Here is a 44082-nt window from a genome sequence, read left to right on the forward strand (position 1 = left end):
GTCCGCTCAACGAACACGGACTTTCGGGCAGCGGACGATTTCCGGCCAACTTCTTGACGCGCTCCTGACACGGGCCGTTCATGACTGTCACTCTCTCCCCGGCTCTTCGCATCACCGTTCGCGCACCGAAGCTCTGTTTGCACTGCCCGTTCGACCCCCCACGTCGACCGGTACCCCCCTCGCAAAGGAGTCCGCGTGAGATCCACGCCAAGCCGTCGCGCCACCGCCACCGGCGCGCTGATCGCCGCCGCCGCCATGCTCGCCGTGGGCGTGCAGACCGGTGCCGCCACCGCCGACGACGGCCGGGGCATCGCCCCCACGGCCCAGTCGGGCAGCCAGGCCGACCCGGGCAAGCTGCCCGCCGACCTCTCCCCCGCCCAGCGCACCGCGCTCATACGCGCGGCCGACGCGGACAAGGCGGCGACCGCCAAGGCCCTCGGCCTCGGCGCCCAGGAGAAGCTGGTCGTCCGTGACGTCGTCCAGGACCGCGACGGCACGACCCACACGCGCTACGAGCGCACCTACGCCGGACTCCCCGTCCTCGGTGGCGACCTGATCGTCGCCGAGAACAAGGCCGGACGGACGCAGGGCGTCACCAAGGCGTCCCGCGCCGAGCTGAAGCACATCGACCCGAACGCCGCGACCGTCGCCCCGGCCGCCGCCGAGAGGCAGGCGCTGGCGGAGGCGAAGGCGGAGGGCGCGGACAAGGCCACCACCGAGCACGCCCCGCGCAAGGTCGTCTGGATGGCGCAGGGCTCGCCCGTCCTGGCGTACGAGACGGTCGTCGGCGGCCTCCAGCACGACGGCACCCCGAACGAGCTGCACGTCGTCACCGACGCGAGGACCGGCGAGAAGCTGTACGAGTGGCAGGCCGTGCACAACGGCACGGGCAACACGCAGTACGCCGGCCAGGTCACCCTCGGCACCAGCGGCAGCGGCCCGTACACGCTGACCGACGCCGCCCGCGGCAACCACCGGACGTACAACCTCAACCGCGGTACGTCCGGCACCGGAACGCTCTTCTCCGGCTCCGACGACGTGTGGGGCGACGGCACCCCGCAGAACCTGGAGACCGCGGGCGCCGACGCCCACTACGGCGCCGCGCTCACCTGGGACTACTACAAGAACGTGCACGGTCGCAACGGCATCCGCGGTGACGGCGTCGCGCCGTACTCCCGGGTCCACTACGGCAACGCCTACGTCAACGCCTTCTGGCAGGACTCCTGCTTCTGCATGACGTACGGCGACGGCGCGAACAACGCCAAGCCGCTGACCTCCATCGACGTGGCCGCGCACGAGATGACCCACGGCCTCACCTCCAACACCGCCCGCCTGGTCTACAGCGGCGAGTCCGGCGGCCTGAACGAGGCCACCTCCGACATCTTCGCGGCCGCCGTCGAGTTCCACGCCAACAACGCCCAGGACAAGGGCGACTACCTCGTCGGCGAGAAGATCGACATCCGGGGCAACGGCACGCCGCTGCGCTACATGGACAAGCCGAGCAAGGACGGCTCGTCCAAGGACGCGTGGTACTCCGGCATCGGCTCGATCGACGTCCACTACTCCTCGGGCCCGGCGAACCACTGGTACTACCTGCTCTCCGAGGGCAGCGGCGCCAAGACGATCAACGGCGTGAGCTACGACTCGCCGACCTCCGACGGCCTGCCCGTCACCGGCATCGGCCGGGACAAGGCCTCGCTGATCTGGTTCAAGGCGCTCACCACCAAGTTCAGCTCGAACACCAACTACGCCGGTGCCCGCACCGGTACGGTCGCGGTGGCCACCGAGCTGTACGGCGCGGGCAGCGCCGAGGTCAAGGCGGTCGAGCACGCCTGGGCCGGCGTCAACGTGGGCTCCCGGCCCGGCGGCGGCGACCCCGGCACCGGCAAGGTCTTCGAGAACACCGCCGACGTGTCGATCCCGGACAACGGCGCCGCCGTGACCTCCTCGGTCGACGTCACCGGCATCACCGGCAACGCGCCCTCCACCCTCAAGGTGGACGTGAACATCGTCCACACCTGGCGCGGTGACCTGGTCGTCGACCTCGTCGCCCCGGACGGCTCGGTCTACAACCTCAAGCCGTTCTCGTCCTCCGACTCGGCCGACAACGTGATCGCCACCTACACCGTCAACGCCTCCAGCGAGGTCGCCAACGGCGCCTGGAAACTCCGCGTCCAGGACAAGGCGTCCCAGGACACCGGCTACATCAACAGCTTCAAGCTGACGTTCCCGTAGCCACGGCACGGCACGTCGCGACCGCCCGGAGGGCTCCTTCCCTCCGGGCGGTCGCGCGTGACCGGCGCGTCAGCGCAGCAGCAGCCCCGCGCCCTCCGCCACCGCGTCCGCCGGCCAGGTCACCAGACCCGGCTCGGCCGCCGAGGCGAGCCGCGGATGCGACGGCAGGACCCGGACCGTGCAGCCGAAGGGGCCGGTGCGGTCGAGGACCAGGGAGCCCTCGTAGATCCGCCGGCCCTCCAGGTCGGGGGTGCCGCCCGCGGGCTTCAGGGCGCACACCCGGGGGTCGGCGAGGGTGTCGTCGGGGGTGACGCGGCCGGTGACCGCCTGGACCTCCACGTCGTCCGGTCCCAGTTCACCGAGCGACACCCCCACCCGCACCGCGAGCGTCGCGCCGAGCTCGGCGTCGCCGAGGTCCTCGCCGAGCTCGCCGACCTCCACGTGGTGGACGGCGACCTTCGGCCAGGCGGCCCGCACCCGGGCCTTCCACTGCGCCAGTTCCCGGGCCGCGCCGTCGTCGAGCGCGCGGTGCGCCGCCGCGGCGGGGGCGTACAGCCGCTCCACGTACTCGCGGACCATGCGGTCGGCGAGCACCTTCGGCCCGAGGTCGCCCAGCGTCCTGCGGACCATCGCGGTCCAGCGGGCCGGCACGCCGTCCGGGCCGCGGTCGTAGAAGCGCGGCGCGACCCGCCGCTCGACGAGTTCGTAGAGCGCGGCCGCCTCCAGGTCGTCGCGGCGCTCCTCGTCGGCCGCCGCCGCGCCGTCCGCGGTCGGGATGGCCCAGCCGAAGTCGGGCTCGAACCACTCGTCCCACCAGCCGTCCAGGACGGAGAGGTTGAGGCAGCCGTTGAGGGCCGCCTTCATCCCACTGGTCCCGCACGCCTCCAGCGGCCGCAGCGGGTTGTTGAGCCAGACGTCGCAGCCGGGGTAGAGCTTGCGGGCCATGGCCATGCCGTAGTCGGGCAGGAACACGATCCGGTGCCGCACCCGGGGGTCGTCCGCGAAGCGGACGAGCTCCTGCACGAGCCGCTTCCCGCCGTCGTCGGCGGGGTGCGCCTTGCCGGCCACGACCAGCTGGACGGGCCGTTCGGGGTGGAGCAGCAGGGCCCGCAGCCGGTCCGGGTCGCGCAGCATCAGCGTGAGCCGTTTGTACGAGGGGACCCGGCGGGCGAACCCGATGGTGAGGACGTCGGGGTCGAGGACGGAGTCGGTCCAGCCCAGTTCGGCGGCTCCGGCGCCCCGCTGCCGCCAGGACGCCCGCAGCCGTTCCCGTACCTCCGTGACCAGCTGTTCGCGCAGGGTGCGGCGGAGCTCCCACAGTTCGCGGTCGTCGGCGTCGGGGCGTAGCCGTCCGACCTCGGGCGCGGTCCAGGTCGGCGCGTGGACGCCGTTGGTGAGGGAGCCGATCGGTACTTCGTCGGGGTCGAAGCCGGGCCAGAGGCCGGCGAACATCTGGCGGCTGACGCCTCCGTGGAGGGTGGAGACGCCGTTGGCCCGCTGGGCGAGGCGGAGCCCCATGGCGGCCATGTTGAAGAGTCCGGGTTCGCCGCCGAGCGGGGTCTCGTCGCCGAGGGCGAGGATCCGGCCCACGTCGAGGCCGGGGAGTTCACCGTCGTCGCCGAGGTGGCGGGCGACGAGGCCGCGTTCGAAGCGGTCGATGCCGGCGGGGACGGGCGTGTGGGTGGTGAAGACGGTCCCGGCGCGGACGGCCTCCAGGGCGGCTTCGAAGCCGACGCCACGGCCCGCCAGTTCGCGGATGCGTTCGAGGCCGAGGAAGCCGGCGTGGCCCTCGTTGGTGTGGAAGACCTCGGGCGCCGGGGTGCCGGTGAGCCGGCAGTACGCGCGGACGGCACGGACGCCGCCGATGCCGAGGAGCATCTCCTGGAGGAGCCGGTGCTCGCTGCCGCCGCCGTACAGCCGGTCGGTGACGTTCCGTTCGCCGGGGGCGTTCTCCTCGACGTCGGAGTCGAGCAGCAGCAGGGGGACCCGGCCGACCTGCGCGGTCCAGATGTGGGCGTGCAGAGTGCGGCCGCCGGGCAGGGCGAGGGTGACCGTGGCGGGTGAGCCGTCGGTGTCGCGGAGCAGGCAGAGCGGCAGCTCGCCGGGGTCGAGGACGGGGTAGTGCTCCAGCTGCCAGCCCTCGCGGGAGAGCGACTGGCGGAAGTAGCCGTGCCGGTAGAGCAGCCCGACGCCGATCAGCGGGACGCCGAGGTCGCTCGCGGCCTTGAGGTGGTCGCCGGCGAGGATGCCCAGGCCGCCGGAGTACTGCGGCAGGGCGGCGGTGACGCCGAACTCGGGCGAGAAGTAGGCGATCGAGGCGGGCAGCCCACCGTGTTGTTCCTGGTGCTCCTGGTACCAGCGGGGGGCGTGCAGGTAGTGATCGAGGTCCTCGGCCGCGGCCCGCAGCCTGGCCAGGAACTCCTGGTCGGCGGCGAGAGCGGCGAGGCGGGCGGCAGAGACGGAGCCGAGCAGCCGGACGGGGTCGCCGTCGTCGGTGCGGCGGTCTGCCGCAGGCGCGGGGGCCACGGAGTTGAAGAGCTCACGGGTCGGCTCGTGCCAGGACCAGCGCAGATTGCGCGCCAGGTCGGTGAGCGGTCGAAGGGTGTCGGGGAGGACGGGGCGCACGGTGAATCGACGGATTGCCTTCACGTGTTCCACCTTCGCAGGGGAGAGCGGAGCGGGGCGGACGCACCACGCTGTGCGTCGCGCTGTGCCACCCACCGAAGGTAAGCCACCGCCGTCCGTCCGGGCCACGGCGCGCGGGGGTGGTGCCGTGGCCCGGAGGGGCGTCAGCGCGGCGCGCCGGCGGGGAGTGCGGGGACGGCCGGGGCCGGCCGGCGGCGTGTCGCGTACGGGGAGTCCCGGTTGGCGGAGGCCGGGTCGAAGGCGCCGGTGGCGGCGTAGCGGGCGGCGATGGCGGCGAGTTCCGACGCGGGGATCACCCGGTGGATGTCGGTGAAGCCGTCCGGTGCCCGCTGGTGCGCCAGGTCGATGACGACCTCGGGCCCGAGCCGGCGGTTGGCCCGCTGCAGGGCCGTCATGGCGGGTCTGCGGTCCTCCTCGTACGCGGCGAGGCCGGCCGCCGGGTCGCGGTGGCGGGCCAGCGCGTGGGCGAGGGCGCGGGCGTCGACGATGGACTGGGTGGCTCCGTTGGAGCCGATCGGGTACATCGCGTGGGCCGCGTCGCCGATGAGGGTGGTGCGGCCGTGGGTCCAGCGTGCGAGGGGCTCGCGGTCGACCATGGGGTACTCGTGGGCCGCCTCGGCGGCCTCGACGACGCCGGGAACGCTGACGCCGTCGAACTCCCACCCCTCGAAGTGGTGCAGGAACGTCTCCACGGGGACGGCGCGGTTCCAGTCACCCCGGTACTCCTCACGCCCCCGCTCCTCGACCCCGTCCTCGGCGGGCCGGGCGAGGGCCCAGTTGACCAGGACCGTGCCGTCCGCTCCCGAGGGCCGGCTCATGGGGTAGACGACGGCCTTCTGCCGGTCGTCCCCGGCGATGAGCATGAAGCCGCCGATGGCGCGGGCCGGTATCCGGGAGACGCCCCGCCACACCAGCATCCCGTTCCAGGGCGGGCTGCCCTCACCGGGGTTGAGCGCGGCCCGGACCGCCGAGCGGATGCCGTCGGCACCGATCAGCACGTCCGGTTCGAGGCAGGCCCGGCCCCGGAGGGCGCCGTCGCGGTGCTCCAGCTGGATGCGGGGGCGGCCGTCGGGCAGCGTCTCGGCGTGGGTGACGCGGACGCCGCCGATCAGGGCGCCCGGGCCGAGCCGTTCGCGTACCGCGTCGGCCAGGACCTGCTGGAGGTGGGCCCGGTGGATGGAGAGCTGGGGCCAGCGGTAGCCGGCGCCGAGCCCCCGCGGCTCCCGGGATATCAGGCCGCCGGAGCGGTGGTAGTAGCGCAGTTCGCGGGTGCGCAGGGCGCCGGCCTCCAGCCGGCCGAGGAGACCGAGCGCGTCGAGTTCGCGGACGGCGTTGGGCATGAGGTTGAGTCCGGCGCCGACCGGACGGCTGGTCCGGGCCGCCTCGACGACGGTGACGCGGTCGAAGCCCGCGGCGTGCAGCGAAAGTGCGGCCGTGAGGCCCGCGACACCGCCGCCGGCGACGACCACATGGGACGTGGGGATCATCGGATGCCTCCTCACGCCGCCGACCTCCGAGACCCGGCTACCGGACGGCCGCCCGTCGTCCGGCGCACCATGGTCTCGTTGTCCCTGGTCAGGTCGAGTATCGAGCGCAGCAGGGCGATGGGGGCCCCGCCGCTTCCCTCCTCGTACAGGCGCAGGTCGTCGCGGTACGCCTTGCGGGCGATGCCGATGTGGCGGGCCCGGAAGGTCTTGAGGATCTTGAGCACCCGGGCGAGCGCCTGGGCGGACGCCTCCAGTTGCGGAGGCAGCCGGTCGGCGTTCTCCCAGCTGATCGCGGCCGACAGCTTGCTGACGGCGGAGACGCCACCGATGTGCCGGGCGTGGAAGTCCCGCCAGGACGGCAGGCTGTACTGGACCGACTCGGCGAGGAAGGCGTCGTAGTCGGCGTGGGAGCGGTCGCACTGCCAGAGCGTCAGATCGACGAGCCAGAGGGGGACCTGTGCGGCGGCCGGGCCGAGGTAGTCGCGCCCGGCGACCTCGATCTCCTCGAAGTAGGGGCGCAGGGTGAGCGCGAAGTACTCCGGGGTGACGTGGGCGATGGTGAAGTCGATGGAGTCGACCATCGACTGGACGTGGTGGGCGGTGCGGTCGAGGGCGACCGCGAAGCCCGGGTCGTACGGTTCGAGCCGGGCGATCCGCGCACAGGTGTCGAGGGCGGCGACCAGGCCGGGGAACGCCATCCGGACGGCCTCCTGGAGGTGCCCCTCCATCGGGTGGCCGGTGTACATCCGCTGGCGCGGACCGAGCGGGTTCCAGGTCGTGTAGTGGTGGACGGTGTCCCGGGGCACCATGTCGGTGCGGCGGCTGAGGATTTCGAGGACGGGCAGGACCTCGGGGACGGCGGCGACCGGTTGGACGCCGTGACGTTTCAGCGAGCCGAGCAGGATGCCGAGGTCGCGCATGGCCGCCAGGGCGGCCTCCACGCTCCACTCGGCGGCCCGGTCCGGGTCGGGGACGAGCGTGCGCAGGGCCACGGTGAGCGCCGGGATGTCGGCGTCGGCGTTCATCGCGGGCAGTGCGGCGAGCAGGGCGTCGGCGCCGAGCGGATCGGCGGCGCGTATGTCGGCGATGCGGTAGCGGGGATCGCCGCGTTCGTCGAGACCGGGCGCGACAAGGTCGTACAGGGTCAAGGGAAAGGCCCCTCTTCGTTGGGCTCGGTTCGCCTCCGGGGCGCTGGGTGCGGCTGTCGACGGTCGATCGTGCCCGGCCCCTCGTTCCTCGGGACCCGTGCGCGTTCTCCCTCGCTACAGCCGCGCGCCCCTTCGGCTCACCGGCCGAGGTCAGATGTGGTCACCCACGTGGTCACCGTGGGTTTGCCCGGCCACCCGGTCCCGGCGCGGTGGCGCCGTCGCGGGGGCGGGCAGGCGCAGGCGCAGGCGTACCGAGAGCAGCGCCGCGACGGCGGCGAAGGCCGCGGCGACGAGGAGCGCGGCTCTGAAGCCGGTGGTCTGAGCCGCTGCTGTGGCAGCGTCGGTACGGGTGGTGGCGATGGCCACCAGAACGGCGAGCCCGAGCACCGAGCCGAACTGCTGGCTGGTGTTGACGAGTCCGGATGCCAGCCCGGTCTCCTCGGGTGCCGCCTCGGCCGTGGCGGCCACATTGGTGGTGACCATGACCAGCGGCAGGGCGAGGCCCAGCAGCAGGCTGGGCGCGAGGACAGTGGTGAAGAAGGTGCCGTCGGCGGTGAGCGCGAGGGCCAGCCACAGGGTGCCGGCGCTCAGCAGCGCGAAGCCGAGGGTCGCGGTCCGGGTCAGCCCCAGCCGGAAGATGATCCGGCCGGTCTGCGGGGCGACCGCGACGACGACGAGGGAGAGCGGGAGCAGCCCGAGGCCGCCGCCGAGCGGGGAGTGGCCGAGCACGCTCTGCAGGTAGAGGCTGACCAGGAAGAACATCGGGAACAGCGCCATCTGGGCGAGGGCGCTGAGGGTGTTGGCCAGCCGCAGGGCGGGGCGGGTGAGGACGGCGGGCGGTACGAGGGGGACGGCGGCCCGGGTCTCGATGACCGCGAAGGCGGCGAGGAGGGCGAGTCCGGCGCCGCCCGCGCCGAGGGTCCGGGCGGAGAGCCACCCGGACTCGCCGCCGCCGACGAGCGCGTACGCGACGAGGCCCAGGCCGCCGGTGGCGGTGAGGGCCCCGGCGAGGTCGAAGCGTCCGCCGGTGGGGCGCGGCGGGTGGGCCGGGGGCCGGGGGAGAGCGGAGCGGGCCGACACGGCGAGCACGGCGGCGGCGGCGACGTTGAGCCAGAAGGTGGAGCGCCAGCCGAGGAGGTCGGTGAGGACGCCGCCGAGGACGGTACCCAGGACGCCGCCGAGGCCGCCCATCGCGGCGAAGGCGCCGAGCGCCTTGTGCCGGGCGGGTCCGTCGGGGAAGAGGGTGAGCAGCAGCGCGAACGCGGCGGCCGCGGCGAGGGCGGCGCCGACGCCCTGGGCGGCACGGGCGGCGATCAGGGTGCTCGCGTTCGGGGCGAGCGCGCCGGTGGCCGAGGCCACGGCGAGGACGGCGAGTCCGGCGAGGAAGACCCGGCGGTGGCCGAGGAGATCGGCGGTGCGTCCGCCGAGCAGCAGCAGTCCGCCGAAGGTGATGAGGTACGCGTTGGCCACCCAGGACAGCCCGGCGGAGCCCGACCCGAGGTCCTCGCCGACCGAGGGGAGCGCGACGTTGACGATCGCGGTGTCCAGGATCAGCAGCAGCTGCGTGGACGCGAGCAGGGCGAGGGCGCCGCGCACGCTGGGCAGTCGGCCGGCACTCACCGGCCGGTCCCGGCGGTCGCGCCGGTGGCCGTCGGCCCCGTGGTCGTCCCGAGGTCGTAGCCGTCCAGGCAGGACTGGGCGAGGCTCGCGCAGTCGTCGGCGGCGCCCGCCCAGTTCTGCATCGTCAGATAGACGTGCGGGGCGCCCTGGTAGAAGCGTTCGTACTGCTCGTGACGGCCGGCGAACTCGGAGCCGAGGGCGTCCCAGGCGAGTTTGAGGAGCTTGAGCCGGTCCTCCGCGGGGTGGCCGGGGGTGCGGAAGTACTGCCGGACCAGCGGTCCGAGTTCGGGGTGGAGCAGGTCGCGGCCGCTCGCCGGGGTCTGGATGATCGCGCCGCCCGCGAGGAGCTTGATGTCCTGGACGGCCCGGGGGTACAGCTCGCCGGCCATGATGCGCTGGGCGAAGGAGATCTCCTGGCCCGGCCGCACCCCGCCCCGGCCCTCGTCGACCGGCTCCCAGGACGCCTCGGCGGCCAGGACGAACGCCTTGGCCTGGGCGACCATGCCGAGCAGCCGCCCGACGGCCTGGGTGACGGGCGGCAGCTTCTCCGTGCCGTTGGACCGGGTGATGAGGATCGCGAGTCCGGTGAGGAACTCCAGTTTGGTCCAGAACCGGGTGGCCGACTGGTGGACGAAGTTGAGGTAGGCCGGGGTCTGCCACCAGATCGCGGCGGTCGCGTCCACGTCCCGGTAGGTCAGCACCCGGTCCCACGGTACGAACACGTCGTCGCAGACGAGCAGCGCGTCGTTCTCGTCGTACCGCGAGGAGAGCGGGTGGTCGAAGACGGACCGGGCCCGTTCCTCGTAGGAGGTCCGGGAGATGAGTTTGAGGCCGGGCGTGTCGACCCGTACGGAGAAGGTCAGCGCGCGCTCGGTGTCCTCCGGGGCGAGCGGCTCTATGGTGCCGACGAGGATCTCGTCGGCGAACACCGCCCCGGTGCCGATGGTCTTGGCGCCGCGCACCACGATGCCGTCGGCGCGTTCCTCGACGACCCGGACCGTCAGGTCGTGTTCTCCGCGCCCGGAGGCCGGATTGGTGATGGTGAAGGCGGAGTAGAGCCCGCCCTCGGCGAGCCGGCGGTGGTAGGCCAGGGCGTTGTCGGCGCCGTCGTGGCGGTCGGTGGTGAAGACGTGGGGGGCGGCGGCGAACCCGGCCGCGCCGGAGGCCATGTAGTCGGGGGTACGGCCCAGGAAGCCGTAGCTCGCCTCGGCCCACACCTTGTACGCGTGGCGGCGCGCGACCAGGTCCTCGTAGGAGCGGGGCACGGCGTAGGCGCGGTGCACTCCGCCCTGGACGAGGACCGGTGTCCGCGGGGAGTCGTGGGCCAGGTCGAAGAGACCGGCGAAGGAGGCCGCGGTGGCCCGGAACGCGGGGTGCGTGGTGACGTCCTTGACCCGCTCTCCGTCCAGCCAGATCTCGCGCCCGTCACGCAGCGCCTCCAGATACTCCTGCCCGGACCTCGTCACCGCTTATCGCCTCTCCTCGTGTGTTACCGGCCGTCTGGCCGTGACCGAGCCTGTACGGTGCGTGGCGCCGGGGCAATGAACGTCCGTCCAGTGGTCCTTAAGAACCGGCCAGTCAGCTTCCGTTCATGTGGCTTTTGCCCAGATCCCGAGGTCAGGCAGCGTTGTCGTAGCCGGAGCGGTACTCCCCCGGCGTCATGCCGAACCATTTGCGGAAGGCGAGATGGAAGCCGACGGCGCTCTGGTAGCCGACCCGGGGCGGGACGGCGGACTGGGGGATGGAGGTCTCGGTGAGCAGCCGGGCCGCCTCCTGCATCCGGCGGCCGGTGAGGTGGCGGGCGGGCGCCTCGCCGACGAGTTCCCGGAAGGCGGCGGTGAACGCCGAGCGGGACATGCCGACCTCCCGGGCGAGGGACTCGATGGTCCAGGGTTCGGCGAACCGGGTGGCGATCATGACCAGGGCCCGGCTGATGCCCGGGTGGCGGAGGACGGGCAGCGCGTCGGGGGTGTCGGTGAGCTCGCGCAGCAGCGGACGCAGGGCGAGGACCAGGGCCATCTCGAAGGCGCGCAGCGTGATGAGCCGGTCGCCGGGTCCGATCGGCCGGGCCGGGTCGGCGAGCAGCCGCAGGGTGTCGCGGAGCAGCGGCTCGCGGCCGACCTGGGCGCCGTCGAGGACGAGCGCCCAGGGCAGTGACTTGTAGAGGCCCGTGGCGGCGCTGGCGTCGTAGTGGAGCCCGGCGCACAGCAGCCGGCTCTCGGTGCCGGTGCCCTCGATGACGATCTCGCCGGAGGTGCCGGGCTGGCGCTCGGGCAGCACGGCCTTGAGCGGCACGCCCTGCCGGTCGGGCCGGTCGGAGAGCCGGTGGGCGGTGCCGGTGGGGAAGACGATCAGGTCCCCGGCGTGCAGCTCCAGGGGCGTCTGGCCCTCGCCGGTGATCCAGCATCCGCCCTCGACGAGGTAGTGGAGCACGGCACAGCTCTGTTCCGCGTCGCCCTCGATGGCCCAGGGTGCGCGGACGTGCCAGCGGCTGTCGAAGACGCCGGTGAGGCGGAGCGGTTTCAGCAGTTCGCTCAGGAGGTCCTCGCGCTGGTCGTCGAGGCCCTCCCCACGCCGGTCGTCACAGTCGGTTCCCACGCTGTCCATGGACGATCCTTCAACTTCCGCCCCGGATTGTTAATTGATCGGCCGAAGCCGCCGCCGCCAGCCTGAGGAAAGCCGTCACGGCAGCGGTCACAGCCTATCGAAGGGCCTCAACGACACATGTCCAGACAGATTCCGATGAGGGTGGCGGTCGTGGGAGCGACCGGTTTTCAGGGGGGCGCGGTGGCCCGCCTGCTGACCGAGCGGCACCACCGGGTCCGTACGCTCACCCGCCGCCCGGAGGGTGACCGCCCGCCCCTGCCGGGTGCCTGCTTCGTCGCGGGCGACCTGGGGAACGCCGATGACGTGCGGCGGCTGTTCGAGGGCGCGACCCACGCCTCGGTGGTGATGCCGCTGGTGTACGAGGCGGAGCGGGTGGCCCGGTACGCGCGGAACATCGCGCGGGCGGCCCTGGACACCGGGATCGTGCGCCTGGTCTACAACACCAACACGCGTCTCCCGCAGGGGCCGACCGCGGTGGCCGCGTTCGAGACCCGGCGGATCACCGAGGAGGTTCTCCGGGACAGCGGCGTTCCGCTGGTGGTGGTGCGGCCGCCGGTGTATTTGGACAACCTCTTCTCGCCCTGGAACGGCCCGGCGTTGGTGAACGACGGGGTGCTGGCCTATCCGCTGCCGGCGTCCACGCCGACGGCCTGGATCTCGCACCGGGATCTGGCGGAGGCGGTGTACGCGGCGCTGACCGGTGACGGTCTGGACGGCCGCACGTTCGACATCGGCGGAGCGCACTCGCTGACCGGCGAGGACCTGGCGGAGGCGTTCGGGCGGGGGCTGGGCCGGACGGTGCGTTATGTGTCACTGCCGCCGGACGTGTTCGAGCGCGGGCTCGCCCAGCTGCTCGGTCCGGAGGCGGCGGCCGGGGTGGCGGGGATCTACCACTACATGGCGACCGGCACGGATCCGCTGCTGATGGCCGCCGACGACGGCGTCTCCGCGGAGGTGCTCGCGGTCAGCCCGGCGCCGGTGGAGGAGTGGGTGACGCGCCAGCCGTGGCAGGTGTGGTCCGCCGACACCGAGGAGCAGCCGGCGTCCCCGCAGGGCTAGGGTCTTTCGTTGGATCAGGCCGGATCCAAACGAAAGGCCCTAACGCCCTGTCCCCCGACCGGCCCCGTCCATGAGGACGGGGCCGGTTCTCGTCGCTACCGTGGGCTTGTTCGCACGGCTACGTCCGAGTAGTTAACAAAGCGCCGGATTGCCCACCCGAGAACGGGGGGAAGGCTCCTCCGGTACACCCTCGTAGACCCGCCATCCGAGTGAACGCGGACAGGAGCGGCCATGCCCGCAACCCGCCAGCCGTCGACGGAGCTACAAAGAGCGCACCACCACCCGCACCCCCTTAAACCCTCAGGTGATGCTGTGAATCCGCTCATGGGACGAATTCCCGTACTCGACGTCCGCCCGTTGGTCGACTGCGGCCGCCGCCCGGCGAAGGCGGTGGCCGGGGAGACCTTCGAGGTGACGGCCACCGTTTTCCGCGAAGGCCACGACGCGGTCGCCGCCAATGTCGTGCTGCGCGGCCCGTCCGGGCGGCCAGGCCCCTGGACCCCGATGCGCGAACTGGCGCCGGGTACCGACCGCTGGGGCGCCGAGGTCACTCCGGACGCCGAGGGCCTGTGGACCTACACGGTCGAGGCCTGGAGCGATCCCGTGGCCACCTGGCGCCACCATGCCAAGATCAAGATTCCGGCCGGTATCGATTCGGAGCTCGTGCTCGCCGAGGGCGCGGAGCTGCACGAGCGCGCCGCGAAGGGAGTTCCGAAGAAGGGCGGGGGCCGGGAGGCGGTCCTCGCGGCCGTGGACGCGCTGCGCGACGAGTCCCGCCCCGCGGTGGCCCGGCTGGCGGCGGCGCTCGCCCCGCGGGTGACCGAGACCCTGGACCGCCACCCGTTGCGTGAACTGGTCAGCGCCTCGCCGACGTTGCCGCTCCAGGTGGAGCGCGAGCGGGCGCTGTTCGGTTCCTGGTACGAGTTCTTCCCGCGCTCGGAGGGGGTGCGGAAGGTGCGGGGCAAGACGGTCCCGGGGACCTTCCGTACGGCCGCCGAGCGGTTGCCGGCCATCGCGGCGATGGGCTTCGACGTCGTCTACCTCCCGCCGATCCACCCCATCGGCACCACGCACCGCAAGGGCCCCAACAACGCGCTGGCCGCGAGCCCGCAGGACGTCGGTGTGCCGTGGGCGATCGGCTCGCCCGAGGGCGGGCACGACGCCGTCCACCCGGACCTGGGCACGATCGAGGACTTCGACGCCTTCGTGGCCCGCGCCCGTGAGCTGCGGCTGGAGATCGCGCTGGACTTCGCCCTCCAGTGCTCCCCGGACCACCCCTGGGTGGAGAAGCACCCGGAGTGGTTCCACCACCGGCCCGACGGCTCGATCGCCTATGCCGAGAACCCGCCGAAGAAGTACCAGGACATCTACCCCATCGCGTTCGACAAGGACATGAAGGGGATCGTCGCCGAGACCGTGCGGATCCTGCGCCACTGGATGAGCCACGGGGTACGGATCTTCCGCGTCGACAACCCGCACACCAAGCCGGTGGTGTTCTGGGAGCGGGTGATCGGCGAGATCAACCGCAAGGACCCGGACGTGATCTTCCTGGCGGAGGCGTTCACCCGCCCCGCGATGATGCACACCCTCGGCGCGATCGGCTTCCAGCAGTCGTACACGTACTTCACCTGGCGGAACACCAAGCAGGAGCTGACGGAGTACCTCACCGAGCTGTCGGGCGACGCGGCCGCGTACATGCGGCCGAACTTCTTCGTGAACACGCCGGACATCCTGCACGCCTACCTCCAGACGGGGGGCCGGCCGGCCTTCGAGGTGCGGGCCGTGCTCGCGGCGACCCTGGCGCCGTCCTGGGGCATGTACGCCGGTTACGAGCTGTGCGAGGGCACCGCGCTGCGGGCGGGGAGCGAGGAGTACCTCGACTCGGAGAAGTACCAACTGCGGCCCCGCGACTGGGAGTCGGCGGAGCGTTCGGGGACGACGATCGCCCCGCTCATCACCACGCTGAACCGGCTCAGGCGCCGGCACCCGGCCCTGCGCCGGCTGCGGAACCTGCGCTTCCACTCCACCGACAACGACGCGGTGATCGCGTACAGCAAGCGGTCGGGTTCGAACACCGTTCTGGTGGTCGCCAACCTCGACCCGCACCACACCCAGGAGGCCACGGTCTCGTTGAACATGCCGGAGCTCGGCCTCGACTGGCACGAGACCGTACCGGTGCGCGACGAGCTCACCGGCGAGACCTATCACTGGGGCAGAGCCAACTATGTGCGCCTCGAGCCGGGCGTCAGGCCCGCGCACGTCCTCGCTCTGCGACCGTCCCCGCCGATCGGAGGGTCACCCACCTCATGACTGTCAACGAACCCGTCCCCGACACCTTCGAGGACACGCCCGCCAAGGACCGTGACCCGGACTGGTTCAAAAGGGCCGTCTTCTACGAAGTGCTCGTCAGGTCCTTCCAGGACAGCAACGGCGACGGCGTAGGCGACCTCAAGGGCATCACCGCCAGGCTCGACTATCTGCAGTGGCTCGGCGTCGACTGCCTGTGGCTGCCTCCGTTCTTCAAGTCACCGCTACGGGACGGCGGCTACGACGTCGCCGACTACACCTCCGTGCTGCCGGAATTCGGCGACCTCGCCGACTTCGTGGAGTTCGTCGACGCGGCGCACCAGCGCGGCATGCGCGTGATCATCGACTTCGTCATGAACCACACGAGCGACCAGCACCCGTGGTTCCAGGAGTCGCGCACCGACCCGGACGGACCGTACGGCGACTACTACGTCTGGGCCGACGACGACAAGCAGTTCCAGGACGCCCGGATCATCTTCGTCGACACCGAGACGTCCAACTGGACCTTCGACCCGATCCGCAAGCAGTACTACTGGCACCGCTTCTTCTCGCACCAGCCGGACCTCAACTACGAGAACCCGGCGGTGCAGGAGGAGATCCTGTCCGCGCTGAAGTTCTGGCTGGACCTGGGCATCGACGGCTTCCGGCTCGACGCCGTGCCCTACCTGTACCAGCAGGAGGGCACCAACTGCGAGAACCTCCCGGCGACCCACGCCTTCCTCAAGCGGGTCCGCAAGGAGATCGACGACCACTACCCGGACACGGTGCTGCTCGCCGAGGCGAACCAGTGGCCGGAGGACGTCGTGGACTACTTCGGCGACTTCGGCTCGGGCGGCGACGAGTGCCACATGGCGTTCCACTTCCCGGTGATGCCGCGGATCTTCATGGCGGTACGGCGGGAGTCGCGCACCCCCGTCTCGGAGATCCTCGCCAAGACGCCGGCGATCCCGTCCGGCTGCCAGTGGGGCATCTTCCTGCGCAACCACGACGAGCTGACGCTCGAGATGGTCACGGACGAGGAACGCGACTACATGTACGCGGAGTACGCCAAGGACCCGCGGATGCGGGCCAACATCGGCATCCGCCGGCGGCTCGCCCCGCTGCTCGACAACGACCGCAACCAGATGGAGCTGTTCACGGCTCTGCTGTTCTCCCTGCCGGGTTCGCCGGTGCTGTACTACGGCGACGAGATCGGGATGGGGGACAACATCTGGCTGGGCGACCGGGACGGGGTGCGCACCCCGATGCAGTGGACGCCCGACCGGAACGCGGGGTTCTCGTCCTGCGATCCGGGCCGGCTGACCCTGCCGGCCATCATGGACCCGGTCTACGGCTACCAGGTCACGAATGTCGAGGCGGGCATGGCGTCGCCCTCCTCGCTGCTCCACTGGACGAAGCGGATGATCGAGATCCGCAAGCAGAACCGGGCCTTCGGTCTCGGCTCGTACACGGAGCTGCCCTCGTCCAACCCGGCCGTGCTCGCCTTCCTCCGGGAGTCCGCTCCCGAAGAGGGGATGGACGCCGATCTCGTCCTCTGCGTGAACAACTTCTCGCGGTTCGCCCAGCCCACGGAGCTGGATCTGCGCCAGTTCGCCGGCATGAGCCCGGTGGAGCTGATCGGCCAGGTGCGGTTCCCGGCGATCGGCCAGTGGCCCTACCTGCTGACCCTGGCCGGTCACGGCTTCTACTGGTTCCGTCTCAAGAAGGCGCTTGCCACCCGCGACTGACGGGGCGCCGGACAAGTGCCCCGGGTGGGGCGGGTTTCTCCCGCGCCACCCTGGGCACTGTGACCCACAACCCCTTCAGCCCGCCCTGGGGGGAATCAGGTCCATACGGGCCTTCTTGTCGGGCCCATACGGATCTTCCCTCCCGACACGTCCCGCACATCCGGACAGTCGAAGCCGCCATCCGGGACACTCTGCGCATTTGTACTCGATTCTGCGCCCCCCGGGGAAAGGACGCGATGCCATGCCGGAGACCGCATCCACCACCCGGGCCCCGGCCGCCCTCCTCCCGTCACTCGCTCCCCTGCTCCATGAATGGCTGCCTCGGCAGCGCTGGTTCGCGGGCAAGGGGAGGCGGGTCACCGGATTCACGCTGGAAGCGGCCACCGAGCTGCTGCCGCTGGACGGCACGGGACCCGGGCTGCTGCATCTGCTGGTACGGGTCGAACAGCCGGGTCGCCCGGCCGGAACGCCCGCGGACTGCTATCAACTGCTGCTCGGCGTCAGATCACAGCTGCCGCCGCGCCTCGGCCCCGCCCTGATCGGGCGGATCCGGCAGGGCCCCCTGGCCGGCCGCGCGGTCTACGAAGGGCTGCGCGACCCGCGGCTCGCCGGACTGCTCTACGAACGCCTGCGCACGCCGGGCCGGATCGGACCGCTCCGGTTCCATCGGACCGCCGAACTGCCCGCCTCCCTCGCACCGAGGGTGCTGGACGCCGAGCAGTCCAACTCCTCGCTCGTCTACGGCGATACGTACATCCTGAAGATCTTCCGCCGGGTCAGCCCCGGCGCCAATCCCGATCTGGAGCTGCCGCTCGCCCTGGCCCGGGCGGGGTGTGCCCGGGTGCCCGCGCCGGTCGCCTGGTTCGAGTCGGGCGCCAGCACCCTCGGCGTGCTCCAGCCGTTCCTGCGGGACTCGCGGGACGGCTGGCGGCTCGCGCTCGACGCGCTCACCGAGGGGCAGGAGTTCACCACCGAGGCCCACGCGCTCGGCCGGGCCACGGCGGAGGTGCATCTCGCCCTGGCGAACGCGCTGCCCACCGAGCGGCTGCACCGGACCCGGGCCGCGGATCTGGCCGAGGCGATGGAGCAGCGCCTGCACGCGGCGGCGCAGGCGGTGCCGGCGCTGCTGCCGTACGTCCCGGGGCTGCGGGCCGTCTTCGCGGCGGCGGGCGAGACGGTCGGCGCCGGACTGCTCCAGCGGGTCCACGGCGATCTGCACCTGGGGCAGACGCTGCGGGCGGCGGACGGCGGCTGGGCGGTGATCGACTTCGAGGGCGAGCCCGCGAAGCCGCTCGACGAGCGGTGCCGGCCGCAGCCGGCGGTCCGCGACGTCGCCGGCATGCTCCGCTCCTTCGACTACGCGGCCCGCACCCACCGCCCCTGGAACGCCGAGTGGGCGGCCCGCTGCCGCGCCGCCTACTGCGCGGGCTACGCCGAGGCCTCCGGCGCCGACCCCCGCTCGGACCCGGCGCTCCTGCGCGCCTACGAGACGGACAAGGCGGTCTACGAGGTCGTCTACGAGGCCCGGCACCGACCCGACTGGCTCCCGGTCCCGATGGCGGCGATCCACCGCCTCGCGGGAGCGGAATGACGGCCCGGCCCGCGACGCGCAGGCGGCGCCTCGGCGTGGCGCGCCCGCTTGGGCCCCGTTCGGCCGAGTGTCCTGTGCGGCTCGCCGCACGTTGCGGTTGCGTGGGAACCACCGGGTTCGCCGCGCGCCCACCCCTGCTCCCTTCCCTGCCCGTCCCCCTCGTACAGGAGGCCACCCCGTGACCGCCCGATCCGCTCGCAAGACGGCCCGCACCACGACCGACGAAGTGCCCTCGGTGAAGACCGTGACGAAGGCGACGACGACGGCCGCGGCCAAGACGCCGGCGCCCCGCGGGGAGGCCGGAGGAGGCCGCGCGGGAGGCGTGCGCAAGGCGCCGCCGCTCGGCGCGGACGACCGGGCGCGGCTGCTGGCCGGGGAGCACCACGATCCGCACGCGCTGCTCGGCGCCCACCCGGTGCGCGGCGGCGTCGCCATCCGGGTCCTGCGTCCGTACGCCCGCGAGGTCACGGTCATCGCCAAGGGGAAGCGGACCACGCTGCACGACGACGGCGACGGCCTCTTCTCCGGGCTGCTGCCGCTGCTGCGCAAGGTGCCCGAGTACGAGCTGCGGGTGCGCTACGACGGCGACGAACTGGCCGTCGAGGACCCGTACCGCTTTCTGCCCTCCCTCGGCGAGCTCGACCTGCATCTGATCGGCGAGGGCCGGCACGAGGAGCTGTGGAAGGCGCTCGGCGCGCGGCCCATGACCCACCAGGGCGTGGCCGGCACCCGCTTCACGGTCTGGGCGCCGAACGCCCGCGGGGTGCGCGTCACCGGCGACTTCACCTGCTGGGACGGCACCGCGCTGCCCATGCGCTCGCTCGGCGCGACCGGTGTCTGGGAGCTGTTCGTGCCCGGCATCGGCGAGGGCGCGGTCTACAAGTTCGACATCGCCCGCCCCGACGGCTCCCACACCCTGCGCGCCGACCCGATGGCCCGCCGTACCGAGTGCCCGCCGAACACCGCGTCGATCGTCACGGACTCGCACCACGTCTGGGACGACGCGGAGTGGATGGCGAGCCGGGGCGCCCGGCCGCACCACGAGGCGCCCTTCTCGGTCTACGAAGTCCATCTGGGCTCGTGGCGCCCGGGACTGACCTACCGCCAGCTCGCCGAACAGCTCCCCGCGTACGTCCGCGACCTCGGTTTCACGCACGTCGAGCTGATGCCCGTCACCGAGCACCCCTTCGGCGGCTCGTGGGGTTACCAGGTCACCGGCTTCTACGCCCCCACGTCCCGGATGGGCACGCCCGACGACTTCAAGTACCTGGTCGACGCGCTGCACAGGGCCGGGATCGGCGTCCTCATGGACTGGGTCCCGGCGCACTTCCCCCGGGACGACTGGGCGCTCGCGGAGTTCGACGGACGCCCGCTCTACGAGCACGAGGACCCGCGCAAGTCGGCGCACCCGGACTGGGGGACGCTGGAGTTCGACTACGGCCGCAAGGAGGTGCGGAACTTCCTGGTCGCCAACGCGGTGTACTGGTGCGAGGAGTTCCACATCGACGGCCTGCGGGTGGACGCGGTGGCCTCGATGCTCTACCTCGACTACTCCCGCGAGAACGGCGACTGGGTTCCGAACGAGTTCGGCGGCCGGGAGAACCTTGACGCCGTCGCCTTCCTCCAGGAGATGAACGCGACGGTGTACCGGCGCTGCCCGGGGATCATCACCTGCGCCGAGGAGTCGACGGCCTGGGACGGTGTCACCCGGGCCACGGACCAGGTCGGTCCGGGCGGTTTCGGCGGTCTGGGCTTCGGCATGAAGTGGAACATGGGCTGGATGCACGACTCGCTGGGCTATGTGTCCAAGGAGCCGGTGCACCGCAAGTACCACCACAACGAGATGACCTTCTCGATGGTGTACGCGTACAGCGAGAACTACATCCTGCCGATCTCGCACGACGAGGTCGTGCACGGCAAGCAGGCGCTGGTCTCGAAGATGCCGGGCGACTGGTGGCAGCAGCGCGCCAACCACCGCGCCTACCTCGGCTTCATGTGGGCCCACCCGGGCAAGCAACTGCTGTTCATGGGGCAGGAGTTCGCCCAGGGCGCGGAGTGGTCGGCGGACCACGGCCCGGACTGGTGGCTGCTCGACCCCGCGTACGACGCGGAGCCGGACCACCGGGGTGTGCGGGACCTCGTGCGCGACCTGAACACGGTGTACGGGCGGACTCCGGCGCTCTGGGAGCTCGACACCGTCCCGGAGGGCTTCCAGTGGGTGGTCGGGGACGCCGCCGAGGACAACGTCTTCGCCTTCCTCCGCTACGGCAAGGACGGCTCGCCGCTCCTCGCGGTCTGCAACTTCTCCCCGGTCGTACGCCACGACTACCGGCTCGGGGTCCCGGAGTCGGTGGCGGCCTGGACGGAGGTCCTCAACACGGACGCGGCGCGGTACGGCGGCAGCGACGTGGTGGGCACCGACCCGGTGAAGACCGAGACGGTGCCGTCCCACGGCCGTCCGGCGAGCGTGCGGATGACGCTGCCGCCGCTGGCGACGGTCTGGCTACGCCCGGCGTGAGATGACGCCGAGCCGCTGAGTGGCCCGGGTCAGCGCCACGTACAGGTCGTTGACGCCGTGCGGGGCGCCGGCCCGGATGGCGTCCGGGTCGACGACGAGGACCGTGTCGAACTCCAGGCCCTTGGCCTGCCGGGGGTCGAGCAGGACCACCGGCCGGGTCAGGTCGGGCGCCGGGCCGTGGGAGGCGTCGGGCAGCGCGGCGGTGAGCGCCGGATGCAGGGCCGGCGGGGCGATCACCGCGAGGCGCCCCTCGGCCCGGAGCTCGGCGGCCACGGCGTCGGCGGCCTCCTTCACCGGGTCCTGCGCGGTCCGCTCCCAGGGCTCGACGCCCGTGGAGCGGACCGAGCGCGGCGGTTCGAAGCCGGGGTCGGCCGCGCGCCGGACCTCGGCGGCGACCGCCATGATCTCGGCGGGAGTGCGGTAGTTGACCCCGAGGCGTACGAGCTCCCAGCGGTCCTCCACGTACGGCGCGAGGATCTCCTCCCACGAGCCGACGCCGGCCGCGTCCCCGGTCTGGGCCGGGTCGCCGACCAGGGTCATGGAGCGGGTGGGGCTGCGCCGCATCAGCAGCCGCCAGGCCATCGCGGACAGCTCCTGCGCCTCGTCGACGATGATGTGGCCGAAGGCCCAGGTGCGGTCGGCGGCGGCGCGCTCGGCGGCGCTGCGGTGGTCGGCCTCCTCGTGGCGTTCGGCGAACCGCTCGGCGTCGATGATGTCGTGCGCGGAGAGGACCTCGGAGGCGTCCTTGTCCTGCTCCTCCTTGTCCTCGAACTCATAGGTGCGGGAGGCGTAGGAGACGTCGAGGACGCCCTGCGCGTACTGGATCTGCTTCTGGCGCTCGGCCTCCTCGGCCGCACGGGCGGCGGAGTCGTCCTCGCCGAGGAGTTCGGCGGCCTCGTCGAGCAGCGGCACGTCGGCGGGGGTCCACTCCCCTCCGTCGCGCCGGATGGCGTCGGCGTCCGCCTCGGGGAGGTGGGTGGGCTCGGCGAGGTAGTCGGCGAGGAACTCCTGCGGGGTGAGCGGCGGCCAGAGGGTGTCGATGGCGGCGTGGACGTCGGGGTTGGCGGCGACGCCCTTGGCGAGCAGGGCGAGGTCGTCGGGTCCGAGGAAGTTGGGGCCGCCGTAGGGGTCGGCGCCGATGCGGTCGGCGAGCTGTTCGGCCAGCGCGTCGAGGAGGTGGAAGACGAAGTAGGGCCGGGCGAGGTTGTGCGGCAGGTAGGTCTCGCGGGCCTTGTGGCGGGCTTCGAGGGCCATGTCCCAGTCGATGACCAGGTCGCCGTCGTCGTGCGGTACGACGAGGGGCTCCCCGCGCTCGGGGACCTGCTGGCGGTCCCGTACGGCCAGGGCGAGGGCCTCGGCCATGGCGGCGGCGCCCTTGACCGCGGCGGCGCGCGGGGTGTCGGTGCCGGTGGCGCGCACGCCCGGGAAGAGTTCGCCGGGGGTGGCGAGGAGGACGCCGGTCTCCCCGAGGGAGGGCAGGACGTTGCCGATGTAGCCGAGGAAGGCCGGGTTGGGCCCGACGATGAGGACGGCGCGCTTGGCGAGCTGCTCGCGGTGCGCGTAGAGGAGGTACGCGGCCCGGTGCAGGGCGACGGCGGTCTTGCCGGTGCCGGGGCCGCCCTCGACGACGAGGACGCCGCGGTGCGGGGAGCGGATGATGCGGTCCTGCTCGGCCTGGATGGTCTCGACGATGTCGTGCATCCGGCCGGTGCGGGCGGCGTCGAGCGCGGCGAGCAGCACCTCGTCGGCGTCCCGGTTCTCGTGCCCGGTACGGGTGGCGTCGGCGAGGTCCAGCACCTCGTCGTGGAGCGCGGTCACCGTGCGGCCGCGGGTGGTGATGTGCCGGCGGCGGCTGAGCCCCATGGGTTCGTAGCCGGTGGCGAGATAGAAGGGGCGGGCGGCTTCGGCGCGCCAGTCGACGACGAGCGGGGTGCGGTTCGGATCGTCCTTGCGAATTCCGATCCGGCCGATGTGGTGGTCGCGCCCGTCCCGGAAGACGAGCCGTCCGAAACAGAGCCCGGTCTCTCCCGCGTTGAAGGCGGCCAGCAGCCCGGACTGCTCGGCCACCAGCACGTCCCGCTCCAGACGGCCCTGGCTGCTGCCGACGCCGGGGGTGCGCAGCGCCTGGTCGACGGCGGCCTCGGCCTGGTCCCGCAGGTCGTCGAGTCGTGCGTAGAGCTCTGTGATGAATTGCTGCTCTTTCCGAAATTGCTCGGTTGACAATTCGACTCCTGGCGCGATACAGTGCGTTTACTGAACTACTCCGCGCTGTCGTTTTGCGAATGCGCGGAACCCATGAATATACGCGATGCATTACCCCGACTCAATTCTAGTCGGGGTATTTTTGTGTGCCATGGGGACCATGGGGAGGGACACGGCGTTCACCGCGGCGCGGAAGCTGCTCATCGCTCGGGGGGCGGACCGGCTGGCGCATCCGGGCGGCACGCTGCTCGACCATCTGGAACGGGTGGAAGCCCGGCTGGCCGGCTGGGGTGCGCGCGACGAGCTCCGGCTCGCCGACCTGTGCCACGCCTTCTACGGCACGGACGGCTTCCCGGAGGGCCTGCTGCCGCTCGACCGGCGCGATGTCCTCGCGGAGGCGATCGGGGCGCGGGCCGAGGAGCTGGTCCATTTCTACGCGAGCTGCGACCGGAAGGTCTCCTACGCGGGGATGGCTCAGGAGGGCGGGGCCTTCCGGGACCGGTTCGCCGGGGAGACGTCCACCCCCGGGTGGCGGCACCGGGCGGACTTCGCGGAGCTGACAGCCGCGAACGAGCTGGATCTGGCCGTGGAGAACGCAGGCTTCCGGGCGGAGTGGGGCGGTCCGCTGCTGCGGCTCTTCACCCGGTGGCGTTCGCTGCTGAGCGAGGCGGCGTTCAGGGACGCGCGCGAGACGCTGACGCTGAAGGGTGAGGAGCGCGAGGCGTTCCTCACCGGTCTGGAGCGGGGCGATGTCGTCACCGGTGTCGTCTCGCACATCGCGAGCTTCCATGTCACCTTCGTCGAACTGGGCGGCGTGGAGGGGATGATGAACATCCCGGAGGTGGCCTGGGGCGTGTACGACACACCGGGTGACGTGATCGGCGAGGGGCAGGAGCTCCCCTTCGAGGTCCTGGGCGTCGACATGAGCCGGGAGAGGATCTTCCTCTCCCTCAAGAGCCTGGAGCCCGACCCGCTGCGGGCCTTCGCGCGCGGCGGCTTCGGCGGCGTCCGGACCGGTCGGGTGACCAGGCGGATCCCGTCCGGGGTCCTCGTCCTCGTCGCCGACGGCGTCGAGGCTCTCGTCGACCGCGACGACCTCGACGGCCGTGCGCCCCTGCCGGGGGACGAGCTGACCTTCGAGGTCACCGCCGTGAACGTGGCCACCCGCCGCGTCCGGATCACCCTGCGCGCATGACCCCGAGGGATCAGCCGCCCGCCCTGAGGAGCGGGAGGAGCCGAGTGAGCCCCCAGCGGATGGCGCTCGCATGGCTGCTCACGCGAGCGGAGACGGTGCTCCATCCCGGGGGCGAGTCGGCCGGAGACCGTACAGGACTCGGCGGCGGCAGCGGAACTCCTCCTCGGGGAGGAGGAGTCGGCGGCGCCGAGCGTTCGGTGACCGAAGACACCGGACCCATTGACGGGGCCGGTGTCTCCAACTACAAAAGCTTTCTGAGAGCGCTCTCAACCCCCCGCACACCCCGCGCACCATCGCCCCGGAGGTGTTCTTCTTGAGCCGCGTCCGACGTACCCCCCTGCTCGCCTCACTCCTCGCCGCCGCGCTCGCGGCGGGCGCCCTGCTGGGTGTCGGCGGCGCCGGCGCCGCCAGCGGCGCCGTCCCGCCGGCCCCGGGCTGGTCGCTCCAGTGGAGCGACGACTTCAACGGCCCCGACCGCTCCCTCCCGAACCCGGCCGAGTGGCAGATCGACACCGGTCACGGCTACCCCGGCGGGCCCGCCAACTGGGGCACGGGAGAGATCCAGAACTACACGTCGAGCCCCGACAACCTCCGCCTGGACGGAACCGGCAACCTCCGGATCACCCCGCTCAAGGACGGCGCGGGGAACTGGACCTCGGCCCGGATCGAGACCAAGCGGGCCGACTTCAAGGCTCCGGCGGGCGGAACGCTGCGCATCGAGGGCCGGATCCAGATGCCGAACGTCACCGGGGACGCGGCGCTCGGCTACTGGCCGGCGTTCTGGGCGCTCGGCGCGCCCTACCGGGGCAACTACTGGAACTGGCCCGCCATCGGCGAGTTCGACATCATGGAGAACGTCAACGGCGTCAACTCCGTCTGGGGCGTCCTGCACTGCGGCGTGAACCCGGGCGGGCCGTGCGGCGAGACGACCGGCATCGGCGCGAGCCGCACCTGCCCCGGGGCGAGCTGCCAGTCGGCCTTCCACACCTACCGCTTCGAGTGGGACCGCTCGGTCTCCCCCAACGAGCTGCGCTGGTACGTCGACGACCAGCTCTTCCACAGTGTGAACGAGACCCGGGTGGGCGCCCAGGCGTGGGCCGACATGACCAGCCACGCCGGCTACTTCATCCTGCTGAACGTGGCGATGGGCGGGGCCTTCCCGGACGCGCTGGCGGGGAAGACGCCGACGGCGGCGACCGTTCCCGGCCGGCCCATGCTGGTCGACTACGTGGCGGTGTGGACCCGCGGCGGCGGCTCGACCACCACCCCGCCGACGACCCCGCCTCCGTCGGGCTCCTCCCAGCTCCACCTGCGGACGGGCGGGGGCGCGGGGGACGCCCAGTCGACCGGCTCGGCCGTCACCCTGGCCTCGGCCGGAGGCGCCAACCACGACGGAGCCCCCGCCAACCCGCAGGTCTTCACCTCGGGACCGATCACCCGGAGCTACAACGGCGGCTCGACGCAGTTCGACCTGTTCGTGGACGCGGGGTCGGCGGTCGCCAACGGGCAGCAGGTACGGGTGAGTTACGACCGCACGGGCGACGGGAGCTGGGAGCGTACGGAGACGTACCAGTACTTCGCGACCGATCCGGTGCCCGGCTACGAGCACTACACGCAGGCGAAGGGCCTGAAGTCGGCGACCGGGAGCCACGGGAACCTGGTGAACGGCCGGGTCCGGATCGAGGTGTGGAACGCGATCGGGAACGGGCCGAGCACGCTCGGCGTCGGCAACCAGTCGGTCGTCCGTATCCCCTTCGGCTGAGGGACGGGCGCGCACGGCGGTCAGGGCGGCCAGTGGTTCCGGCGGTCCTGACCGCCGTGGCGTGACGAGTGACGACCCCGGCCGGAAGGCCGGGGTCGTCTCCGTCCCCCCGGGGCCCGGATCCGGCTCAAGGCCCGGGAACCGGGGTGGTCTGGGTCGGGCGCCGGCTCGGACGCCCGCGGGCTGGGGCGTGCGCGCCCCCTCCCCGGCCGGCTCAGACGCCCGCCCGGGCCTTCTCCTCGCCCTCCTCGGCACGCTGGTCCGGCATGTCGCTCGGCGCGGGGGCGTGGTCGTCGACCAGGGTCTTCTCGTCGAAGGGGACCCGCCCGGCCAGGACCTCGGAGACCCGCGCCTTGTCGATCTCCTTGGTCCAGGTGCCGACCAGGACGGTCGCGACGGCGTTGCCCGCGAAGTTGGTCAGCGCGCGGGCCTCGCTCATGAAGCGGTCGATGCCGACGATCAGACCGACGCCGTCGACCAGCTCGGGGCGGTGCGACTGGAGTCCGCCGGCGAGGGTCGCGAGGCCGGCGCCCGTCACACCCGCCGCGCCCTTGGAGGCGATGACCATGAAGACGAGGAGCGAGATCTGCTCGCCGACCGACAGCGGGTTGCCCATCGCCTCGGCGACGAAGAGGGAGGCCATCGTCAGATAGATCGCGGTGCCGTCGAGGTTGAAGGAGTAGCCGGTGGGCACGGTGATGCCGACGACCGGCTTGCTCACCCCGAGGTGCTCCATCTTCGCGATCAGCCGGGGCAGCGCCGACTCGGACGAGGACGTGGAGAGGATCAGCAGGAACTCGCGGCCCAGGTACTTCAGGAGCGCCAGGATGTTCACGCCGGCGACCAGCCGCAGGAGCGCGCCGAGCACCACGAAGACGAACAGCGCGCACGTCACGTAGAAGCCGATCATGATGACGGCGAGCGACTTGAGGGCGTCGACGCCGGTGGCGCCGACGACGGCCGCGATGGCGCCGAACGCGCCGACCGGGGCCACCCACATGATCATCGCGAGGATGCGGAAGACCAGCCGCTGGATGTGCCCGATCCCGCGCAGCACCGGCTCCCCGGCCTTCCCCATGGCCTGGAGCGCGAAGCCGGCGAGGAGGGCGACCAGCAGGGTCTGGAGGACCTCGCCCTCCGTGAAGGCGGAGACCAGCGTCTTGGGGATGATGCCGAGCAGGAAGTCCACCGTGGACTCGCTCGCGCCTTCCGCCTGCTGCGAGCCGGCCTCGGCCACCTCCTTGGTCAGATGGAGGCTGGAGCCCGGCTCCAGGATGTTGCCGACGACCAGGCCGATCGCGAGGGCGACGGTCGACATGACGAGGAAGTACCCGAGCGCGAGGCCGCCGACGGCACCGACCTTGGCCGCCTTCCTGACCGATCCGACACCGAGAACGATCGTGCAGAAGATGATCGGCGAGATCATCATCTTGATCAGGTTCACGAAGCCGGTTCCCAGCGGCTTCAGCTCGACGGCGACGCCGGGCGCGAGAAAACCGACCGCGATGCCGAGAACCACGGCTGCGATGACTGCGAGATACAGGTAATGGGTACGGTCCCGTCGTGCGGCCACGGGGTCCTCCTCGTGCTGATGGGTTAATCCACGTCCCGGTGGATCCCCGCGACTATCCATCAGCCTGTGAGCGGGGTCACCCTTGCGTTCCTTTCGTTCACGCGATTCCTCGCGGGCCGGAAAACGCGGGACCGGAATGGGAAACGATTCGGGAACGGGATTCCGGCCTCGCACATCGGGCCAGGCACACTTACGGACATGCGCATTCCCCTCCCCCGGCCCCGCAGCCTCGCCGGCCAGCTCTTCGCGATGCAGGTCGTGCTGGTGGCGGCGATCGTGGCGGGATGCGCCGTCTTCGCGTACGTCAGCGACCGCGCCCAGGCCGAGGAGACCGCGCGCCGGCAGGCCACGGCGACCGCCGTGGCCGTCGCCGAGTCCCCCGCGGTGGTCGCGGCGGTGCGCTCGGCGGACCCGACGGCGTCGCTCCAGCCGTACGCGGAGTCGGTGCGGCACCGCACGGGGGTCGCGTTCGTGGTGATCATGGCCCCGGACGGGAAGCGGTGGACACATCCGGAGCCGGACCAGATCGGACGCACGTACCTCGGCCACATCGAGGAGGCGGTCCGGGGACGCACCTTCTCCGAGACGCACATGGGCGTGCTCGGGCCCTCCGTCCGCACGATCGCCCCGGTGCGCGACCACGGTCGCGTCGTCGCGCTGGTCAGCGCGGGCATCACGATCGACAAGATCAGTGAGCAGATACGGGAGCAGGTCACGGCCCTGCTGGGGATGGCGGGCGCGGCCCTGGCGCTCGGCGGCGCGGGTACGTACGTCATCAACGCCCGGCTGCGGCGGCACACGCACGGGATGAACGCCGCCGAGCTGAGCCGGATGCACGACTACCACGAGGCCGCGCTGCACGCGGTGAGCGAGGGCCTCGTGATGCTGGACGGGCAGCGCAGGATCGCCCTGATCAACGACGGGGCGCGCGAGCTCCTCGGCCTGGACGCGGACGTGGTGGGCGCCTCGGCGGCGGATCTCGGGCTGCCGCTCTCCCTGACGAGTGCGTTGCTCGCCTCGGAGCCGCGGGTGGACGAGCTGCATCTGACGGCCGAGCGCGTCCTCGTCGTCAACACCCGGCCGGTGGTGGGCGGCGAGCGCCGCGGCACGGTCGTCACGCTCCGGGACCGTACGGAACTCCAGGCGCTGTCCGGGGAGCTGACGTCGGAACGGGGCTTCACCCAGGCGTTGCGCTCGCAGGCCCACGAGGCGGCGAACCGGCTGCACACGGTGGTCTCGCTGATCGAGCTCGGCCGCGTGGACGAGGCGGTCGGCTTCGCCACCGCCGAGCTGGAGCTGGCCCAGGCGCTCACCGACCGGGTCGTCGACGCGGTCGGCGAGCCGGTCCTCGCGGCGCTGCTCCTCGGCAAGGCGGCGCAGGCCAACGAGCGGGGCGTCGAGCTGGTCCTGACCGACGACAGCCGCATCGACGACGGGCTGCTGCCGGCGGGGATCCCGTCCCGGGACCTGGTGACGATCCTCGGCAACCTGATCGACAACGCGGTCGAGGCGGCGAGCGCGGCGCCGGGCGCGGCGGCCGGGGAGGCGGCGCCCGGCGCGGCGGCCGGGTCGGTCGGGGTCCGGCCGCATGTCACCGTCACCGCTGTGGCGCGGGACCGGGAGTTGCTGATCCGGGTCGGGGACACCGGGCCGGGTATCGCCGACCAGGACCGGGACGCGGTCTTCGAACGCGGCTGGTCCACCAACGGCGCCGGCCGGGGCCTCGGCCTCGCCCTGGTCCGCCAGGCCGCCGCCCGCGCGTCCGGCACGGTGACCCTGGGCCGCTCCCCGGAGGGCGGCGCCGAGTTCACCGTACGGCTGCCGCTGACCCGGCCGGCCCGCGTGGCCGCGGCGGTGACGGCGTGAACCGGCCCGGCTCGCCCATCCGGGTGCTGGTCGTCGAGGACGACCCGGTGGCCGCCGACGCGCACGCCCTCTACGCCGGGCGGGTGCCGGGCTTCGCCGTCACCGGCGTCGCGCACTCGCGGGCCGCCGCCGTGCGGGCCCTGGACCGGACCCCCGTCGATCTCATCCTGCTCGATCTCTATCTCCCGGACGGCCACGGTCTCCAGCTCCTGCGCTCGCTGCGCGCCGCGGGGCACTCCGCCGACGTCATCGCCGTGACCTCCGCCCGCGATCTGGCGATCGTCCGGGAAGGGGTGTCCCTCGGAGTCGTCCAGTACGTGCTGAAGCCGTTCACCTTCGCGACCCTGCGGGACCGGCTCACCCGTTACGCCGAGTTCCGCGCCACCGCCGGGGAGGCGTCCGGCCAGGACGAGGTGGACCGGGCGCTGGCCACCCTGCGCACCCCGCAGCCGGCCGCGCTCCCCAAGGGCCTGAGCGCGCCGACGCTCCAGGCCGTCACCCGTACCCTGCGCGAGGCCCCCGACGGGCTGACCGCCGCGGAGGCGGCGACCGCCGTCGGGATCTCCCGGATCACCGCCCGCCGCTACCTCGAACATCTGGTCACGGACGGGCGGGCCGCACGGGCCCCGCAGTACGGGCAGATCGGCCGGCCCGAGCTCCAGTACCGCTGGATCACCACCACGCGCCACGGACACTGAGCGTCTCCCGCGCACCGGCCCTCGCGCACGCGGTCTTGACGCCGGTCGCCCACCCGTCCAAGATCCGGTTGTGGACGCGTCACGCCCGTGCGCGCCAGATGCCCGATCTGTCAGGATCCGCGACGTTACCCTTCGGTTCGCACGTTTCTACGACATCCGTCGTTGGGCGAACGCACCGTAGCCAAAGGTCACGGACCGCTTCTACGGTGGCGACGTGCAGCCCTCCCCTCCTTCTCCCCCTTTCAACGCTCCCGCCGCCCGACGGCTCCGCGAGGGCCTCGGCATGGCCCCGGGCCATGTCGCCTACGGCCTGCGCGCGCAGTACGGACTCGCCATCACCCCCGACACCGTCGTCGCCTGGGAGCGCGGCCGGCTCGCCCCGACCTCGAACGAGCTCACCGCGCTGGCCGGCGTCCTGTGGTGCGCCCCCGGCGAGCTCCTGGCCGCCGCCACCACGCTGCGCGAGCACCGGATGACCCGCGGCCTCGCGCCCGACGACCTGGCGCGGCGGGTCGGCATGGACACCCAGACGTATCTGCGGATGGAGGAGTCCGGCCGCTGGCGGGGCAACGAGCGGCAGACCGCCGCGCTCGCCGAGACTCTCGGCCTCGGGCCCCGCGCGCTGCTGACGGCGACCGGCCGGGACGACGACCTCGCGGCGCTGCTGCGGGACGCGGCGACGACCCGCTGGCAGGCGTACGTCCGGCCGGCGGTCAAGATGCTGCCGCTGCCCAAGCGGGTCCTGGAGTCCGCGCTGCAGCGGCTGCACACCGACTACCACGCCAAGATGGCGGCCACGAGCAGCTGGGGCGCCTCGGGCGACAGCGGCGCGGCCGGGCGGGAGTACCTCGACGACATCGTGGAGCACTTCTGGGCCGCGACGGGCGGGTAGCACGTCGTGCTCCTCACCGGCGCGCGGAGCCCTGGCCGACGCTGAGCACCGAGGACCCGCTCACGGGGCGACCCCGCCGGTGCGGCGGTCGAAGCTGAAGAGCTGGCCCGCCGCGTCCGCCCGGCAGGGCGCTTGGGCCAGGCGGGACCAGGCCGCCGTGCGGTCGCCGAGGACGGTCACGCAGAGGCGGGCGGTCCCCGCGCTGACGGGGACGATGCGGTAGCCCTCGACCGGGGCGCCGAAGGGCTCCAGGGCGAACCGCTCGACGCGGCTCGGGTCGCCGCACTCCGAGTCCTCCAGGGCGGCGTCCGGGGCGCGGCCGCCGGACGGGATGCCCGAGCAGCCGGGGCCGTAGTCCGGGTGGTCGGAGAGGATCTGCCAGCGGCCGCCCCCGAGGTCCTTGAGGGAGTACCGGGGGACGACCGCGCCCGCGCACTCCACCTGGTAGACCTGGCCGCTCCTGTCGCCCCGCCGCTCGTTGAGGCAGAGGTCCGAGCCGATCACCCGTATGTGTACGTCGCCGGCCGCCGGGGCCGTCAGCCGGGGCGGGGCCGTCCCGCTGCCGTCCCGGACGACGGTGAGGACCAGGCTGACGGCGGCGAGGACGAGTCCGGCGACGGCCACGAGCCCGACGAGCGTCCGCCCTATCCGCCACCGGGGCGCGGGAGGCGGCGGTCGCTCGGCACCGGGCTCGGGAGCCCCGGGCCACGCGGTGCCGGTCCCGGCGCCCGTTCCGTCCTCCGCCTCGGCGTCGGTCCCGGCGCCCGTTCCGTCCTCCGCCTCGGCGTCGGTCCCGGCGCCCGTTCCGTCCTCCGCCTCGGCGTCGGTCCCGGCGTCCGTTCCGTCCTCCGCCTCGGTGCCGGTGCGCGCCTCGGTCGCCGCCCCCGGCCCCGGGCCCTCCGCGGCGAGCCCGGGACCGGGTGCGGCGACCGCCCGTACTCCCCGTACCGCCAGCTCCTCGCGGACCGCCTGCCAGCTGTCCAGCTCACCGGGGTCCACCCCGCAGGCGAGGACGAAGGTGGTGAGCAGCTCCTCCCGGGGGACGGTCGTGCGGGCCAGCATGTTCGCGACCGTCGAGCGGGGCAGGACGTCTCCCCGCGCCTGCGCGCGGACGGACAGCTCGCGGTAGGTGAGTCCGGACCAGTCCTTGAGGGCCTGGAGCCGGGCGACGAAGGCGGCCGGGTCGGTGGCCTCCCTCGGGTCGGGCGCGCTCCGACCCCCGGCGTCCCCCTCGGTCATGCGACTTCCCCCGCCCCTCCCGCGAAACCGGCCGTCGGACACGCCCGGAACGGAGTTGGGACATGTCCGGGACAGCGGTAAGCCTTGTTGATCGCGGTGTTCAACTCAAGAGTGGAAATCGGCAATTCCGGTCACGGGGCTGGAATTGCCGAGGCAGAGACGGACGGCCCCGATCGTCCACGAGCCGGAGGGCGGACGGCCCGGACCGTCCACGAGGAAGACGGACGGCCCCGATCCTCCACGGGGGAGTCGATCGGGGCCGCTCCGCGTCGGGGCCCAGGGGCGCACGGCTCGTGGTCAGAAGACCGACTCCGCCTCCGACATCCGGTTCCCCGGCACCGTCTTCAGCCGCGTCACGGCCTCGGCCAGCGGCACCATCTGGATGTCCGTGCCCCGCAGCGCCGTCATCCGCCCGAACTCGCCGCTGTGCGCCGCCTCCACCGCGTGCCAGCCGAAGCGGGTGGCGAGCACCCGGTCGTACGCCGTGGGCGTGCCGCCGCGCTGCACGTGCCCGAGGATGACGGGCCGGGCCTCCTTGCCGAGGCGTCGCTCCAGCTCGACCGCGAGCCGGTTGCCGATGCCCTGGAAGCGCTCGTGGCCGTACTGGTCGATCTCGCCCTTCTGGTACTCCATGGAGCCCTCGGCCGGGTGCGCGCCCTCGGCGACGCAGATGACGGCGAACTTCTTGCCGCGCGCGAAGCGCTCCTCGACCATCTTGACCAGGTCGTCGACCTGGAAGGGGCGCTCGGGCAGGCAGATGCCGTGGGCGCCGCCGGCCATGCCGGACTCCAGCGCGATCCATCCGGCGTGGCGGCCCATCACCTCGACGACCATCACGCGCTGGTGGGACTCGGCGGTGGTCTTCAGGCGGTCTATGGCCTCCGTCGCGACACCCACGGCGGTGTCGAAGCCGAAGGTGCGGTCGGTGGAGGAGATGTCGTTGTCGATCGTCTTGGGGACCCCGACGACGGGCATGCCGGCGTCGGAGAGCATCCGGGCGGCGGTCAGGGTGCCCTCGCCGCCGATCGGGATGAGGACGTCGATGCCGTACTTCCTCGCCAACTCCGGGGCGGACTCGGCGGCTTCGGAGAGCCGGTCGCGCTCCAGGCGGGCCGAGCCGAGGATGGTGCCGCCACGGGCGAGGATGCCGCTGACGGCGTCGAGGTCGAGGGGGCGGTAGTGCCCGTCGAGGAGACCCTTGAACCCGTCCTCGAAACCGATGACTTCATCGCCGTGGCCGGTCAGCGCCCGGTGCACGACCGACCGGATCACGGCGTTCAGGCCGGGGCAGTCGCCGCCTGCGGTGAGAACTCCGATGCGCATCGTGCTGTGTCTCCTGCTCGGGTAGCCGTACGTGTGAGCCCTGCCGATTCTCCCACGCCGGGCCCGGCGCGGGCTTCCGCGACTGCTCCGCGCGTCCGGGGGGAAGGCGGAGCGAGGGGCCTCCGCTCCCCGTCTTCCCGGTCTTCCGTCCGGCAAGCGCCTTACCCAGCCACGGAGGTATTGTCAAGGGGGTATGGCTGCCCTATCGGGCTTTTTTGACGTCATTCGATTGACGGGACTGGACAGGAGAGCATGGCGTGACGCGCAGCGTGTACGTGACCGGGATCGACCGCGGAGACGGCCGACAGGTCGTCGAGCTGGGAGTCATGGAGCTCCTCACCCGCCAGGTGGACCGGGTGGGGGTGTTCCGGCCGCTGGTCCACGACGGAACCGACCGCCTGTTCGATCTCCTGCGGGCGCGCTACCGGCTCTCCCAGGACCCGGCGACCGTCTACGGCATGGACTACCGCGAGGCCGCCGCGCTCCAGGCGGAGCGGGGCACCGACGAGCTGGTCTCCCGGCTCGTCGACCGCTTCCACGCGGTGGCGCGGGAGTACGAGGTCGTGCTCGTGCTCGGTACGGACTTCGCCGCCACCCAGCTCCCGGACGAGCTGGCGATCAACGCGCGGCTCGCCAACGAGTTCGGCGCCTCGGTGATACCCGTGGTCGGCGGCAAGGGCCAGCCCGCCGAATCCGTACGGGCCGAGGCCCGCAACGCCTTCCGCGCGTACGAGGTGCTCGGCTGCGACGTCCTCGCGATGGTCGTCAACCGGGTGGCCGCCGACGACCGCGCCGCCATCGCCGAGCGGCTCGCCGCCCGGCTGCCCGTCCCCTGCTACGTCCTGCCCGACGAGCCGGCCCTCTCCGCTCCCACGGTCGCCCAGATCACCCACGCCCTCGGCGCGGAGGTGGTGCTCGGCGACGGCGCCGGCCTGGCCCGGGACGCGCTCGACTTCGTCTTCGGCGGCGCGATGCTGCCGAACTTCCTCAACGCGCTGACCCCCGGCTGCCTGGTGGTCACCCCGGGTGACCGCGCCGACCTGGTCGTGGGCGCGCTCGCCGCCCACTCGGCCGGCACCCCGCCCATCGCCGGTGTGCTGCTCACCCTGAACGAGCGGCCCAGCGAGGAGATCCTCACCCTGGCCGCCCGTCTGGCGCCCGGCACCCCGGTCATCTCGGTGGCCGGCAACAGCTTCCCCACGGCCGCCGAACTCTTCTCCCTCGAAGGCAAGTTGAACGCCGCGACGCCGCGCAAGGCGGAGACGGCGCTCGGTCTCTTCGAGCGGCACGTGGACACGGCCGATCTGCTGAAGCGGATCTCGGTGGCCCGCAGCGGCCGGGTCACCCCGATGATGTTCGAGCACGACCTCCTGGAACAGGCGCGCGCCGACCGCCGCCGGGTGGTGCTGCCCGAGGGCACCGAGGAGCGGGTGCTGCGCGCCGCCGACGTGCTGCTGCGCCGCGACGTCTGCGACCTGACGCTGCTGGGCGACGTCGAGGTGATCCGCAAGCGGGCCGCCGACCTGGGCATCGACCTGTCCTCGCCGTCGACGCAGCTGATCGACCCGCAGACCTCCGAGCTGCGCGACTCCTTCGCCGAGAAGTACGCCCGGCTGCGCGCCCACAAGGGCGTGTCGGTGGAGCTCGCGTACGACGTCGTGGCGGACGTGAACTACTTCGGCACGCTGATGGTGCAGGAGGGCCTGGCCGACGGCATGGTCTCCGGCTCGGTGCACTCCACGGCGGCGACCATCCGCCCGGCCTTCGAGATCATCAAGACGAAGCCGGACGCCTCGATCGTCTCCTCGGTCTTCTTCATGTGCCTCGCCGACAAGGTGCTCGTGTACGGCGACTGCGCGGTCAACCCCGACCCGAACGCCGAGCAGCTCGCGGACATCGCCGTGCAGTCGGCGGCGACCGCCGCCCGTTTCGGTGTCGAGCCGCGGATCGCGATGCTCTCGTACTCCACCGGCACCTCGGGCTCCGGCGCGGACGTCGACAAGGTGCGGGAGGCGACCAAGCTGGTACGGGCGTCCCACCCGGGGCTGCGGATCGAGGGCCCGATCCAGTACGACGCGGCGGTCGAGCCGTCGGTCGCCGCGACCAAGCTGCCCGGCTCGGAGGTGGCCGGGCAGGCGACCGTGCTGATCTTCCCGGATCTGAACACCGGCAACAACACCTACAAGGCCGTGCAGCGCTCGGCCGGCGCCGTGGCCGTCGGCCCGGTCCTGCAGGGGCTGCGCAAGCCCGTGAACGACCTCTCGCGCGGCGCGCTCGTCAGCGACATCGTCAACACGGTCGCCATCACGGCGATCCAGTCCCAGGTCCCGTCCCAGGTCCCGTCCCAGGCTCAGGAGCTCCCCGCATGACCGGCACCACCGCCACCCGTGTCCTCGTCCTCAACTCCGGTTCCTCGTCGGTGAAGTACCAGCTCCTGGACATGCGGGGGAACAGCCGGCTCGCGGCCGGCCTGGTGGAGCGGATCGGGGAGGCGTCCTCCCGGCTCGTGCACACCCCGCTCCAGGAGGGCGGAGGGGCCAGGCGCGAGAAGACCGGGGCGGTCGCGGACCACGCGGCCGCGCTGAAGGCGGTGGCCGAGGAGCTGGCGGCCGACGGCCTGGGTCTGGACTCCCCCGAGCTGGCCGCGATCGGCCACCGGGTGGTGCACGGCGGCCTGCGGTTCAGCGCGCCGACCGTGATCACCGACGAGGTGCTGGCGGAGATCGAGCGGCTCGTCCCCGTGGCGCCGCTGCACAACCCGGCCAACCTCACGGGCATCCGTACGGCGATGGCCCTGCGCCCGGACCTCCCGCAGGTGGCGGTCTTCGACACCGCCTTCCACACGACGATGCCGGAGTCCGCGGCGCGGTACGCGATCGACGTGGAGACCGCGGACGCCCACCGCATCCGGCGCTACGGCTTCCACGGCACCTCGCACGCGTACGTCTCGCGCGAGGCGGCGAAGCTGCTCGGCAAGGCACCGGAGGAGGTGAACGTGATCGTGCTGCACCTGGGCAACGGCGCGTCGGCGTCCGCCGTCCGGGGCGGCCGCTGCGTGGACACCTCGATGGGACTCACCCCGCTGGAGGGGCTGGTGATGGGCACCCGCTCGGGCGACATCGACCCGGCGGTCACCTTCCACCTCAAGCGGGTCGCGGGCATGTCCGAGGACGAGGTGGACGCCCTGCTCAACAAGAGGAGCGGGCTCGTCGGCCTCTGCGGCGACAACGACATGCGGGAGATCCGCCGCCGGATCGACGAGGGCGACGAGCGTGCCCGGCTCGCGTTCGACATCTACATCCACCGCCTGAAGAAGTACATCGGGGCGTACTACGCGGTGCTCGGGCGGGTGGACGCGGTGGTGTTCACGGCGGGTGTCGGTGAGAACGCGGCTCCCGTACGGGAAGCTGCCGTCGCCGGTCTGGAGGAGCTGGGCCTGGCGGTGGACGCCGGCCTGAACGCCGTACGGTCCGACGAGGCACGGCTGATCTCGCCGGAGTACGCGCGGGTCGCGGTCGCCGTGGTGCCGACGGACGAGGAGCTGGAGATCGCCAGGCAGAGCTACGCACTGGTGCACGGAGGAGTGAACGCCTGAGCGGGCCCCCGCCCATTTGTACTTTCCACCAGACGGAATATTCCGCAGTGAAACAAACCGATAGGATCCGCCTCATGCGCCGTTCCAAAATCGTCTGCACGCTGGGCCCCGCCGTCGACTCGTATGAGCAGCTGAAGGCTCTCATCGAGGCCGGCATGAACGTGGCCCGATTCAACATGAGCCACGGAACCCAGGCCGAGCACCAGGAGCGGTACGACCGTCTCCGCAGGGCGGTGGCGGACACCGGCCGCGCCGTGGGCGTGCTCGCCGACCTCCAGGGCCCCAAGATCCGTCTGGAGACCTTCGCGGAGGGCCCGGTCGAGCTGGTGCGCGGTGACGAGTTCACCATCACCACCGAGGATGTCCCGGGCGACAAGTCCATCTGCGGCACCACGTACAAGGGCCTGCCGGGCGATGTCTCCAAGGGCGACCAGATCCTGATCAACGACGGCAACGTCGAGCTGCGGGTCGTCGAGGTGGACGGGGCCCGGGTCAAGTCGATCGTCGTCGAGGGCGGTGTGATCTCCGACCACAAGGGCATCAACCTGCCCGGTGCGGCGGTGAACGTCCCGGCCCTGTCGGAGAAGGACGTGGAGGACCTGCGCTTCGCGCTCCGCATGGGCTGCGACATGGTCGCGCTCTCCTTCGTCCGCAACGCCGAGGACGTCAAGGACGTCCACAAGGTGATGGACGAGGAGGGCCGCCGGGTCCCGGTCATCGCCAAGGTCGAGAAGCCGCAGGCCGTGGAGAACATGGAGGGCGTCGTCGCCGCCTTCGACGCGGTCATGGTGGCCCGTGGCGATCTGGCCGTGGAGTACCCGCTGGAGCGGGTCCCGATGGTGCAGAAGCGCCTGGTGGAGATGTGCCGCCGCAACGCCAAGCCGGTCATCGTCGCCACCCAGATGATGGAGTCGATGATCACCAACTCCCGCCCCACGCGCGCCGAGGCCTCCGACGTGGCCAACGCGATCCTGGACGGCGCGGACGCGGTCATGCTGTCGGCGGAGTCCTCGGTCGGCGCGTACCCGATCGAGACCGTGAAGACGATGTCGAAGATCGTCGTCGCGGCCGAGGAGGAGCTGCTCTCCAAGGGCCTGCAGCCGCTCGTGCCCGGCAAGAAGCCGCGTACGCAGGGCGGCTCGGTGGCCCGCGCGGCCGCCGAGATCGCGGACTTCCTGGGCGGCAAGGCGCTGATCGCCTTCACCAAGTCCGGTGACACCGCCCGCCGTCTCTCCCGCTACCGCGCGTCGCAGCCGATCCTGGCCTTCACCACGGACGAGTCGACCCGCAACCAGCTCACGCTGAGCTGGGGCGTCGAGTCCTTCCTCGCCCCGTTCGTGGAGACGACCGACGCGATGGTCGACCTGGTCGACGCGGAGCTGCTGAAGCTCCAGCGCTACAACGAGGGCGACACCATGGTCATCACGGCCGGCTCGCCCCCCGGCGTCCCGGGCACCACGAACATGGTCCGGGTGCACCACCTGGGCGGCCAGCAGCGGAGCTGACCCGCCGTCGCACATGGGTGAGGGCCCCCGTCCGGATCGGACGGGGGCCCTCGCCGTGCGCGGCTCCCGAAGGGTCCGTACGGCCGATCAGTCGGGCTCGACCGTGTTGCGCAGGCCGGGGACCTTGAGGGTGCCGCCGAACTGGCCCGCCTGGACGACCTCGACGTCGGTGAAGACGGCGAACGGCACGTCGAGCGGCGGCGGGGTCTGCGGGCTGAACGTGACCGGGATGATGCCGAAGAGGTTGCCCTTCAGCCGCTCCGTGTACATGGTCACCGTGCCGTTGCTCATGGTCGACTCGGAGCCCTTGTCGGACCGCACGTGTCCGGTGAGGCCGGGCGAGTGCACCGTGCGCTGGTGGAGGTCCTTGATGCCGACACCGTCGCTCGCGGTGAACTTCAGCACCTTCTTGATCTTGCCGCTGCCCGTCTTCACCTCGACGATGCCGTGGTACTTGAGGCCCTTCAGCGTGAGCCGCGTGCTGTTCAGGATCCACGGCTCGTCCGGCAGCAGCGGGATGCCCGGCTCCAGTTCGGCCGCCGCGAGCGCCTCGGGGTCGGGCTCGGGGCACGGGAAGCGCGGCTTGGCGCCCTCGGGTATGTCCTCGTCCTTCTTGGGGTCGAGTCCCTTGGCGTCCTCCGGAAGCTCCTTGACCTCGGCGCCCACCTTGTCGGCGGCGTCCTTGATCGCTTCCTTGGTCCGGTCGGCCGGGGCGTCGGTCCTGGGGTCCGCGCCCGTCTTCGGAGGCGTCGTGGGAGCCGTGGTCGGCTTCACGGTCGGCTTCGCGGTCGGGGTGGGCGATCCGGTCGGCGCCGGGCTGCTCGTCGGCGCGATGCCCGGGCCGTCGAACACGTCCTTGATCTTGTCGCCGATCCCCAGCGGGTCGAGCGGGTTGCCGCTCTTCGTCGGGGTGGGCGTCGCAGTCGGCGCCGGCGGGGCCGTGGCGGTGAGCCGCGGCACCGGGCCGGTCTGCGCGGTCTCGGTCGCCGAGGGGCTGGCGCCGGGTGCCGGCGTCTGGCGCCCTTCGGTGGCCTCCGGGTCCGGCGTCGCGCTCGCACTCGCGCTCGGGGTCGCCGTGGGTGTGGGCGTCTGCGCGGGCTTCGTCGACTTCTCGGGGGTCGGCTCGTCCGAGCGGGTCACGCACGGACCGGGGGCGAAGGGGATCTCGTCGTCGGCGAGGGCCGGCTTGGGCGCCATGCCCATGCCCACGAGGACCGCCGTCGGCATGGCCGCCAGGGCCATGGCCCGGCCCGCGGGCCCCTGGATCTTGTTCAGCAGCGACTTGCGCGGGGCCGCGTGCCGCGGACCCTTTCTCGCCAGAGTGGCGTCGCCTCCAGCCGTCGCCGGCTGCGCCGACCGCGTCTCGTCACCCCGCACTGTTCCTCCCGCCGTTGGCATCGATCGTCGTTTCGGTCGCGTGCGCACCGGGGCCCGGCAGCGGGCCCGGCTCCTGACCGGCGCGCTGCTCCGGGACCGATACGGCTCCGAAGGCGTGGACGCCCCCGTCACCCGGGCCCAGCGGCGGACCGTCGTACTCGTGCTCGCCCCGGACGGGCTCGGCCTCCTCGGTGGACTCCTCCACCGGTACGCCCGGGGCCCAGGAGGCGGAGAGCCCGCCGCCGACGAGCGAGAACAGGAACCCGACGACGAGGCCACCGAAGTTCGAGACCGGGATGGAGACGAGCGCCAGGACGATCGCCGCGACGCCCGCGAAGACGCGGACGACGGGCTGGAACCACATCGTCAGGCCGAGCGTGACCAGCAGAACGCCGATGATCAGCGCTCCGGCGCCGGCCGTGGTCGCCATGGCGAGCGTCATGTTGCCGAGCCGCATGTCGCCGTAGGGCAGATAGGCGATCGGCACGCCGCCGATCATGGTGAACAGGCCTGCCCAGAACGGCCGGTCGCCCCGCCAGGCGCGGAAACGCAGCCGCCAGTAGTGGAATCCGCGGGAACCAGTGGACTCGGCGCTCATGGAAAACAGCTCCCTGGAAGCGGTGTTGCTGAGAAAGACGGTGAACAGGAGGGGAAGGGTCCCCGGAACGGACGGGGCCGCACAGCACGGCCCCGTCCCTCAAGGAGGGCTACTCCTCAGAAGCACTCCTTGGTGCCCTTGTGCAGCGACAGCTTCAGGTCGGGGAGCTTGAAGGTGGCGGCCGTGGTCGCCCACGCCGTCTGCTCCACGCCCGTCAGCGTCGCGTCCTCCGCGCGCTGCGCGAAGCCGGAGGGGTTGGCCTGGGTGTCCGGCTGGATGCCCGGCTTGCCCTTCGACTTCGGAAGCTGGCCCGCCGCGACGCCGATGTCGATGTTGCCGAACTCGGCGTCCGTCTTCAGCGAGGAGACATCGAGGTAGATGCCCTTCGCGTAGACCGGCTTGTTCTGCGCCGTGCCGGCGCGCAGCTCCAGGGAGACGTTGCCGACGAACGGAACGTCCGGAGTGACGACGGACTGGCACATGTTGGTGATCCACGCCTCGGAGAAGCCCGAGACGGCGACCGGCTCCGCGAACGGCTTGCCGTGCAGGTCCTTGCCGGACGCCACACTGCCGTACTGGACGAAGTCCTTACCGACAAGGCTGTCGGCCTTCACCTTGAACTCCTGGCCGGAGATGCTGAAGGACGCGGCCAGCGCGCCCTGGGCCAGGCCTACACCGATCGCGGCCGTCGCGGCCACGCTCGGCACCATGACGACGGCGAACCGCTTCCATCTGGTCCCGCCACGAACCTGGGACTTCATGAGAATTCCTCCTTCTCGGACGTACATCTCCGGAAGGGCCAGGGGCCCGTCCTGGGATGGGAGAAGTGCTACGTCCTCGGGAAGGAGAGCGCCGAGCATCGGGCACGACGCGCGTCCGAATCACCGGCGATCACCCCCGAGCGACAACCACTGGCCACGCCTTGCGCGCAACCTGCCGGACAGGCCCTGCCGGTGAGGGCAGGAACCCCCCTGTCCAGGACCGGCGCCACTGCCGCCGGTCCGCTCGGTGGGGACCCTCGCCGCGGGCCCGGATGGTTGCCGGGCTGGTGCGGTATCGGACCGAGCGTCGCCGATCGTGGTCCATTCCGCGCCGGGGCACAAGGGGTTCGTTACTCACTGGTAACGGGTCGATAACCGCACCACGACAGGGCGATGTCGAGCGGCCACACAGGGTGCGGCCGACGCGCGCCATACATCGGGAGGAGGAGGTCGAAAGCCGGACAGAACACCGGGTTCGATTTACTGCAAGTAACAGCGGCCGCGTTTACCAAGTTTTGGTAAAGCGCGGCCGCGATTTGTCACCGTGTCGCCAAATCGGTTGCCCTCCCGAGCGGGAGGGCAGAGGGTCAGAACAGCACGCGCGCGAGGGCCTGACGGGCCGCCGTCACCCGCGGGTCGTCCGGACCGATCACCTCGAACAGCTCCAGGAGCCGCAGCCGAGCGGCGTCCCGGTCCTCGCCCGCCGTACGCCGCACGACGTCGACGAGCCGGCTGAAGGCGTCCTCGACATGACCGCCCACCAGGTCCAGGTCGGCGGCGGCGATCTGCGCGGTCACGTCGGCCGGGTCGTCGGCCGCGTTCTTCCGCACCTGCTGCGGGTCCATGCCCTGCACGCGGGCGAGCAGCTCGGCCTGGGCGAGGCCCAGCTTGGCCTCGGGGTGGCCGGGGTCGTCGGCCAGCACGTTCTTGTACGCCTGGACGGCGCCGGCCAGATCACCGGCGTCCAGCGCGGACATCGCCGCTTCGAGAAGGGCGTCGTACGGTCCGGCAGGCACGGGAGCCGGACCGGCTTCGCCGGCCTCCGGGTCCACAGCGATGCCCGTGAGACCGAAGCGCTCCTCACCGACCTGGATCAGCTGGTCGAGCGTCTGCCGGATCTGGGCCTCGGGAGCCGCGCCCTGGAAGAGCGGCAGCGCCTGACCGGCGATCACCGCGAAAACGGCCGGAATTCCCTGGATGCCGAACTGCTGCATCAGCATCTGGTTGGCGTCGACGTCCACCTTCGCGAGGAGGAAACGGCCGTTGTACTCGACGGCCAGCCGCTCGAGCAGGGGGCCGAGCTGCTTGCAGGGCTCGCACCACTCGGCCCAGAAGTCGATGACGACCGGGACCTCGGCGGAGCGCTGCAGGACGTCGCGCTCGAAGCCGGCCTCGTCGACATCGATCACCAGGGCAGTGGGGGCGACGGCCGCCGCGCCACCCTGCCGGGCGGCCTGGGCGCGCGCCTGCTCCGCCTTGGCCTTGGCCTCTCCGGCCGCCTTCACCGCGGCGAGGTCGACGACGCCGCTCATGGACATGTTTCGGGGCTGCATGGGTACATCCTCCCCCTTCCGCGCGCGTTACCGGTAAGCCATGGCTGAACCGTGCCGTCCGCAGATCTCCCGCCGGTGTGCGAGACGTACGGACACCACGGTTCGTCGTGTCGTGCGCACCGGGTCCCCACCCGGCGCATGTGGTTGTCGCGGGGGTCCTCGCGGACCCTTTCGCTACGGGTCGTAGCGTAACTGCACGGCCGGGGTCACGGGAAGGGGTGGCCCGTGAACCGTGTCACATCACCGGCCTCTGGCGCTCTACCTACCGACGGGTATGGTCGACCTCCATGTGCAGCCCCACCAGCCCGCGCGGCCGAACCGGACGCCCTCGGTCCGCCGAGACCGACACGGCGATCCTGGAGGCGTGCCGCGCGGCCCTGGTCGAGCTGGGCTGGTCGAAGCTGACCATCGGCGACGTGGCCGGCCGGGCCGGCGTCGCGAAGACCACCCTGTACCGCCGCTGGGGGAACAAGAACGAACTGGTCGTCGACGCGGTCGCCGTCCTCTTCGACGAGCTGGAACTGCCCGACCTCGGTTCCCTCCGGGCCGACATCGAGCACGTGGTGCTCCAGTTCGCCGCGCTCCTGCAGCGCCCCGAGACCCGCACGGCGCTGATGGCGGTGGTCGCCGAGTCCACCCGGGACGAACCGCTGCGCGAGCGGATCCGCGGCTCGATCGTGGAGCGGCAGAAGCGCCTGGTCCTCGAAGGCCGCCGACGGGCCCAGGAACGGGGCGAGCTCCCGGCCGACCGGGACCCGGAGACCATCGACGAGATCGACGACCTGATCTTCGACGTGGTGGCCGGCGCGGTGGTGCACCGCGCGCTGGTGAGCGCCGAGCCCGTCGACCGCGAGTGGACCGCGCGCTTCACCACCCTGCTCATCGGCGGCCTCGGCCGGCTCACCGCCTCCTGACACGCTCCACGGCGAAGGGGCGGTACGGGAGGAATCCCGTACCGCCCCCTACCCCGGCGCGATCCGGGGGCCTACCGCGGCCCG

General features: G+C 72.1%; 29 protein-coding genes. 15 read left to right on the forward strand and 14 right to left on the reverse strand.

The annotated features are described in order from the left end of the window. Positions 1-195: 195 nt before the first annotated feature. The gene (locus ACWDX6_RS19320) at positions 196-2235 is read left to right on the forward strand and encodes a M4 family metallopeptidase (RefSeq protein WP_451486103.1); all 2040 of its coding nucleotides are present in this window, start codon (positions 196-198) and stop codon (positions 2233-2235) included. 69 nt (positions 2236-2304) lie between these two features. On the opposite strand, the gene glgP is transcribed toward ACWDX6_RS19320, so the two are convergent. From glgP to ACWDX6_RS19350, 6 genes are all read right to left on the reverse strand, one after another. Further along, entirely contained in the window at positions 2305-4884 is a 2580-nt protein-coding gene (gene glgP, locus ACWDX6_RS19325; protein WP_451486104.1) for an alpha-glucan family phosphorylase, read from the reverse strand. Between the two features lie 140 nt (positions 4885-5024). Further along, the gene (locus tag ACWDX6_RS19330; RefSeq protein ID WP_451486105.1) at positions 5025-6368 is read right to left on the reverse strand and encodes an FAD-dependent monooxygenase; all 1344 of its coding nucleotides are present in this window, start codon (positions 6366-6368) and stop codon (positions 5025-5027) included. 11 nt (positions 6369-6379) lie between these two features. Further along, entirely contained in the window at positions 6380-7516 is a 1137-nt protein-coding gene (locus ACWDX6_RS19335) for a monodechloroaminopyrrolnitrin synthase PrnB family protein (RefSeq protein WP_451486106.1), read from the reverse strand. 150 nt (positions 7517-7666) lie between these two features. Then, positions 7667-9136: an MFS transporter gene (locus ACWDX6_RS19340; RefSeq protein WP_451486107.1), complete on the reverse strand. Its 1470-nt coding sequence runs from the start codon at positions 9134-9136 to the stop codon at positions 7667-7669. Then, positions 9133-10602 carry a 4-hydroxyphenylacetate 3-hydroxylase family protein gene (locus ACWDX6_RS19345; RefSeq protein WP_451486108.1) on the reverse strand — a complete coding sequence of 490 codons (1470 nt, stop codon included), beginning with the start codon at positions 10600-10602 and terminating at the stop codon, positions 9133-9135. Before ACWDX6_RS19345 ends, ACWDX6_RS19340 begins: the two co-directional genes overlap by 4 nt. Before the next feature lie 151 nt (positions 10603-10753). After that, positions 10754-11743: an AraC family transcriptional regulator gene (locus tag ACWDX6_RS19350; RefSeq protein ID WP_451486109.1), complete on the reverse strand. Its 990-nt coding sequence runs from the start codon at positions 11741-11743 to the stop codon at positions 10754-10756. A gap of 117 nt (positions 11744-11860) precedes the next feature. Between ACWDX6_RS19350 and ACWDX6_RS19355 the strand changes: the two genes are divergently transcribed. From ACWDX6_RS19355 to glgB, 5 genes are all read left to right on the forward strand, one after another. Beyond that, entirely contained in the window at positions 11861-12802 is a 942-nt protein-coding gene (locus ACWDX6_RS19355) for an SDR family oxidoreductase (protein ID WP_451486110.1), read from the forward strand. Between the two features lie 324 nt (positions 12803-13126). Next, positions 13127-15112, forward strand: a complete 1986-nt coding sequence (locus ACWDX6_RS19360; protein WP_451486111.1) for an alpha-1,4-glucan--maltose-1-phosphate maltosyltransferase — start codon at positions 13127-13129, stop codon at positions 15110-15112. Further along, positions 15109-16836, forward strand: a complete 1728-nt coding sequence (gene treS, locus ACWDX6_RS19365; protein WP_451486112.1) for a maltose alpha-D-glucosyltransferase — start codon at positions 15109-15111, stop codon at positions 16834-16836. The genes ACWDX6_RS19360 and treS overlap by 4 nt, the downstream gene beginning before the upstream one ends. Positions 16837-17077: 241 nt before the next feature. Next, positions 17078-18427 (forward strand): maltokinase N-terminal cap-like domain-containing protein, encoded by a 1350-nt coding sequence (locus tag ACWDX6_RS19370; protein ID WP_451486113.1) that lies wholly within the window; start codon positions 17078-17080, stop codon positions 18425-18427. A gap of 178 nt (positions 18428-18605) precedes the next feature. Continuing rightward, on the forward strand, positions 18606-20945 hold the full coding sequence (gene glgB / locus ACWDX6_RS19375; protein ID WP_451486114.1) for a 1,4-alpha-glucan branching enzyme: 2340 nt from the start codon (positions 18606-18608) through the stop codon (positions 20943-20945). On the opposite strand, the gene ACWDX6_RS19380 is transcribed toward glgB, so the two are convergent. After that, positions 20931-23168 carry a HelD family protein gene (locus ACWDX6_RS19380; protein WP_451486115.1) on the reverse strand — a complete coding sequence of 746 codons (2238 nt, stop codon included), beginning with the start codon at positions 23166-23168 and terminating at the stop codon, positions 20931-20933. The two genes, glgB and ACWDX6_RS19380, sit on opposite strands and share 15 nt — an antisense overlap. A 139-nt stretch (positions 23169-23307) precedes the next feature. Between ACWDX6_RS19380 and ACWDX6_RS19385 the strand changes: the two genes are divergently transcribed. Both ACWDX6_RS19385 and ACWDX6_RS19390 read left to right on the forward strand, forming a co-directional pair. Beyond that, positions 23308-24342, forward strand: a complete 1035-nt coding sequence (locus ACWDX6_RS19385; protein ID WP_451486116.1) for a DUF6817 domain-containing protein — start codon at positions 23308-23310, stop codon at positions 24340-24342. Between the two features lie 313 nt (positions 24343-24655). Further along, positions 24656-26104: a glycoside hydrolase family 16 protein gene (locus ACWDX6_RS19390; RefSeq protein WP_451486117.1), complete on the forward strand. Its 1449-nt coding sequence runs from the start codon at positions 24656-24658 to the stop codon at positions 26102-26104. 214 nt (positions 26105-26318) lie between these two features. On the opposite strand, the gene ACWDX6_RS19395 is transcribed toward ACWDX6_RS19390, so the two are convergent. Next, complete coding sequence (locus tag ACWDX6_RS19395; protein WP_451486118.1) at positions 26319-27737, reverse strand: cation:dicarboxylate symporter family transporter; 1419 nt, start codon at positions 27735-27737, stop codon at positions 26319-26321. A 138-nt stretch (positions 27738-27875) separates the two neighbouring features. Between ACWDX6_RS19395 and ACWDX6_RS19400 the strand changes: the two genes are divergently transcribed. The 3 genes from ACWDX6_RS19400 to ACWDX6_RS19410 all read left to right on the forward strand — a co-directional run bounded on the left by ACWDX6_RS19400 (position 27876) and on the right by ACWDX6_RS19410 (position 31133). After that, positions 27876-29543, forward strand: a complete 1668-nt coding sequence (locus ACWDX6_RS19400) for a sensor histidine kinase (RefSeq protein WP_451486119.1) — start codon at positions 27876-27878, stop codon at positions 29541-29543. Further along, positions 29540-30241, forward strand: coding sequence for a response regulator (locus ACWDX6_RS19405; protein WP_451486120.1), 702 nt, complete (start codon positions 29540-29542; stop codon positions 30239-30241). Before ACWDX6_RS19400 ends, ACWDX6_RS19405 begins: the two co-directional genes overlap by 4 nt. Positions 30242-30524: 283 nt before the next feature. Beyond that, positions 30525-31133 carry a helix-turn-helix domain-containing protein gene (locus ACWDX6_RS19410; RefSeq protein WP_451486133.1) on the forward strand — a complete coding sequence of 203 codons (609 nt, stop codon included), beginning with the start codon at positions 30525-30527 and terminating at the stop codon, positions 31131-31133. Positions 31134-31193: 60 nt separating this feature from the next. On the opposite strand, the gene ACWDX6_RS19415 is transcribed toward ACWDX6_RS19410, so the two are convergent. Together ACWDX6_RS19415 and ACWDX6_RS19420 are read right to left on the reverse strand one after the other, a co-directional pair. Beyond that, on the reverse strand, positions 31194-32372 hold the full coding sequence (locus ACWDX6_RS19415; RefSeq protein WP_451486121.1) for an RICIN domain-containing protein: 1179 nt from the start codon (positions 32370-32372) through the stop codon (positions 31194-31196). 297 nt (positions 32373-32669) lie between these two features. Further along, positions 32670-33695, reverse strand: coding sequence for an ATP-dependent 6-phosphofructokinase (locus ACWDX6_RS19420; protein WP_451486122.1), 1026 nt, complete (start codon positions 33693-33695; stop codon positions 32670-32672). Positions 33696-33952: 257 nt separating this feature from the next. Between ACWDX6_RS19420 and pta the strand changes: the two genes are divergently transcribed. The 3 genes from pta to pyk all read left to right on the forward strand — a co-directional run bounded on the left by pta (position 33953) and on the right by pyk (position 38795). Then, the gene (gene pta, locus ACWDX6_RS19425) at positions 33953-36064 is read left to right on the forward strand and encodes a phosphate acetyltransferase (protein ID WP_451486123.1); all 2112 of its coding nucleotides are present in this window, start codon (positions 33953-33955) and stop codon (positions 36062-36064) included. After that, on the forward strand, positions 36061-37290 hold the full coding sequence (locus ACWDX6_RS19430; protein ID WP_451486124.1) for an acetate kinase: 1230 nt from the start codon (positions 36061-36063) through the stop codon (positions 37288-37290). Before pta ends, ACWDX6_RS19430 begins: the two co-directional genes overlap by 4 nt. A 74-nt stretch (positions 37291-37364) precedes the next feature. Next, on the forward strand, positions 37365-38795 hold the full coding sequence (pyk, locus tag ACWDX6_RS19435) for a pyruvate kinase (RefSeq protein ID WP_451486125.1): 1431 nt from the start codon (positions 37365-37367) through the stop codon (positions 38793-38795). 87 nt (positions 38796-38882) lie between these two features. Here the strand turns inward: pyk and ACWDX6_RS19440 are convergent, their stop codons facing one another. The 4 genes from ACWDX6_RS19440 to ACWDX6_RS19455 all read right to left on the reverse strand — a co-directional run bounded on the left by ACWDX6_RS19440 (position 38883) and on the right by ACWDX6_RS19455 (position 43084). Then, complete coding sequence (locus ACWDX6_RS19440; protein WP_451486126.1) at positions 38883-40172, reverse strand: hypothetical protein; 1290 nt, start codon at positions 40170-40172, stop codon at positions 38883-38885. Continuing rightward, positions 40162-40770 carry a DUF6114 domain-containing protein gene (locus ACWDX6_RS19445; RefSeq protein WP_451486127.1) on the reverse strand — a complete coding sequence of 203 codons (609 nt, stop codon included), beginning with the start codon at positions 40768-40770 and terminating at the stop codon, positions 40162-40164. Before ACWDX6_RS19445 ends, ACWDX6_RS19440 begins: the two co-directional genes overlap by 11 nt. 116 nt (positions 40771-40886) lie before the next feature. Next, positions 40887-41531: a DUF6230 family protein gene (locus tag ACWDX6_RS19450; RefSeq protein WP_451486128.1), complete on the reverse strand. Its 645-nt coding sequence runs from the start codon at positions 41529-41531 to the stop codon at positions 40887-40889. A 587-nt stretch (positions 41532-42118) separates the two neighbouring features. Then, positions 42119-43084 carry a tetratricopeptide repeat protein gene (locus ACWDX6_RS19455; RefSeq protein WP_451486129.1) on the reverse strand — a complete coding sequence of 322 codons (966 nt, stop codon included), beginning with the start codon at positions 43082-43084 and terminating at the stop codon, positions 42119-42121. Between the two features lie 287 nt (positions 43085-43371). Between ACWDX6_RS19455 and ACWDX6_RS19460 the strand changes: the two genes are divergently transcribed. Next, the gene (locus ACWDX6_RS19460) at positions 43372-43998 is read left to right on the forward strand and encodes a TetR/AcrR family transcriptional regulator (RefSeq protein ID WP_451486130.1); all 627 of its coding nucleotides are present in this window, start codon (positions 43372-43374) and stop codon (positions 43996-43998) included. Positions 43999-44082: the final 84 nt, after the last annotated feature.

This window comes from Streptomyces sp. NPDC003027 (assembly GCF_053591435.1).

Coding starts and splice junctions, on each gene's coding strand:
- ACWDX6_RS19460 (WP_451486130.1), top strand. CDS start 43,372: ATGTGCAGCCCCACCAGCCCGCGCGGCCGAACCGGACGCCCTCGGTCC.
- ACWDX6_RS19415 (WP_451486121.1), bottom strand. CDS start 32,372: ATGACCGAGGGGGACGCCGGGGGTCGGAGCGCGCCCGACCCGAGGGAG.
- ACWDX6_RS19370 (WP_451486113.1), top strand. CDS start 17,078: ATGCCGGAGACCGCATCCACCACCCGGGCCCCGGCCGCCCTCCTCCCG.
- ACWDX6_RS19450 (WP_451486128.1), bottom strand. CDS start 41,531: ATGAAGTCCCAGGTTCGTGGCGGGACCAGATGGAAGCGGTTCGCCGTC.
- ACWDX6_RS19385 (WP_451486116.1), top strand. CDS start 23,308: ATGGGGAGGGACACGGCGTTCACCGCGGCGCGGAAGCTGCTCATCGCT.
- ACWDX6_RS19330 (WP_451486105.1), bottom strand. CDS start 6,368: ATGATCCCCACGTCCCATGTGGTCGTCGCCGGCGGCGGTGTCGCGGGC.
- ACWDX6_RS19350 (WP_451486109.1), bottom strand. CDS start 11,743: ATGGACAGCGTGGGAACCGACTGTGACGACCGGCGTGGGGAGGGCCTC.
- ACWDX6_RS19420 (WP_451486122.1), bottom strand. CDS start 33,695: ATGCGCATCGGAGTTCTCACCGCAGGCGGCGACTGCCCCGGCCTGAAC.
- treS (WP_451486112.1), top strand. CDS start 15,109: ATGACTGTCAACGAACCCGTCCCCGACACCTTCGAGGACACGCCCGCC.
- ACWDX6_RS19360 (WP_451486111.1), top strand. CDS start 13,127: ATGGGACGAATTCCCGTACTCGACGTCCGCCCGTTGGTCGACTGCGGC.
- ACWDX6_RS19410 (WP_451486133.1), top strand. CDS start 30,525: ATGGCCCCGGGCCATGTCGCCTACGGCCTGCGCGCGCAGTACGGACTC.
- ACWDX6_RS19445 (WP_451486127.1), bottom strand. CDS start 40,770: ATGAGCGCCGAGTCCACTGGTTCCCGCGGATTCCACTACTGGCGGCTG.
- pyk (WP_451486125.1), top strand. CDS start 37,365: ATGCGCCGTTCCAAAATCGTCTGCACGCTGGGCCCCGCCGTCGACTCG.
- ACWDX6_RS19455 (WP_451486129.1), bottom strand. CDS start 43,084: ATGCAGCCCCGAAACATGTCCATGAGCGGCGTCGTCGACCTCGCCGCG.
- ACWDX6_RS19355 (WP_451486110.1), top strand. CDS start 11,861: ATGTCCAGACAGATTCCGATGAGGGTGGCGGTCGTGGGAGCGACCGGT.
- ACWDX6_RS19395 (WP_451486118.1), bottom strand. CDS start 27,737: ATGGATAGTCGCGGGGATCCACCGGGACGTGGATTAACCCATCAGCAC.
- ACWDX6_RS19400 (WP_451486119.1), top strand. CDS start 27,876: ATGCGCATTCCCCTCCCCCGGCCCCGCAGCCTCGCCGGCCAGCTCTTC.
- ACWDX6_RS19430 (WP_451486124.1), top strand. CDS start 36,061: ATGACCGGCACCACCGCCACCCGTGTCCTCGTCCTCAACTCCGGTTCC.